Origin of the sequence: Profundibacter sp. (genome assembly GCF_965277155.1) — a bacterium.
Classification (GTDB): domain Bacteria; phylum Pseudomonadota; class Alphaproteobacteria; order Rhodobacterales; family Rhodobacteraceae; genus Profundibacter.
The window spans coordinates 1-44725 of record NZ_CBDIBV010000012.1; the positions used below are offsets into that span (position 1 = coordinate 1).

Genomic DNA, 44725 nt, shown 5'->3' on the forward strand with positions numbered 1-44725 from the left:
CGAGACAACGAGCGGCGTTATGGATCGCCTTGAGAGAGACCTGAAGCGATTGTCTGGTGCATCCCAAACTGGGGATCTCGACATTCCAAACGGCAAGAAAATCAGCGTTATGTTGCTAGGGCGATACCACAGGGACAAACCAGCAAGCTTTGACGCGTGGAAACGCGCATTCGGCGATCAACTCAACCTCAACTTCTCGACAGCACACGCATCAAAAGGCTTGGAGGCTGATTATGTGATGCTGCTCAATGTGACCGAAGGTCTGATGGGGTTCCCCAGCCAAATTGTGGATGATCCGGTGTTGCAGTTGGCTATGCCTGAACCCGATGAATTTCCTTTTGCTGAGGAACGTCGCCTTTTTTATGTTGCTCTTACGCGCGCTCGCCGCCAAGTGCGTATCTATACTTTGCAAGACAAGCCTTCGCGCTTTGTCGTCGAGCTTGCAAATGACGGCCACACAGAGATCAAGACTAACAAAGCAACATTGAAGGTTTGCCCGAAATGTGGGTCAGGTACATTGAGTCAAAAAACAGGGAAGTATGGCCCATTTGAAGCTTGCAGCGCACACCCTGAATGTGACTACACCAAAAAACTTTTGTCTTTTAGTTCTGCCAAAGCCGCGTTGGATCAACCCGTTCGACTAAAATCGCCTATGCCCGAAGGCGCAACCTGCCCAACCTGCAATCAAGGGACGATGGTTGTACGAAACGGAAAGAATAACAAACCATTTCTTGGTTGCTCATCGTTTCCCAGATGCCGCACAATCGCGCAGATTGCCGACCCACGAGCTTCCAAACCAAAACATGGCGATAGCAACCGATAGGACTTCCACCCATTTCAGCACTTGTTCTTTCAACTTTTACCCCCATTCACCTTCTTCGCAATCGTAGCCAACGCGGCGACCCAACGCCGCCAGGCGGTCTGGCGGACGCAGCCGGCCTGGATGCAAACATAGCGCCAGCGGTGGCCCTCGGCGCGCAGCCAGATGATTTTGGCGTCTTCGGGCGACACCAGCCGCAGCCAGTCGAGGCATTGTTCCATACGGGCGATGTCGGCGGCCGAGGGGATGACCCGCATTCGGACCTCGTTATAGCCGTAGGCGTGGCGGGCGTCCTGCACGTAGTCGGGCCAGGCGGAGCCATAGCCCTTCGGCCCTGACCCCTGCGGGTTGGGCAGGCGGCGCAGGGTGCGGGCTGCGTCCTCGAACATATCCTCCAGATCGCTGGGCGTGAGTTTGCGTTTCACCTGCATGCCGATTTCCTTTCCATCTCCGCCAGCCATTTTTCCACCGAGGCGCGCCGGTACAGCACCCTGCGCCCGATCCGGATGCGGGGCGGGCCGATGCCCTGCGTCGCCCAGCGCGCCAGCGTGTCGGTGGTGACCGAGAGTTGCCCCGCCAATTCTTTCCGATTGATCCAGTCGTTCAAAACGCCGTGTTTGGGGTCATGCGCCAATGGTCCGGTTTTCCTATTCCAAGCAATTCAAAGTTATCCACAGGTGCCGCGCCGGTTTTGGTAGAACAGAGTTTCTTTTCTATTCTTATCTTATCTTGTCTTATCTACGCAGAACTGTTCCGTTTTTGATAAATGACAGTGGGGAACTGTTCCGTTACTGTTCCGGACTGGTAGTGTCGCGAGTTTGGTGGAAATTCGAGGACGGCGTAATCTCCGGGTGCATCGAAGCCACCCAACCGGCGGCTGGAACCGCCAAGGAGATCACGCCATGACAAAGAATACAGCAACATCGACATCCGCGCTACTGGCCAATGAAGCAGGCTATGACCCGATTGAAGACCGGCTGCGCCAGAACATCCGCGCGACGATCGAGGCGGTTTTCGAAGAGGAGCTGGAGCAGTTTCTGGGCCGTTGCCGGTATGGCCGCAGCGGCGGGGCAAAGGCCGGATACCGCCACGGGCATCGCGAGCGGCAACTGGTCGGAACATTTGGAACCGAAACGGTGCGCGTGCCGCGTGCGCGGATCACAGGCGAGGCCGGCAAGGCCAGAGAATGGCGCTCGAAGGCATTGCCCCGCTACCAGCGGCTGACGAAGAAGGCCGAGGCGCTGATCGCTGCTGTCTACCTTTCGGGCACCAACACACGGCGGGTAAAACGCGCCCTGTTCGGCCTGTTTCAGGGGGCGGTCAGCAAGGATGTGGTGAGCCGCGCCTGGCGCAAGGTGAAGGTGGACTGGCAGGCGTGGTGCGCCCGCAGCCTTGCGGATGAAGACATCGTGCGGCTGATCCTGGACGGCACCGTGATCAAAACGCGGATTGACAGGAAGGCCACCAATATCTCGGTTCTGGCCGCGATTGGCGTGCGCCGGGATGGGCAGAAGGTCTTGTTATCACTGATGAACATGGGCGGCGAAAGCACCTCCGCCTGGCGTCAGTTCATCAACGATCTGGATGCGCGCGGGTTGAAACGGCCCGAATTTGTCATCGTGGACGGGGCACCGGGACTTGAGGTCGCTCTCATTGCCCTCTGGGGTGAAGATCTGCCGATCCAGAGGTGCACGGTGCACAAGCACCGCAACCTTCTGGCCAAGGCACCCAAGCGTATGCATGATGAGTTGACAGAAGATTACCGCGACATGATCTACGCCAAAACACCCGAGGAAATCGCCACCCGCCGCAAGGCATTTCTGCGAAAATGGCGGCTGAAATGCAAGGCCGTCGCTGACAGCTTGGAAGAAGCAGGAGATAAGCTTTTCACCTTCACGCGTCTGCCACAAGGCCAGTGGAAATCGGCCAGAACGACAAATGCGATCGAACGCCTGAACGAGGAATTCCGCCGCCGCATCAAGACCCAGACCGTGCTGCCATGCGCCGAGACCGTGCCGATGCTGCTTTGGGCTCTGATGGCCTCGGGGCAGATCGTCATGCGAAAGGTCGATGGCTGGGAAACGCTCGCTCAGCCCGTCGCCGACGCAACCCTTGACCAAGCCGCCTGACCGGCGCATAACTCAACCCGCTCGGAGGTGCCTGCTCGATTAGCAGATTGTTCGCCAGAACCTCCTTGCTGCACCCCAAACCGCCCAGCGCTTCGCGCAACCGGCGCAGGCGTTGGTAAACGGCTTTCTGGGAATTGGAGGTCTCGCGGGCCTCGCGCCTGGCAATGGCGTCCAGCACAACTTCTGTGACCACGGGGTGGTTCAGGCGGATTTCATCACCGCACCGGCAGGAGGACCAGCCATGCAAGGGATTGATCCGGCGGGTGCGCAGGTCACGCCACAGGGCCAGATCGATCCGCAGCAGTTTTGCCAGTATGGCATCGTCATCCGGCAGGGTGCCCACCGGCGTCTGTTTCTGGGACAGGAAAAACAGGTTCAGGGCACAGGCCTGCACCTCGAGCGTTGCCGTCAGGTGCAACTGGCTGTTCAGCCAGCGGTCATGCCAGAACTTGGTGAAATAATGCCCCTCGAGCCGTTCCTCCCGATCGACCGGATAGACCGGCAAATCGTCCGCCTCGATCAGTCGCGGGGCGCTGGGCGGGATGTGTTCAGGCCGGTCGAGGGGGGTATTGTTCATCACGCCGCGTCCTCGACGGGTGGGGCGTGCAGTTCGGCAATCCGGTCCGCGGTTACGGAAAATCCGCGCAACCGCGCTGCCATCAGCACCGGAAAATGATATTTCGCCGGAATGGACCCGTTGGCCGCCCATTTGTGGACCTGCGGGGTTGTGACCTTCAGGCCGGGGCTGGTTTTGCCCAGATCATCGACAAGGCTGGAGCGGGTGGGCCATAGGTTGACGAGATCGCGAATACTAGAAATAGCTTCCATAATTGTTTGATACTGGAAAAATTTTCGATGTGTCAATGGCCGAATAAAGAATCTCTGGAAATTATTTCTATTTCACGCCAACTAGTAGGTATGAAAAAGAAAGATAACATGCCCCGGATCGACATGCTCGGCGTTGGACGCAGGCTCGAGGCTTTGCGCCATGCGCTGGATCTTAGCCGCAAGGACTTTGCCAACAGTTTCGGCCTTGATCCCAGCAGCTATACAAAAACCGTCGACGGCGAGAAACAGTTAAGATCCGAAGCAGCCTACGCTATAGCAGAGCGTTGGGGCGTGACGATGGACTATCTTTTTCGCGGACGGTTGGCGGAGCTGCCGGAGCACTTGCGCGAAAGCATCCTTAAAAACCTGAATACGGCCGACTGATAGGCCCTGTCCAGGGACGTGTTCGTGGCATTACACCAGCCGAACAGCAAGCGTTCGTGCGCGAATTCGATAAACTTTCCAAGAATCATCTGCATTATGTTCACAATATGTTCTCGCAAATGGCGAGCATCAACACAAAACACAACTCGAAAATAATTCCAGAAATGATTTGACACTGGAAAATACTTCCAGTTATGCATGGTGCCCATGGAGGCACCGATGCAGAAAGAAAATTCCAGTTCGAAAATCAGCCCGACACGTTCGGCAATCACAGCGCAGGTGCTGCAAAATGCGCGGGAAATCGTCACCGCGACTAATGCGGGGCACTCGCCAAGCCTGCGACGCTGGGCCTGGGCGGCCCTGAAATCCTCGCGAGGGCAAAGTATTAGCCAAACGGGCCTGAACCGCCTGTGTGGCCGCCACACGCCCACACGGGGGAAGGTGGCATGAACCGGCAGCGCGAGGCGGAAACCACCGACCAATTCCCTGCGACCCATCTGGAGGCGCTGGAGGATGCGCGGCTGTCGATCAATCACGGTGGCCTTAGCGAGTTTTGCGGGCTTTGGGTTGGCGAGCATTCAGATTGCAAGCGGGAACACCGGAGTAACGTGATCGACCAACTCTGCGCCGACGGGCTGCTTGACCGGATCGGGCGCGCACCGGAGCGATCCGCCGCGATTACAGAAACCGGCCTGATGACCCTCGATATTCTGGGGGGCGGGCAATGACCGAATACGGAATTGATACCGGCCGGATTGCGGAGATTCTGGCCGAACTGGAAGTCAGCGCCCAGCGCCACCGGCTCGAGATTTTGAAACGCGCGGTGGTTGCCCATGGTGGCCGCTGGGACCTGCCTTCCGACGTTTCCGGCATCTACGAGCCTGCGCTGCTCTCGCTGCAGGTGTTCGGGGTGCATGCGATGGCCGAGACGCTCGACGAGCTACCGCACAACTGGATGCAGGCGGCTGCCAATATTCTGGAAGGCGGGCCATGCCGCTGGTCGGAGGCGATATAATGGCGGAACTTGCGAAAGCCCACCGCGCGCCGACCCAGTCGGAAATCGCCCGTGTTTTGAATGCCGCGCAGAAAGCCGGCCTCGAGGTCTTTGGCTATGTTGTCAACGGCCCAGAAATACGCGTTATCACCAAGGACAAGGAACCAGCCGATGACGGGTTTGACATGGTGGATTTTGCGAGTTGAAAAGGATTGACCTTCCATATTTGCGCACGAAAAAAGGCCGATCGAGCACTTACTGGTACTTCGAGCGCAACGGGGAGCGGGTCAAACTGCCATCGCCGGACTCGCCGGATTTTCTGGCCCGCTACCACGAGGCTAAAAAGGGCCGCGCGGCACCTGTTGCAAAGCAGAGCTTCAAGGCCCTGATTGCCAGTTACAAGCGCAGCCACCGGTTTTCCAAGCTCGCCTCGCGCACCCGTCAGGATTACGACAAATGCCTGATCTATTTTGACGACAAGATCGGCAAGCTGGATCCGGCGAAAATGCAGCGCCGCCACATTATCCAGATGCAGATGGACAATGCCGACAAGGTTCGCTGGGCGAATTATCTGGTGCAGGTGATACGGGTGCTGTTCGAACACGCGATTGACCTTGGCTGGATCGAGCGCAATCCGGCGAAGGGCGTTTCCATGCTGAAGAGCAAAGCACCACCGCGTCGGCCGTGGCCTGAGGATTTGATCGAGGCCTACCGCGAAAAGGCGGAAGGCCGCGCATTGCTGATATTCGAGCTGTGCCTCGGCACGGGGCAGAGAATCGGCGATGTGCGCAAAATGCGCTGGTCGGATATCGAGGGCGAGGGAATCAATGTCCGGCAGGCCAAAACCGGCGCGGACCTTTGGCTTCCGTTCACCCCGCGGCTTGCGGAAGTTCTGGATCGCACCCCGCGCACAGGCCTGTTTATCCTTTCCCAGCCCGACAGCCAGCCCGTCAGCTACCGCGCCGCCGCTTTTGCAGTAATGAAGGTGCGCAAGGAAATCGGGGCCGAGGACTATGACATCCACGCCCTGCGCCACACCACCGCATCGGAACTGGCGGCTTTGGGCCTCTCGGACGAATTAATCTTGGCCGTGACCGGCCACACGAGTCGCGCGTCAGTCGTCAGATATGCCGGTGCGGCGCGCCAAAAAGCCCGTGCGCAGGCAGCGGGGGACGCGCGGAACAGAACAAAAACAAAACGGGAAATGTGAAACCGGATGTGAAACCGCTCGGGCGGTTTTTGCAAAGCATCGGCTAACCCTTTGAAAACATTGGAGGCGAGTACCGGAATCGAACCGGTGTACACGGATTTGCAATCCGCTGCGTCACCACTCCGCCAACTCGCCTTTGTGGTGTGAAAACGGGGCTTTAACCCGGTTTTGACGTAGATCAGTGCGGGGATGTCAGCTTGGTGATTCAGCCCCTTTGCCGATCCGTTGGCTTTATTGCCGTTTCCTGTGGCCTTGTCCAGCCGGTTGTGTCTCGAAAGTGGTGGAAATTGATTTCAGGCACCTCCGAGCGGGTTGAGTTATGCGCCGGTCAGGCGGCTTGGTCAAGGGTTGCGTCGGCGACGGGCTGAGCGAGCGTTTCCCAGCCATCGACCTTTCGCATGACGATCTGCCCCGAGGCCATCAGAGCCCAAAGCAGCATCGGCACGGTCTCGGCGCATGGCAGCACGGTCTGGGTCTTGATGCGGCGGCGGAATTCCTCGTTCAGGCGTTCGATCGCATTTGTCGTTCTGGCCGATTTCCACTGGCCTTGTGGCAGACGCGTGAAGGTGAAAAGCTTATCTCCTGCTTCTTCCAAGCTGTCAGCGACGGCCTTGCATTTCAGCCGCCATTTTCGCAGGAATGCCTTGCGGCGGGTGGCGATTTCCTCGGGTGTTTTGGCGTAGATCATGTCGCGGTAATCTTCTGTCAACTCATCATGCATACGCTTGGGTGCCTTGGCCAGAAGGTTGCGGTGCTTGTGCACCGTGCACCTCTGGATCGGCAGATCTTCACCCCAGAGGGCAATGAGAGCGACCTCAAGTCCCGGTGCCCCGTCCACGATGACAAATTCGGGCCGTTTCAACCCGCGCGCATCCAGATCGTTGATGAACTGACGCCAGGCGGAGGTGCTTTCGCCGCCCATGTTCATCAGTGATAACAAGACCTTCTGCCCATCCCGGCGCACGCCAATCGCGGCCAGAACCGAGATATTGGTGGCCTTCCTGTCAATCCGCGTTTTGATCACGGTGCCGTCCAGGATCAGCCGCACGATGTCTTCATCCGCAAGGCTGCGGGCGCACCACGCCTGCCAGTCCACCTTCACCTTGCGCCAGGCGCGGCTCACCACATCCTTGCTGACCGCCCCCTGAAACAGGCCGAACAGGGCGCGTTTTACCCGCCGTGTGTTGGTGCCCGAAAGGTAGACAGCAGCGATCAGCGCCTCGGCCTTCTTCGTCAGCCGCTGGTAGCGGGGCAATGCCTTCGAGCGCCATTCTCTGGCCTTGCCGGCCTCGCCTGTGATCCGCGCACGCGGCACGCGCACCGTTTCGGTTCCAAATGTTCCGACCAGTTGCCGCTCGCGATGCCCGTGGCGGTATCCGGCCTTTGCCCCGCCGCTGCGGCCATACCGGCAACGGCCCAGAAACTGCTCCAGCTCCTCTTCGAAAACCGCCTCGATCGTCGCGCGGATGTTCTGGCGCAGCCGGTCTTCAATCGGGTCATAGCCTGCTTCATTGGCCAGTAGCGCGGATGTCGATGTTGCTGTATTCTTTGTCATGGCGTGATCTCCTTGGCGGTTCCAGCCGCCGGTTGGGTGGCTTCGATGCACCCGGAGATTACGCCGTCCTCGAATTTCCACCAAACTCGCGACACTACCGTCCAGCCCTGATCCGTGGTCAAATGAAACGGGGACATAATCGCGATCTACAAGGCGGTTCCCATCCACATATCCGGCAGCCATGTGGCGATTTGCGGGAAGATGAACAGCAGGATGATCGCCAGAACCATACACAGCATATAGGGCAGGGCGCCCTTCAGAACCGTTGGTAATGGCACATCGGGCACGATTCCGTTGATCACATACAGGTTCAGGCCGACCGGCGGTGTGATCAGGCCGATTTCCATGTTGATGGTGAACACCACGGCAAACCAGTAGGGATCAAACCCCGCCTGCGTGACGATCGGCAGCAGGATTGGCGCGGTCATCAGGATCACCGCCACCGGCGGCAAGAAAAAACCGGCGACCAGAAGGAACAGGTTGATGGTCAGCATCAGTGTCCAGGGGCTCAGGTCGGCGGCGGCGATGGATTGGGCCACCGTCTGGGTGATGTAGAACTGCGACAGCATTTGCGAGAACACGGCCGAGCAAGCGATGATCATCAGGATCATCACGCTTTCTTTCATCGAGGTGGACAGGATTTTCCACAGGTGGCGTGGCTGCCAGAGGCGATAGATCACCACGGCCAGCACCACGCAAAAGGCAGCGCCAACGCCTGCGGCCTCGGACGGGGTGGCGACGCCGCCGTAAAGCACCCATAGAACGCCAACGATAATGGCCATAAACGGCAAAACACGCGGCAGGATGACAAAGCGGTCACGCCAACTGACGGTGCGCCCTTTGGCAAAGTTGTAACCGGCCTTGTGCGCGGCGAAAAGCGACCAGCCCATGAACAGGAGGGTCAGCATCAGACCCGGTAACAGTCCGGCCAGAAACAGCCGTCCGATAGAGGTCTGGGTGGCGATGCCATAGACGATCATGGTGATGGAGGGCGGGATCAGGATGCCCAGCGTGCCCCCCGCCGCAATCGCACCTGTGGCCACCCCGTCGGGATAGCCGCGTTCACGCATTTCGGGGATACCCATTTTACCGATGGCGGCACATGTGGCAGGAGAAGACCCAGACAGGGCGGCAAAGATTGAACAGGCCCCGATATTGGAAATGATCAACCCGCCGGGCACACGGTTCAGCCAGCGGTCAAGGGCTTCGTACAGGTCTTTGCCCGCAGGCGATGCGGCAACGGCGGCACCCATGACGATAAACATCGGGATCGACAGCAGGGTGAATTCGGCCAAGTTGGCAAAGAAGGTTTCGCCAAGCGACGAAATCGACAGCGTCCCCTTGAACATGACCGGAAACATGATGCCGGTGAAGGCCAGTGCAAAGGCAACAGGCACGCGCAGCGCCAGCAAGACGAAAAGGGCAAGGCCGATCAGCAGGCCGATTGTTCCGGGTTCCATGGCTTAGACCCCTCCGGTCAGGACGGTATCTTCGTCGCGCCAGACCTTGACCATGCAGGCAACGGATTGCAGCGCCAACAGGCCAAACCCGATGGGCATCGAGGCATAAGGAATCCACATCGGGAATTCGTAAATCGAGTCACTTGTCCAGTCGCCGTGCCAGGCCTCGAGCGTCACTTCCAGCCCTTTCCAGAACAGGATTGCCGCCACAATCAGCACCACCCCGTCGGCCAGCGCCAGCATAATGCGGCGCGCCAGCGGCGGGGCGTATTCGGTGACCAGTCCAACCGCCACATGGCCGCGTTCCTTTAACACCCAGGAACTGCCCAGCAGGGTTGCCGCCACCAGTGAAAAGGTGACAACCTCGGTTTGCCACGCGGTCGAGCCAACCAGAACGTAGCGGATAAAAACCATCTGGCAGACGATAACAATCGCCACACCGATCAGCAGCGCGGCAATGACGCCGGCAACGACGGACATGCGTTCAATCCAGGAAATCATGGGGATACTTTCACCTGTCGGGCTTTGGTTGCCCTGTGTTGATTATTGTGTAAACCGCACCGCCCCTGTCGCGGGTTCGCTTGACAGGGGCGGTGGCTGTGTTTGTTGATCACTCGACCGCAAGTGCCTTGGCGATCAGTTCCTTGCCGCCATCCACCTTTTCGGCAAAGGCCGCATAAGAGGTTTCGTTGGCAATTGCCTTCCATGCCGCCGCTTGCTCGGCGCTCATGGTCACCACCTCGACACCCGCTTTGCTAAAGGTATCGACCATGGTTTGGTCCAGATCGGCGGCTTTGCCCGCAAACCAGTCTTCGGCGGCTTGACCGGCGGCCATCACTGCGGCTTTTTGTTCGTCATTCAAACGGTCAAACGATGCCTTGGACATCAGGATCGGTTCATACATGAACCACAACGCATGATCGCCCGGTGCGGTCAGGCATTTCACTTGCTCGTAAATCCGGTAAGACACAAACGAGCCGGAAGACGTATTCGCCCCGTCCAGAACACCCTGTTGCAGGGCCGTATAGTTTTCCGATGACGGCATTGACTGGATCGAGGCACCCGCCCCTTGTAGCATCCGGTTGAACGCTTTGCCGGCCGCGCGGAAAACCTGCCCCTTCACATCTTCGGGGTTCAGAACGCAGTTATTGCGCGAGGCAAAGCCGCCAGCCAGCCAGGCGTCGGAGATGACAATTACGCCTGAATCCTCGATGATCGCCTTGATGTCGTCCATGAATTCGGAATCATTCAGGCGGGCTGCGTGTTCGTGGTTTTTGACAAGCCCCGGCATCAGGGTTGCGTCGAATTCGGGGTGGCGTTTGGCGGCATAGGCCAGCGGAAAGGCCGATATGTCCAATTCACCTGTGGTCAGCGGTCCCCATTGTTCCTTGGGTTTATACAGAGATTTGGACGGAAAGATCGTCAGGTGGACGCCGACATCCGCCTTGGCCAGTTCATCGGCAATGATTTGCACCATTTCGTGGCGCACGTCCTTTGTGTTCCATTGATGCGATGCGCGCAGTTCGATTTCCTGGGCACTGACAGACCCAATGCTGGCGGCGATTGAAAAAGCGGCAAAAGCGGCTTTGAAAACATGTGTATGTTTCACGGTTATCTCCCTTTGGTATTAGCGGTTTTGTTTATTTTTTTTGTATTTTTGTGCCGGTATAGTTGGGCAAGAGCAATTTTGAGTCAACAATTGTTGGTCATCTAACGAAATTGCTGGGTAATTCGACGGTAAATCCCGTCGGAATATCTGTTTATGCTGGATATTTTTGTCGCGCTCGACGGTTTCCGGCGTTGCAGTGTGTTGCCGCTGGCGATGTTCTGTGGCAGAACGGAATTCAGTCAAACTAAACGAATGGGTTTACGTGATGAGCGATTATTCCACACGCCGTACAATGATGGTTGATACACAGGTCCGTCCTTCGGATGTGACGAAATTCCCGATAATCGAGGCAATGCTGGACGTGCCGCGCGAGGCCTATGTCCCCGACAATAAACGCGAAGAGGCCTATGTCAGCGAGAATGTCGCGCTTGGATCTACCCGCGTAATGCTTGAGCCGCGCACATTTGCCAAGCTGCTGGACGGGCTGGATATCAGCCCCGACGAGACGGTTCTGGATATTGGCTGCGGTTTAGGCTATTCTACTGCTATTATTGCGCGGTTGGCCGAAGCTGTGGTGGCAGTGGAAGATGACGCCGAGATGGCGGCCGAAGCGCAGCAGACGTTGTCCTCGAATGATGTAGACAATGCTGCGGTTATTGAAAACAAGTTGTCAGAAGGGGCTGCCAAGCACGGCCCTTACGATGTGATTATGATCGAAGGCGGGGTTGAAGTGGTCCCTGCCGAAATTCTGGCACAGCTAAAAGACGGTGGCCGTATCGGTTGCATATTTATGGAAGATGCGCTGGGTGTTGCGCGGATCGGTTACAAGATCGACGGTGATGTCACCTGGCGTTTCGCATTTAACGCAAGTGCTCCGGTATTGCCGGGGTTTGAAGCCCCCAAGGGGTTTGTTTTGTAGGAAACAGATCTGATTGTAAGGGCAGTAGGAAAAACAAAAACAGTATGAGGTGCAATGTGGGCTACAGAGTAAAACCGATCCTGGCGGCTGCTTTCGCCGCAATCACCCTTGCAACTGCGCCGGCGGCCAAGGCCGAGGGGCTGAATGATGCGCTGATCTCGGCTTACAAGAATTCAGGGTTGCTGGAACAAAACCGCGCCCTGTTGCGGGCGGCGGATGAAGATGTGGCACAGGCTGTTTCCGCCCTGCGCCCGGTTCTGAGTTACTATGCAAATGCGACCTATGCCGATCCGGTTTTCCCGGGCAAGGATTATCTTTCGGGGAATCTGGGCCTGCAGGCTTCGTTGCTGTTGTATGATGGCGGCGGATCGCAATTTGCCATCGAAGGCAAGAAAGAGTCGGTGTTGACCGCCCGTGAAGGGTTGGTGAATGTCGAACAATCTGTTCTGCTGCGCGCAGTAACCGCCTATATGAACGTACGCCGCGATACCGAGTTTGTTTCCCTGCGCCAAAACAACGTGCGTGTGATCCGCGAGCAGTTGCGTGCTGCAAAGGACCGGTTCGAAGTTGGCGAAGTGACCCGCACCGATGTTTCGCTGGCCGAATCCCGTTTGGCACTGGCCCGCGCCAATCTGGCGGCAGCGCAAGGCGGGTTGGCCCGTTCGCGCGAGGAATACCGTGCTGCAGTTGGTCATTACCCCAAAGGTTTGCGGCCAGCGCCAAAAGCACCGGCAACGGCGAAATCAATTGATGCAGCACGATCGGTTGCTTATGTGACCCATCCCTTGATGCGTAAGATCCAACACGAAGTTGCCGCCGCCGAACTCGGTGTCGAGCAGGCAAACGCATTGATGAAACCCCGGGTCAGCCTGACCGGGCGGGTGAACCATGACAGTTACGGTCTGGACTCATCCTCGATCGGCATTGAATTGGGCGGGCCGATCTATCAGGGCGGCAAGCTTAGCTCGGTTTTTCGCAAGGCGGTGGCTGGTCGCGACCAGGTTCGTGCCGGTTTGCATTTGACACGCCTGGATGTCGCGCAAGGGGTCGGGAATGCCTGGGCCTCGCTTCAGGTTGCCCGCGCCACTCTGGCGGCGACAGTGCGTCAGATCAAAGCAGCCCGTGTTGCCTTTAAAGGGGTGAAAGAAGAAGCAACCCTTGGCGCACGCACCACGCTTGACGTTCTGGATGCAGAACAGGAATTGCTGGATGCCGAAGCCAACCGTATTTCGGCCCTGACCGATCAATATATCGCCACCTATTCGCTGTTGTCCGCAATGGGTCTGCTGACGGTCGATCACCTGAAACTGGGCATTCGCACTTATGATCCATCAGCCTATTACAACGCTGTTGCCAATGCACCGGCTGACAGTTCGCGTGGCAAACGTCTGGATCGTGTGTTGCGGGCATTGGGAAAAGAATAGAATTGCGCCTTTCTGTTGTCTGGTGTTAAGCATGGCGTTATTAGTTCCAGTGACGCGAAATCGGGAAGTACCATGTCTGAATCAGTATCAAATGCAGAAATCGAAGATGTCCTGACATCTATCCGCCGGCTTGTGTCAGGCGAAGAGGACAAATCGGCTGCAAAAGCAGACGCAGTGGCCAAGAAACCTTCGGCGGCTGCCAAGCTTATTCTGACAGCGGATTTCCGTGTTTCCGACGCGCCCAAAGGGGCTGCCAACGCCGAGGAAGAACCGGCAGAGCCCGCAACTTTTCGGCATGCAGCCGAGCCGGAGCAGAGCGAGAGCAAAGCTGCCGACAGCACGGAAAAACAGACATCACTGGAAAGCACCATTGCCGAACTGGAAGCCGCAATTGGCGAGCAGGATGAAGACTGGGAACCGGACGGAAGCGAATTCGAGGAAGACGCCGAAGCCGAGGCGGTAATGACTGCGCCCATAAAGGATATGATGGGCACCAAACTACCAATCGACGAAATTGAAGATGCCGAAATCATCGAGGATGATCTGGCCGCTGGCCTGTTTGCTGGCGATGATCCCGATTTTGACGAAGAAGCCCTGCGCGAAATGGTAAGCGAGATCGTGCGTCAGGAACTGCAAGGCGCCTTGGGCGAACGGATCACCCGCAATGTGCGCAAGCTGGTACGCCGTGAAATCAACCGCGTTTTGGCCGCGCAGGATTTCGACTAGGACCTGTCGCTACTCGGCCAGATTTAACAAAGCATCCAGATCCAGATTCCGTTCCAGATGGTCGGCCAAAGCATCCAGTGTCTGTTCCACCGTATCGTCATATCCGGCATTGCCGGCGGTTCCGCCCAACCCGGCCAGATAGGCCGCCCGAAACCTGTCAGCGGTGAACAGCCCGTGCATATAGCTGCCCATCACCCGCCTGTCCTTTGACGCTGCACCATCCATCCGCCCGTCAATATCCAGCCATGCCCGCGCGCAATCCGGTCCCGTTGTGGCCCCGATATGGATTTCATATCCCCGCACCATATCGCCGGTTGGCAGATAGATGGCCGTTGCCTGTTCCAGCCGTTTTTGTGGTGACATTTGTGTCACCACATCCAGCAGGCCCAACCCGTCGTATTCGCCTGCGTGACCCTCGATCCCGTCCGCATCGATTATCTTGCGCCCCAGCATCTGATACCCGCCGCACAGGCCCAGCACATGCCCGCCGCGCCGCAGATGGGCGGCAAGGTCGATATCCCAGCCCTGCGCGCGGAAATAGGCCAGATCGGCAATGGTGGATTTGGTGCCGGGGATCAGCACCAGATCGGCGTCGCCGGGCAGGGGGCGACCGGCGTCAATGATTTCGATCGTTACATCCGGTTCTGCGGCCAGCGGATCCAGATCATCGAAATTGGCAATCCGTGACAGGCGCGGCACGGCGATCTTGAACGCCCCGCCTTTGCTTGATGCAATATCCATCACGTCCTCGGCGGGCAGACGCCACGCGTCGGGAAACCACGGCAGGGTGCCGATATCGGTCCAGTCGGTGCGCTGGGCAATCTCGCGTGCGCCTTCGGAAAACAGGCTGACATCGCCACGAAACTTGTTGACGATAAACCCTTTGATCCGGTTACGGTCGGCATCAGGCAGCACCGCATGGGTGCCCACCAGTTGCGCAATCACCCCGCCGCGATCAATGTCGCCGACCAGAACCACCGGCACATGTGCCGCCTCGGCAAATCCCATGTTGGCAATATCGCCGTGCCGCAGGTTTGTTTCCGCCGGACTGCCCGCGCCTTCGATCAAAACCAGATCAACACCGTCTGCAAGCCGCCGGAAACTCTCCAGCACCTCGGGCATCAGGGTGGCTTTCATCGCGGAATAATCGCGGGCCTTCAGGGTGGCAATCCGCTGCCCCTGAACCACCACTTGCGCGCCGACATCGCTTTCGGGTTTCAGCAGCACAGGGTTCATATCCGTCACCGGCTCCACCCCTGCCGCCCGCGCCTGCAAAGCCTGCGCGCGGCCGATTTCGCCGCCATCCACCGTCACGGCGGCGTTGTTCGACATGTTTTGCGGTTTGAACGGGCGCACCGACAGACCGCGCCGCACATAGGCCCGTGCCAGACCGGCGACCAGCATCGACTTGCCTACATTCGAGCCTGCGCCCTGTATCATAAGTGATTTTGCCATTGCGCCCTTTATCCCTATGCTGGAGGCGGGAAACAAGCAGGAAACGCCAGATGAACACACCTTCGCACATGTTATTGGGGGCCGCTGTTTTCGGGCGGGCAAATCAGGCCAAGGTCACCGCCGCCGCCCTGTTGGGCGGGCTGGCACCGGATATATCGCTGTATGTGATGGCCGGTTGGGCGCTGTTTGTGCAGAATACCCCCGCTGGCGTGGTGTTCGGACAGTACTACTTTTCCCGAGAATGGATGCAGGTCTTTGCCTATGACAACAGTTTCATCCTGTGGGGGGCATTGCTGGGGTTTGGCCTGTGGCGCAAGAAACCGTGGGTGATTGCCTTTGCCGGCGCGGCGATCCTGCACCTGATCACGGATTTTCTGCTGCACCACGATGACGCCCGCCCGCAGTTCTGGCCCCTGACCGACTGGATATTCCGCAGCCCTGTCAGTTATTGGGACAGCCGGTATTACGGCAATATCGTCGGGCCGCTGGAACTGATGATGGATTTCTTTCTGTGCTTTATCCTGTGGCGGCGGTATCGCGGGCGCTGGGCAAGGTTTGCGGTTGGTGGCACAACTGCGGTTCTATTTGTGCCCTTTATAATATGGGGCATGGCAATGGCCGGTGGCAACGGGCATTGGCATTAGGTCTACGCCCTAGGCGGGCCGCTGCATGGTGAACTGGGTGACGGCGGTTGATCCGTATTCATGCCCCGCCGCACTGACCGCCAGATACCAGCCCCACATCCGCTTGAACCTTTCGTCAAACCCCAGCGCCTTGATTTCATCCCAGCGGGTATTGAAGGCATGGCCCCATTCCCGCAGGGTTCTGGAATAGCTGTCGGTCAGATCGAATTCCCCGACCAATTCCATTCCGGCATTGCGAATGTTGTGCTTGATAGCCTGCGGGCAGGGCAGCATCCCGCCGGGAAAGATGTGTTTGCGGACAAAATCGATATTGCGCCGGTATATCGGGAACAGTGCATCATCAATGGTGATCGCCTGCACCATGGCCTTGCCCCCCGGTTTCAGGCAGCGGTGGATCATGCTGAAATAGGCGGGCCAGAATTTTTCGCCCACATGCTCGATCATTTCGATCGAACCGATGGCATCATAGGTGCCGGCTTCATCGCGATAGTCCCGCATCACGATATCCACCCTGTCCGAAACCCCTTCGCGTTTCATCAATGCAGTGCAGTAATCATAGTGATCCTTGCTGATCGTCAGTCCTGTCACCCGCGCCCCGCGACGAGCGGCAAACAGGGCAAATCCGCCCCAGCCGCAGCCAATATCCAGCAGATGGTCGCCCTCTTGCAAATCCAGCGAGTCACACATCAGCGCCAGTTTCTGCAATTGCGCGGTTTTCAGGTCTTCCTTGCCGGTGATGTATCGGGCCGAGGAATAGGACATGGTTTCATCCAGCCATTTGCCAAAGAAAGCCTCGCCCAGATCGTAATGCTGGTGGATATTTTTGACGGCTTGGCGTCTGGTGTTGCTGCGTAACCGATGGCGCAATTGTTCGACCACGCGCACAATCGATGATCCGGGGGCGTTTTGCGCCACCACGTCCTGATTGGCGGCCAGAACATCCAGCAGGGATTGCAGATCGGGGGCGCTCCACCAGCCATCCAGATAGGCCTCGGCAAAGCCAAGATTGCCTTCGCGCAACAGGCGGGCAAACACATCCCTGTTGTGAATCTCCATTTGACCCGATGGGCCGGCATGTTGCCCTTCGGCCTGAAATAGCCGCCCGTCCGGCAGGGTGACCGACAACCGGCCGGTATGGATTTGCGAAAGTTTGCGGTAAACCGGCGCGAAATAACGCGGCAGGTCGTGCTGGCCTTTAATTGTCGTCAGGACATTCACGTTGTGCCCCCTTGCAAAATCTTTTCAATAAAAACGCAAGGAGTATGCCAAGAGTTGACTAAAAAGGCAAACTTGCCGGATGGCAAACTATGGACATAAAAAAACGCACCCCGAAATCGAGATGCGTTTGTTCGTTTGTTATCCGGTCAGGATCAGGCGGCTTCAGCCTGCTGGCGACGCTCGGATTCTTCGCGCGACAGCGCAACCGAGGTGCGCACACCCTTGCCGACAAATTCCATCAGACCGCTGACAACCCGCTCGTTGGGGTCGATACCAGCGCAGGACAGAACCTCGCGGCCATCGCGGGACCGGGCCCAACGGGCAATCTGCTCGGGGCCATTGCCGTATTTTTTGTCATCTGCAATAGCATCATCCAGCGCAGCCAAAACGACTGCGGCAAACAGTTTCCGCGAGCGGTTGCCCTGCTCGTGGTTAAATGCTGTACCATCTACGAAATCTCGCATTACCGATCCTTTTTGCTCTTGCTCTTTGCGGCGTGACGCTCCTTATGACCGATCTTGACTGATTCGGCTACCGAGATAATGCATGACAGCCATGCGTTCGACGCATGGCTGGCGGTGGCATTTTCCGATATATAGGCGTCTTGCCCCTGTGGGATCACCAATATATAGGTGCTGACAAATTCCCTTCAACCTTTTGCTAAGGTTTTATCAATGCCTAAAATCAACGGAAACGAAATTCGCCCCGGCAACGTGCTGGAACATAATGACCAACTGTGGGTGGCTGTCAAAGTCGGCCATGTGAAACCCGGCAAGGGTGGCGCATTCGCACAGGTGGAAATGAAAAACCTGCGCAACGGTTCCAAACTGAACGAACGGTTCCGCGCAGCCGACAAGGTGGAACGCGTGCGGCTGGAACAAAAAGACCAGCAATTTCTGTATGAAACCAATGGCATGCTGGTGTTCATGGACATGGACACCTACGAGCAGATCGAACTGCCCGCCGACATTCTGGGCGACCGCCGCCCGTTCCTGCAGGACGGCATGATGGCGGTGATCGAGTATCACGAGGAAGAAGCCCTAAGCGCCACCCTGCCGCAAAAGGTAACCTGCAAGGTGGTCGAGACCGAACCGGTGGTGAAAGGCCAGACCGCCGCCAAATCGTTTAAGCCCGCGCTGCTGGACAACGGCGTGCGCGTGATGGTGCCGCCATTCATCGGACCGGACGAGGATATCATCGTCGATACCGTGTCGATGGAATACTCGGAACGCGCCTAGGACATATTCGCACAGGAGGCGGAGTTGATTAAATTACGCCCCATGCTGCCACAGGAATACGTCGGATATCTGGCGTATTTCCTGCCCGACTATGCCCTTGAAATATCAGCAAATTACGACCTGTCGCCAGCCGATGCGCTGGCGCGGGCCAAAGGTGAAATTGCCGCGGATTTGCCCGATGGGGTGGAAACAAAGGGGCAGGTTTTGCTGTCCATTGTGGACCCTGACGAAGGGCTTGTCGGCTATCTGTGGTACAAGCCGGATTTGCCGGCGCAATCGGCGTTTATCTATGATTTCCACATCCTGCCGCCGTTTCAGGGCAAGGGGCTGGGCAAGGCCGCGTTAAAGGCGCTGGAGGAACTGTTGCTGGAACAGGGGATCACACAGATCGGCCTTAGGGTGGCGGCGGATAATGCGCGGGCGCAGGGGCTGTATCGGGCGGCGGGGTTTCGCGCGACAGGGGTGAATATGATCCGGCGGATTGGGTCGCGGTGATGGCGGCGGGGTGAACCCCGCCCTACGGATGAATTGCCGCAGCTTTGGCCAAAATAAAAAATGCAACATTCCGGCGCCGTTTTTGAACGGTGCTGTAACGGTTTGTTTTTCGCACAGTCGGTACATTTCCCCCGATGAAATGTACGATTCCGTTTGGCGGATCGTCACGGGGTGAAAAGGGGGTGCGACGATGGAATTTGTCACGAATACGGAATTGCGCAAGACGCTGGGGCAACACCTGTCACAGGTCAGGTTCGCCGGCAAACGGTTTCTGATCTACCGCCACGGACGCGAATTCGCGGCGCTGGTGTCGGTCCGCGATCTGGACCGTCTGGAAGAGTTCGACCGCAAATCGGTGCGCCAGAAGGAACTGGAATATCAGATAAGGGCGGATGCCTGGGAAAGGGCCAAGAAGGGGGAGCCGGGGATGGTGATTAGGTAGAGGGGATTGGATGATGGCTATGAGCCCTAAGCGGATTAGCGGTATCAGCGACTTCTCAACACTTTCAGACCATTGACTTCACAAACTGGGCTTCCGCCAATATGAGGAGCGGTAGTATCCGATATTTTCCCCAATGAAACTCCATGTTCCGTACTCCCAGATGCCACGACTGCCATTCAGTCTAGCCTTTACGCTGTCGTTCATATTGTTGAAAACGCTTGAAGATACGAATGTTGTGTAATCAGCGGATCGAATATCGCTGAATTTTGCCGCCAAATTAGGTGCTCGGCCAATGGAGATAAGGTCATTGCTTCCTCTAGCTCCGCCACGAACAATAAACGTGGTTCCTGTATCGATTCCAGTAGCGTGGGCTATCGAGAAATTTGCATCTTTGACTGTCGCGTATTTGGATTCAAACCTTGGTTGAATAAGTTGCGTTACCGCATAGGAAATTGCAAACGCACATTTGACCGCATTTGTATTCTTAGAGGAGCCGACAAAGGCACCCATTACACGGTCGGTAGTGTCGCGAGTTTGGTGGAAATTCGAGGACGGCGTAATCTCCGGGTGCATCGAAGCCACCCAACCGGCGGCTGGAACCGCCAAGGAGATCACGCCATGACAAAGAATACAGCAACATCGACATCCGCGCTACTGGCCAATGAAGCAGGCTATGACCCGATTGAAGACCGGCTGCGCCAGAACATCCGCGCGACGATCGAGGCGGTTTTCGAAGAGGAGCTGGAGCAGTTTCTGGGCCGTTGCCGGTATGGCCGCAGCGGCGGGGCAAAGGCCGGATACCGCCACGGGCATCGCGAGCGGCAACTGGTCGGAACATTTGGAACCGAAACGGTGCGCGTGCCGCGTGCGCGGATCACAGGCGAGGCCGGCAAGGCCAGAGAATGGCGCTCGAAGGCATTGCCCCGCTACCAGCGGCTGACGAAGAAGGCCGAGGCGCTGATCGCTGCTGTCTACCTTTCGGGCACCAACACACGGCGGGTAAAACGCGCCCTGTTCGGCCTGTTTCAGGGGGCGGTCAGCAAGGATGTGGTGAGCCGCGCCTGGCGCAAGGTGAAGGTGGACTGGCAGGCGTGGTGCGCCCGCAGCCTTGCGGATGAAGACATCGTGCGGCTGATCCTGGACGGCACCGTGATCAAAACGCGGATTGACAGGAAGGCCACCAATATCTCGGTTCTGGCCGCGATTGGCGTGCGCCGGGATGGGCAGAAGGTCTTGTTATCACTGATGAACATGGGCGGCGAAAGCACCTCCGCCTGGCGTCAGTTCATCAACGATCTGGATGCGCGCGGGTTGAAACGGCCCGAATTTGTCATCGTGGACGGGGCACCGGGACTTGAGGTCGCTCTCATTGCCCTCTGGGGTGAAGATCTGCCGATCCAGAGGTGCACGGTGCACAAGCACCGCAACCTTCTGGCCAAGGCACCCAAGCGTATGCATGATGAGTTGACAGAAGATTACCGCGACATGATCTACGCCAAAACACCCGAGGAAATCGCCACCCGCCGCAAGGCATTTCTGCGAAAATGGCGGCTGAAATGCAAGGCCGTCGCTGACAGCTTGGAAGAAGCAGGAGATAAGCTTTTCACCTTCACGCGTCTGCCACAAGGCCAGTGGAAATCGGCCAGAACGACAAATGCGATCGAACGCCTGAACGAAGAATTCCGCCGCCGCATCAAGACCCAGACCGTGCTGCCATGCGCCGAGACCGTGCCGATGCTGCTTTGGGCTCTGATGGCCTCGGGGCAGATCGTCATGCGAAAGGTCGATGGCTGGGAAACGCTCGCTCAGCCCGTCGCCGACGCAACCCTTGACCAAGCCGCCTGACCGGCGCATAACTCAACCCGCTCGGAGGTGCCTGAAATCAATTTCCACCACTTTCGAGACACAACCACGTTTATAACTTGTTTAATTGTGATAGTTTGATCTAGCGAGCAATGACCGGTGGTGGCGCTGTATTTCCACCGCCACTTGCGATCACCGCCGCCATAAGCACGATCAGCAGGATCGGAACAAGCATCGCGCCTCCGGAACTGCCGGTGGCCGCTTCGACGACTTCTGGCTCCATCATCGGTTCGACAAGGTTGCCAGCAAAAGACTGAGACGATGCAACGATTGCCGTTGCTGTTAAAAGAAGTTTTTTCATGATACCCTCAAGCTATAAATTAGATTCTTTTTATTATATGGCCAACACTCTGTCCAACTGGTGAGAGGTGGTCCCACTTTTTTGACCAGTCAGCAGCCAGTTTAAGATGGATCAGGGTTTCATTTAGGCTGCCAAACTCATTGGTTTTGTTTTTCTGTCATAGGCTTCATCCGGGGTCAATATTCCGTGGGTGGAATGCGGGCGCTCGGTGTTGTAGTAAGCCAACCATTTCCCGATCCCGGCGCGGGTCTGCGAACCCGTTTCAAATGCGTTGAGGTAAATGCATTCGTATTTCAAGGATCGCCAAAGCCGCTCGATCATCCGGTTATCGACCCAGCGACCTTTGCCATCCATCGAGATTTTCACGTCGGCTTCTTTCAGCGCCTGCGTCCATTCAAACCCGGTGAACTGGCTGCCCTGGTCGCTGTTCATGATATCGGGCTTGCCGTATTTGGCCATAGCCTCTTTCAGGGCTTCAACGCAAAAATCTGCCTCCATGCTGTTTGACAATCTCCAGCTCAAAACCTTGCGGCTGTGCCAGTCCATGATCGCGACCAAATAGAGGAACCCGCGCTGCATCGGAATGTAGGTGATATCTACGCACCACACATGGTTTGGACGATCAATCGTCAGGTCTCGCAGCAGATACGGGTAGATCTTATGCTGCGGATGTTTCTTGCTCGTGTTGGGCGTCTGGTAGATCGGAACCAACCGCATCAGCCGCATCAAACGGCGGACCCTGTGGCGACCACACTTGTAACCTTGGCGCTGCATGTGCCGGGCCATTTGCCGTGATCCATACCACGGCGTCTGCAAGAATTGCTTGTCGATTATTGTCATGAACCGCAAATTTTCAGCACTTTCGCCTTTTGGCTGGTAATACAGGTTCGAGCGCGCCAGAGAAAGTAGCCCGCATTGTCGTCGCACACTCAGATCATGCTCACGGCTCACCATTTTTTGCCTCGCTTCCCGAGCAACTGTTGCGAGGCGTTGGCTAAAAAATCCCGTTCCACGACCAGCTGACCAATCTTGGAGTGCAGCTTCTCAATCTGGGCTTCATCAACCCGATCAGGATCACGGCCCCGTCTGGAAAATGCCGTGGCCATGTTTTCAATCGCTGCTCGTTTCCATGTGCCAATCTGGGTTGGATGCACACCATACTTCTTCGACAGCTCCGCCATCGTCATTTCCTCGCGGATTGCTTCAAGCGCAACGCGGGCTTTGAATTCGGGAGAATGGTTCTTTCGTTTCGTCATTTTGAATCGTCTTTCTCATAAGTCGATCCACCTTAACAACTGGTCCGAATTTCCGCGACCACCTCTGTGCATACACATTGGTTTACACGCTCAGTAAAGATATATTGTCAGCACTGGTAGGCTATTGCCATGGTTGTGTCTCGAAAGTGGTGGAAATTGATTTCAGGCACCTCCGAGCGGGTTGAGTTATGCGCCGGTCAGGCGGCTTGGTCAAGGGTTGCGTCGGCGACGGGCTGAGCGAGCGTTTCCCAGCCATCGACCTTTCGCATGACGATCTGCCCCGAGGCCATCAGAGCCCAAAGCAGCATCGGCACGGTCTCGGCGCATGGCAGCACGGTCTGGGTCTTGATGCGGCGGCGGAATTCCTCGTTCAGGCGTTCGATCGCATTTGTCGTTCTGGCCGATTTCCACTGGCCTTGTGGCAGACGCGTGAAGGTGAAAAGCTTATCTCCTGCTTCTTCCAAGCTGTCAGCGACGGCCTTGCATTTCAGCCGCCATTTTCGCAGAAATGCCTTGCGGCGGGTGGCGATTTCCTCGGGTGTTTTGGCGTAGATCATGTCGCGGTAATCTTCTGTCAACTCATCATGCATACGCTTGGGTGCCTTGGCCAGAAGGTTGCGGTGCTTGTGCACCGTGCACCTCTGGATCGGCAGATCTTCACCCCAGAGGGCAATGAGAGCGACCTCAAGTCCCGGTGCCCCGTCCACGATGACAAATTCGGGCCGTTTCAACCCGCGCGCATCCAGATCGTTGATGAACTGACGCCAGGCGGAGGTGCTTTCGCCGCCCATGTTCATCAGTGATAACAAGACCTTCTGCCCATCCCGGCGCACGCCAATCGCGGCCAGAACCGAGATATTGGTGGCCTTCCTGTCAATCCGCGTTTTGATCACGGTGCCGTCCAGGATCAGCCGCACGATGTCTTCATCCGCAAGGCTGCGGGCGCACCACGCCTGCCAGTCCACCTTCACCTTGCGCCAGGCGCGGCTCACCACATCCTTGCTGACCGCCCCCTGAAACAGGCCGAACAGGGCGCGTTTTACCCGCCGTGTGTTGGTGCCCGAAAGGTAGACAGCAGCGATCAGCGCCTCGGCCTTCTTCGTCAGCCGCTGGTAGCGGGGCAATGCCTTCGAGCGCCATTCTCTGGCCTTGCCGGCCTCGCCTGTGATCCGCGCACGCGGCACGCGCACCGTTTCGGTTCCAAATGTTCCGGCCAGTTGCCGCTCGCGATGCCCGTGGCGGTATCCGGCCTTTGCCCCGCCGCTGCGGCCATACCGGCAACGGCCCAGAAACTGCTCCAGCTCCTCTTCGAAAACCGCCTCGATCGTCGCGCGGATGTTCTGGCGCAGCCGGTCTTCAATCGGGTCATAGCCTGCTTCATTGGCCAGTAGCGCGGATGTCGATGTTGCTGTATTCTTTGTCATGGCGTGATCTCCTTGGCGGTTCCAGCCGCTGGTTGGGTGGCTTCGATGCACCCGGAGATTACGCCGTCCTCGAATTTCCACCAAACTCGCGACACTACCTCCGCTCCACCTGCCTGGTTCAATATGCCAGCAATCGCTACAGCGTGCCCTCCCGCTTTGGCGGGCATCATGTGTCGCTACGCGCCTATGCCGGCCGGATCGTGGTGGTCTCCGGTCAGGATGTGATTGCCGAGCACAGGCGTCATTTTACCCGCAATATCAGCTATTTCGAGCCCTGGCATTACGTTCCCCTGCTGGACCGCAAGCCTGGTGCCCTGCGCAATGGCGCCCCCTTTGTGGGCTGGGAACTGCCCGAGGCCATGCATCGGATCAGGGAACATTACATGGCTGGTAAAGGCGGGGATCGGGAGTTCGTCGACCTGCTCCTGCTGGCACAGGATCACGGGATCGAGGTGGTCGAGACGGCCTGCAATCTGGCGGTGGCACAAAACACCCTGCGGCTGCCCGCCATCATCAATCTGATCAACCAGTTGGTGGAACCGGTCATCACACCGCTCAGCGATGCCTGCGCTTATCCGCAGCTGACCTTGCGGCCCGAAGCCGATTGCAAACGCTATGAGACCCTGTGCTCGGCTGAGGAGGTTGCCGTATGAATGCCTTGATCGACCAACTGACAGCCCTCAGGTTGCATGGAATGGCAGCTTGCGCCCATGATCTGCTGTCCGCGCGCAAGCCGCCAAGTCTGACCACAGCGATAAGGCAACTGATCGACGCCGAGACTGTAGAGCGCCGGGTGCGCTCCATCCAGTATCAAATGAGGGTTGCGAAGTTCCCCCATCACAAGGACTTCGCCACCTTCGATTACAGCGCCGCCGCCCTCACCCAGGCCCAGATCGAACCATTCTGCACCGGCCAGTTCACAGAGGAGGCCCATAACCTCATCCTGGTGGGCGGAACCGGCACGGGCAAAACCCACATCGCCATCGCGCTGGGAACGACGCTGATCAACAACGGCAAGAAGGCGCGCTTCTTCAACGCCGTCGATCTGATCAACGCCCTGATCAAGGAACAGGCCGACGGCAATGCAGGGAAGATCATCCGGCAGCTCTCGGCTTTGGACTGCGTCATCATCGACGAGCTGGGCTACATCCCGTTTCCCAAATCCGGTGGCGCGTTGCTCTTCCATCTGATCAGCAAGCTCTACGAGAAGACCAGCATCATCATCACAACCAACCTTGAGTTCGGTGAATGGGTCTCGGTCTTCGGGGATGCCAAGATGACAACCGCCCTTCTGGATCGCGTCACTCATCACTGCAACATCATCGAAACCGGCAATACCTAGAGGTGGTCCCACTTTTTTGACCAGTCAGCAGCCAGTTTAAGATGGATCAGGGTTTCATTTAGGCTGCCAAACTCATTGGTTTTGTTTTTCTGTCATAGGCTTCATCCGGGGTCAATATTCCGTGGGTGGAATGCGGGCGCTCGGTGTTGTAGTAAGCCAACCATTTCCCGATCCCGGCGCGGGTCTGCGAACCCGTTTCAAATGCGTTGAGGTAAATGCATTCGTATTTCAAGGATCGCCAAAGCCGCTCGATCATCCGGTTATCGACCCAGCGACCTTTGCCATCCATCGAGATTTTCACGTCGGCTTCTTTCAGCGCCTGCGTCCATTCAAACCCGGTGAACTGGCTGCCCTGGTCGCTGTTCATGATATCGGGCTTGCCGTATTTGGCCATAGCCTCTTTCAGGGCTTCAAAAGACCTCTGCATGAGGCCATGGCTTTCGGTTGAAGCAAGATTTCGGCCGCCCACCTTGCGCCCCTGCGGGTCCGGCGGACAGACGGGTGGCGGGGTTTGGGGCTATGCGATTGCGGGGGTTTGCGGGTTGAGGGTGATCCTGTTTGCGGCCTTGAGCAGGTTTTGCGCGATGGCGGCCATGACCATCTGGGCATGCACCCTGGCGCGCCCGAAATATCTCGCCCGCTGCAGGCCGAAGAGGCGTTTCATCGTGCCGAAAGTCTGCTCGATGCGGAAGCGGCGTTTCGAAATCAGCCGGTTGAAGCGTTTCTCCGATTGCCGCAGGGGGCGGCCGCGCGCTGCCTTGCGCAGGATGCCGTCGCGGTATTTGCCGCGCAGCATCTGGCGGTTGGCCTTGCTCGCATAGGCCTTGTCGGCCAGCACCCGCTGCGCCTTTGCGCCCGCGATCATGGTGGCGAATTCGGGGCTTTCGGCGGCATTGGCGGGCGTGGTGTGCACCTTGTCGATAAAGCCCTCTTCGTCGCAGCGGGCAAAGCCCTTGTAGCCGAGCGTGCTCTTGCGGCCCTTCTTGACCCAGCGGGCATCAGGGTCGGCGCTGAAATGCAGCTGTGCCCCGTCGGGTGAGACCTCGGGCGGATCATCCGGCGTCCCTTCCCTTGCCCCGTCCTCTGCCCGGTCCTGCGGGGCGTCGATATGGGTGCGCGGGCGCGCCGCCGCCGCGATCAGGGTCGCATCAATGATCGCCGCCTCAGCCTCTTTCAGCTTCAGCCCATGCGCCTCGATCTGGCGGCAGACCTCGGCCAGCAGCTCATCGTAAACGCCACCCCGGACCAGCGCATTGCGGAACCGGCAGTGGGTCGTCTCATCCGGCACCGACGCGTGCAGATCGAGCCCGCAGAACAGCATGAAATCCAGCCGCACCTTCAAGGCCCGCTCCAGCTTCGGGTCGCTCAGCCCGTGCCACTGGCCAACCAGAAGACACTTGAACAGAACCAGCGGATCATAGCCCTGAGGCCCGATCCCCGAGCGCCCCAGACCGCGCCGCAGGATCGGCAAAAACGAGTTCCAATCCATCAGCGCGTCGATCTTCGACAGAACGTCATCCGCGCCGATCCGTGCCGCCGCTTCGTGCAGGAAAAGGTCCATCTATTCACCCCAGAGATTTCCCGGCTAGCTTACCAAAACGGCCAACCCGGGGGAATCCCGATGTTATGCAGAGGTCTTTTCAACGCAAAAATCTGCCTCCATGCTGTTTGACAATCTCCAGCTCAAAACCTTGCGGCTGTGCCAGTCCATGATCGCGACCAAATAGAGGAACCCGCGCTGCATCGGAATGTAGGTGATATCTACGCACCACACATGGTTTGGACGATCAATCGTCAGGTCTCGCAGCAGATACGGGTAGATCTTATGCTGCGGATGTTTCTTGCTCGTGTTGGGCGTCTGGTAGATCGGAACCAACCGCATCAGCCGCATCAAACGGCGGACCCTGTGGCGACCACACTTGTAACCTTGGCGCTGCATGTGCCGGGCCATTTGCCGTGATCCATACCACGGCGTCTGCAAGAATTGCTTGTCGATTATTGTCATGAACCGCAAATTTTCAGCACTTTCGCCTTTTGGCTGGTAATACAGGTTCGAGCGCGCCAGAGAAAGTAGCCCGCATTGTCGTCGCACACTCAGATCATGCTCACGGCTCACCATTTTTTGCCTCGCTTCCCGAGCAACTGTTGCGAGGCGTTGGCTAAAAAATCCCGTTCCACGACCAGCTGACCAATCTTGGAGTGCAGCTTCTCAATCTGGGCTTCATCAACCCGATCAGGATCACGGCCCCGTCTGGAAAATGCCGTGGCCATGTTTTCAATCGCTGCTCGTTTCCATGTGCCAATCTGGGTTGGATGCACACCATACTTCTTCGACAGCTCCGCCATCGTCATTTCCTCGCGGATTGCTTCAAGCGCAACGCGGGCTTTGAATTCGGGAGAATGGTTCTTTCGTTTCGTCATTTTGAATCGTCTTTCTCATAAGTCGATCCACCTTAACAACTGGTCCGAATTTCCGCGACCACCTCTCCTCATACCGGTTCGCCCAGAGTAAACGCCGTAGAAAAAACTAGCCGTTCCGCAAGCAAAGCCCCCAGACGGACTCGCTACATGAAGGCGGCCCGACTGGGGGCTTTGCGCCACAAAGGGGGGGGCAAATTTAAATGCCGAAACCGGGTCAGTTTTAAATGCTCATTGACATCGGGCCTTGTGACGCTAGTACTTGGTCCATGAAAGGGAGACAAATATGCAATCAAAATCAATACAACTCGGCATAGGCAAGATAAATTATTATGAAAGTGCGGGCACAGGTCCGGCGATCCTGCTCATCCACGGAAATTCCGCATCGGGAAAATGCTTTCAAAATCAGATCGAAGGATCGCTTGGCGAAAATTTTCGTGTGGTGGCCATTGACCTTCCTGGCCATGGTGGCAGCGATCCCTTTGAAAATATGGAAGACTACAATTTTCCCGCCTATGCCCGTGTCATCGTTGATGTGGCCAGTGCGTTAAACATGGATGAGGCTGTCTTTGCCGGTTGGAGCCTTGGAGGTCATGCCGTGCTCGAAGCAAGCAGCCAGCTTGTCAATGCCGCCGGTTTTGTTATCTTTGGCACGCCACCGCTTGCCTTCCCTCCTGCCATGGAGGAGGCTTTTCTGCCCAATCCGGCCATGGCTGCGGCCTTCAATCCGACATTGTCGCCGGAAGAAGCCAAAGGGTTTGCCGATGCGTTTTTCGCCGAAGGGACAAATGCGCCTGAATTGTTTATTGACGACATACAGGCAACCGATGGCAATGCCCGCGCCGGAATGGCCGCCAGCATCGCACCGGACGGTTATGCCGATGAGGTCGAGATTGTCGCCAACCTTTCAAAGCCGCTGGCGATCATGCATGGTAGTGATGAAATGCTGGTCAACGGGGATTATTTTTCAACATTAAACATGCCCACGCTTTGGCGTCAAAAAGTCCAGATAATCAAAGGAGCAGGCCACATACCCCAATGGGAACAGGCCGATACCTTTAACAGGCTTTTGGCTGGGTTTGTAAAAGATGTCAGCCGGTCTTAACACATCTGGTTGTGTAAAACTCCACACCTGATCTGACAAATGGGTTTATCTGAGAGCTTCGCTGTGGCTTTCTTGGCTGTCAGATAGGTCGGGCGCTGGAATATTCTTTGGGACTGACCCAGATAACTACTTCAAGTGACGTTTAACCCATTGTTTTAGCTGCAATAACTGAGCTGAAGGGTCACTGTTGTTGAAACGCCACTCGCATTCCTTCAAATATAGCCCAAATTGGGCCTTGGGGACACCGTTAAATCGGCGCATGAGGCGCTTGGCCTAGCTCCAGAAATTCTCGATGCCATTGATGTGGTTGTGACGGTCTGCAAAGAGCCTAGGGTTAAAACCCAATCAACCTGTTGATTTTGCGATATGTGTCTGATTCACTGCGGGAAAACGAGCCGGAGGTGGATGATGACGGAAGGGTTTTGGCTCTCGGATCAAGCGTGGGCGGCGATCAAACCGCTGTTGCCGCACAATCAACCGGGCGCGCGCAGGAAAGATGACCGACGGGTGATCAGCGGGATCATCCATGTTCTGAAGTCGGGCTGTCGCTGGAAGGACTGCCCGCGCGAATACGGCCCGCCGACGACCATCTACAACCGGTTCAACCGCTGGAGCCGGCGTGGACTGTGGCAGAAGATTTTCGCGGAGTTGGTCGGACAGGCGGAAATCCCACACGAACTGAGTATCGATTCCACTGCCGTTCGGGCGCATCGCTCGGCGCATGGCGGAAAAGGGGGGCGAAGATTCACTGCATCGGGCGCTCGCGTGGCGGGCCCACGACGAAAATACACGCGTTGACAGATGGTTACGGGCGCATTGCCGCGTTCAGTCTGACCCCCGGAAACATTGCCGACATCTCGGCTGCCCCTGCTCTGCTGGCAACCATGCCCGCACCACGCCGCCTGCTCGGCGACCGGGGCTATGATGCAAACAGCCTGCGCGCAACTCTTGCGCGGGCCGGAACAGAGGCCGTCATCCCCTCCACCCGATCCCGAAAACGCCCCATCCCCCATGATGTGCAGGCTTATCGCGCTCGCAACCTGATCGAACGCGCCTTCTGCCGCCTCAAGGATTTCCGCCGCATTGCCACCCGCTATGACAAACTGGCTCAAAACTTCCTGTCAGCCGTCGCTATCGCTGCCTTTATCCTGTGGTGGACTTGATTGAGTCTCGACCCTAGGGTCAGGACCTATTTTCCATCTATTGGAGATAAACCACCGGCTTGCATCCGGTCCGCTTCAGCGAATCTGTTGCTGATCTCCCCTCCTGAAATCTGAAACCCGCTGAGGCAGTATGGTTTCAGATTTCAGGAGGGGAGATCATGCGCTATTCATCATCCGCGCACACGCGATTTTACCACAGGTTTCACGTCGTGTGGGTAACAAAATACCGTTACAAGGTTCTGCAGGGGCCAATGCGCGAGCGGGTTCGTGAAATCATCCGCCAGGCCTGCGCTGAAATGGGCGTACATATCGTTAAAGGCGTTCTGGCGCGTGACCACGTGCATATGTTCCTGTCGGTCCCGCCGCATCTGGCGATCTCGACGGTGATGCAACGGATCAAGGGGCGGTCGTCACGCCGCATCCAGATGGAGTTCCCCGAGCTGCGCAAGCGCTACTGGGGCAGGCGGTTCTGGGCGCGAGGGTACTTCTCGACCACGTCCGGAAATGTCACCGACGATATCATACTTCAGTATCTGGAATTACATTCCAAACGCGATGCTACCGACTGGCAGAGGCCGGGATCGACCCTTCCGTCGGCAGCGTTGGCGATTCATATGACAACGCGTTGGCCGAAAGCACAATCGGCCTGTTTAAAACCGAAATCATCAACTTTATGGGGCCATGGAAAACCGTGGGACAGGTTGAATGGGAAACCCTGAAATGGGTCAACTGGTACAACTCCGAACGCCTGCACAGCGCCATCGGATATGTCACGCCGCAAGAAGCAGAGGAGGCGTTCTATACAAACATGAACAACCTTGATAAAGTAGCTTAAGGGAACCTCTGTAAATTCCCGTTTTCGCCTTCTTCGCGGCGGGGTGGACGGTTTTTCGCCTGTCCCGCCTGATTGCTTCGGATCATAAACCCATTTTCACCGGTTTCAAGCCGGTTTTGGGTATTTCAGGCACACCTCACCCCATGAACCCTTATCCCGGCGCCGCCAGGCCGCATTCGAACTGGACGAAGCGCTTCATGTTGTAGACCAGGTTCATCATCCCGATGCGAAATCGCGCCCGCTTCAGGCCGATGGAGCGGATCAGCTTGCCGCCCATGGAGCGCTCCTGAAAAGCGAATACATGCTCGACCCGGACCCGCACTTTCGAGCGCCTCCGGTTGGCCTTTTGCTGGCGCTCGCCAAGCGGCTTGCCGCGCCTGCCCTTGTGATGGATATGGCTGTGAAGCCCCCGCTCTTCCAGCTCGCTTTCGATCTTTTGCGAGCGATAGGCGCTGTCGGCCCACAGGTCCGATGAGGTGTTGCTCGCATCAATCAGACCGGCAAGCGCCTGGCTGTCATGCACGGCGGCATCGGTGACATCATAAGCGCGGATGAATTTGTGCCGCCGGTCGACATTGATGTGGTTCTTGTAGCCGTAATAGCTCTTGCCGTGCTTCTTCGTCCAGCGCGCATCCACGTCCTTCTGGCGCTTCTTGTGGGGTTTTTCCTCCCACTCTTCAGGCGTTTCGCCCGCCTTGATTTTCTCGTTCTCGTCCCTTTTGTTGTGCTGGCGCGGCGCCGGAACGATGCTCGCATCAACAATCTGCCCGCCCATCGCCAGATAGCCCTTTTCGCGCAGAAAGGCATCGAACTTGTCAAACAGCTCCTTCATCTTCCCGGCCCCGGCCAGCCTTTCACGGTAGGCCCAGATGGTCTTGGCGTCAGGTACGCTGTCTTCAATGCCAAGGCCGAGAAACCGCATGAACGACAGGCGGTCGCGGATCTGATACTCGATCTGATCGTCAGAGAGGTTGTAGAGCTGCTGCAAAACCATCGTCTTGAATATCAGCACCTCATCCCAAGGCGGGCGGCCAGCGTTGGATTTGCGCTGTTCGGGCGGCGTGCGCCATATGGCCTTCAGCTCGTCCCGGTAATCCTCGAACGGCACCATGTCGTTGAGCAACACCAGCGGATCACCAGATTTGTCCAGTCCCGCGTATCGGCTGGAAAGATCAAAAAATCCCATCTGACCCATGACAAAACCCCGTCGGTCGAATCATTTTCATCCTGATGACGATTCTACCCCGTCAGGCCGGATTTTGGGGGATTTTTAGAGGTTCCCTTCGGTATTTTGCCGCTGATCTGACGGCCACCCAGGCTACCCAGCTCTCGGGTCTCAACCGCAATACCGTCAATCGGTTTTACCGCGCTTTGCGCGAGCGTATCCTTTTGGCCTGCGAGGCACAGCGTCCGATGTTCGGCATCATAGAAGTGGACGAAAGCTTCTTTGGCGCGCGACGTGTGAAAGGCAAGCGCGGACGCGGGGCTTATGGGAAGACGACCGTGTTTGGCGTCTTCGAGCGTGACGGAAAGGTCTACACCGAGATCGTACCGGACTGCTCAAAGCCAACCCTGCAAGGGATTATCCGCGGTCGGGTTGATCCGGCATCCGTGATCAACACAGACGGCTGGCGCGGCTATAACGGTTTGGTGGATTTGGGATACGGGCACTTCCGTGTCGACCATTCCAAGGATGAATTCGCGCGTGGCCGCGTGCACATCAACGGCATCGAAGGCTTCTGGGGATTGGCCAAACTACGCCTTGCCAAGTTCAAGGGCCTTCCCAAACACACCTTCCATTTGCATCTCAAGGAAACAGAATGGCGCTATAATCATCGCAACTTGAACAAGTACAAGATACTGCTAAGCTACCTCAGAGAAAACCCGCTCAGCTAGGCATGACCCTTCATATAATTTCTTCTGGATGGGACGGCCGATCATCCAGTATCCGCAGGACATCATGGCGATGCAGGAACTGATCTGGTCGGTCAAACCCGATCTAATCATCGAAACAGGTATTGCACATGGCGGTTCGCTGATCTTCAGTGCCTCGATGCTGGCCATGCTGGACATGACCGACGCGATCGAAGCGGGCACAACAATCGACCCCGCCAAATCGCGTCGCAAGGTGCTGGGCATCGATATTGATATCCGCGCCCACAACCGCACCGCAATCGAGGCGCATCCGATGTATTCGCGCATCGACATGATTGAAGGCTCCAGTATTGAGGACGGGGTGATTGAACAGGTGCACAAAGTGGCAGCGGGCTTTGATCGTGTGCTGGTCTGTCTGGACAGCAACCACACCCACGACCATGTTCTGGCCGAGCTGAAGGCCTATGCGCCACTGACTTCTGTTGGCAGCTATTGCGTGGTGTTCGACACATTGATCGAGGACATGCCCGCCGATGCCTACCCGCACCGGACATGGGGACCGGGGGACAACCCCAAAACCGCAGTGCATGAATATCTGAAAACCCACCCTGAATTCGAGATTGACAAGGCCATCGACAACAAGCTTCTGATCTCGGTTGCACCGAACGGGTATCTTAAGCGGATTGCCTGATGACGGACAAGGTGAAGATTTCCATCGTCATTCCCACCCGTTCGCGGGCGGCCTATCTGAAGGGGTGCCTGCAAAGCGTGCTGATCGCTGCTGAGGGGGCCGAATGTCCGGTGGAAATCATCATTGCGGACAATGCCAGCAGTGACGAAACCCAGTCTGTGATCGCAGGGTTCAACAGCCCGATAATCACCAATTTTCGCCAAACCGAACGGGTGTCGATGCGGCAGAATTTCGAGGACGGGCTGACACATAGCACGGGTAGTCATGTGATGTTCATCGGTGATGATGACGGTATCCTGCCCAACGGTTTGCGCCTGTTGCATGCCCTGATTGCGGCCCATGATCCGGATGTTGTCAAATGGCGCAAGCTGAACTTCAAATGGCCTAATGATATTGAACAGATCCCAGGCCATCTGGTGATCCGTTATATGAAACTGTCGGGCATGGTTTCGCAAATCAATCACAAGGCCCTGCTGGAAAAGTTTTTTCAGGGCACGCATCGCGACTATTCCGACGGGGCGGGCATATACCACGGCTGCATTTCCCGACGGCTGATCGACAAGGTGAAAACGGCCAGTCAGGGCACCTATTTCTGGTGCTCGATGCCCGATGTCTATACCTCGGTTGCCAATCTGTTGGCTTCTGACCGTGATATCCTGAAAATCGATAGACCAATATCGCTTCCCGGTGCTTCACCACGCTCGACCGGCGACAGTGCGGTCCGGATGGCGACAAAAGGGGATTCGGGCAAAGACAGCGACATGAAAAAATACATCCGCGAGGCAAAAAACGACCCATACCGAAGCCATGTGCCCGATGAATGTATGAGCATCCAGCTGCACCTGCTGGCCGCGCTGGAACTGGCCTGCAAAATGCAGGGTGTGCCCTTTGCGATCAATCATAAACGTTGGGAAAAGGTCGTTACCAGCGAGTTGTCCGGTTTCGCACCGGAAATGGTAACACCCTGTATGGAAGGTGCCAAAAGGCTACTGGGTGATCTGGAATTGGCCACGGCTGCGCCTGAACGCCAGAAAAGTGCCCCTAACAGCCTGGCACCACAGGCACAGTCGGATATGGCCAAAGCAGGGCAGGCATTAACTCATCGTATTTCCAAAACCACCATTTCGGGCGGCGACCATATGGCCGACATTGTCAAAGCCGCGCAGTTTGTAGACGATCTGGTCGGGAACGATGATCTGCAAAAAGCCTTGCATCCCCCGGGGGCAATTCGGGGAATATTACGCATCCGCAAAAAGCTTCGGCAGCTTGGGCCATAGACAGGCGAGGAGGTGTGGATGGATTCTTTCAGCCTTGAAAATAGCTACAGCACAGGTCCCATTGTCGCGACGACATTATGCCAGATCCGCTGTTGAACCGACCACCCTTCGACATCTGCAAGCGTGACGCTGTCCGAACAGGAAATATAGTCGTTCTGGCGGTCGCAGACCGCTTGTGTGATCTTGCGGTCCTGAACCAGAATGTCGTTTTCGTAATTCAAATCAAAACTGCGAATGTCCATGTTGGATGACCCCATGAAAACGACTTGTCCGTCAATGGTCAGGGTTTTGGCGTGCAGCAGCCCGTCGCGGTATTCATAGATGCAGGCGCCCGCCTCGAGCAGTTTGCGATAGAAACTGCGGCTGGCAGCGGCCACGATCCACGAGTCGTTATTCTTGGGCACAATCAATGTGACTTTGACTTCGCGATAGGCCGCGGCGCACAGGGCTTCGATCACGGTCGGGTCGGGGACAAAATAGGGGGTGGTGATTACCAGTTCCGACCGCGCCGTTTCGATCAAGGTGACAAACAACTGCGGCGAGGCCCGCAGGCGTTCTGTTGGTCCATCCCCCAATGCCTGTGCAACAAAGCCGTTTTGGACAGGCTGGGTTTCAATCTGGAATGCCTCGATCGGGGTATCGTTTTCCTTTAACCAGTCGCTGGCAAACAGCATCTGGTTCTGGGCAACGATCGGCCCTTCCATCCGTAAAACAATATCGACCCAGGGCGCGTATTTCGGCTTGACCCTGAATTCCGGATCGGCGCAATTCTGGCTGCCGCAATAGGTGATTTTGCCGTCAATCACGGTGATTTTGCGGTGATTGCGAAGGTCCAGACGGCTGGTCAGGATGGTGCGGATCGGGCGGTCAATTGGCAGGGTAATGGCCAGTTGCACGCCGGCCTCGGCCATCTCTTTCCACGTTGGGGATTTGACAAAGGCACGCGATCCAAGCCCGTCCACCATCGCACGGCAGGTCACTCCGCGTTTGGCCGCACGGATCAGCGCCTTGGCTGTGTTTGTCCCTGTGGTGTCATCCAGCCAGATATAATAGAGGATATGCACCGTATCGGTGGCGGCATCTATGTCCTCGATCAGCCGTGTTCGGGCCGTTTGGGCATCGGCCATCAATTCGGCCCTGTTGCCATCGCGCGGGGCAAAACCATTGATCGAGCGGGTATATTTGAACGCGGGCTGGAACCGTGGTTTGATCAGCGTTTCCATGTTGCCGGCCGGGGCAATCACCTTGTGTGCATAATTGTGGATGATGGCAAAGATGCGCCGTTGTTGCTGGTTTGCCTTATGGCCCAGATCAACCTCGCCAAACAGGAAATAAAGCGCCGAGCCGACAAAGGGCAGGGTCAGGATGACCATAAACCATGCCATGCGGGTCGAAGGAAGCAGCCCGTCACGCGCCAGAAGCCGAAAGGTAAACGCCGTTACCACAAGGGAGTGAAGGAAAAGTGTGTACATGCGGCCCCGATGCGAAGGATTGCTGTTTTAGGGCCAGCCTAACCTGTAAAGCGCGCAAAGGGGATAGAAATTGTCAGTCCTTTTCCGGTCTCTTGTCGTTGCACTTCGGTTCCATGCAGCGCAGCCACTTTGGCCACCAGACTAAGCCCCAGCCCGGCCCCCGGACTGCCGCGTTCACGTTCAAGCCGCCCCATGCGTTGCAGGGCTTTGGGCCAGTCCTCGGCGCTTATACCCGGGCCTGTGTCGGCGATGGTTAGGACGATTGTGTCTTCATGTTCGGTCAGGGACACGTTAATTTCTCCGCCGGTCGGGGTGAATTTGACGGCATTGTCCAACAGGTTGGATATGGCACGGGCAAGGAACTGTTTATGCCCCTCGATCATCACATTATCGGTGATCCGCGCGTTCAGGCTCTGGTCTTTTTCCTCGGCCAGCGGTGTATAAAGCTCAACCGTATCCCTGATGATTTTTGACAGGTCCAGCGGCTCGATCTGGGACTGGGCCAGATTGGCATCGATGCGGGCAATGTCCAGCAGGTCGGTGAAAACCTGATGGACATAATCGGCCTCGGACAGGGCTTCGGCAATCATGTCGGAATTGTCGGCATCCGGATTTGCCAGCGCGGTTTCCAGCGTGTTGCGCAAGCGGGCCAGCGGCGTGCGCAGGTCGTGTGACAGGCTGTCGGTGACCATTTGTAATTCGGTCACCAGCGTTTCGTTTTTGGACAGCATGTCGTTCAGGGCTTCGGCCAGCCGGTCGAATTCATCGCCTGTACCCCGCAACGGCACACGGCGGGACAGATCCCCGCGGGCGGTTTCGGTGGCGGCCTGCTGGATTTCGCCAACCCGTTTCAGGATCGAGCGTGACACGAACAGACCGCCCAGTGATCCAAACACCAGAAACGAGCCCAGCAAGGCCCATGAGGCATACTTCAGAATATCGCGAAATTCCCGCTGGCTGCGCAAATCCCGCCCGACCATCAGACGCGCGCCGCCGGGCAGGGCGATGGCCCGCAGGCCGACCAGAACGTTCTTATCAATATCGGTGCGCATCAGGCGGATGGTTTGCCATGTGCCATCCATCGGCACATCGGGCCAGCTGGACAGGTTGCCTGCAATCGGGTGACCATCGGCAGTGGCATACAAATATAGTGAATCCGCGCTTGAACGAGAGGTCGAGCGATCGGCGATGGCCGAGCGCAGCGCAAATTGTCCGCCTTCGATATAATCCCGCACCAGCCCGTTCAATTCTGCATCCACCGCCTGTGCGGTCTGGTTTTCCAGCAGGCGCATCGTGCCGATATAAACGGCCCCCAACACCACAGCAGACGCCAGCAGCGAGGCAAAGATATGCAGGGCAAACAGGCGCCGGATGGCGCTTTTGCCACTGTGGGGCAGGGTGGTCATTTTACCATCCGGTAACCGGCGCCGCGCACCGTTTGGATCAGGGGTGTTTCGCCAGGGGCGTCGATTTTCTTGCGCAAACGGCTGATATGAACGTCAATCACGTTGGTTTGCGGATCGAAATGGTAATCCCAGACGTTTTCCAGCAGCATCGTGCGGGTAACGATCCGCCCGGCGGTGCGCATCAGATATTCCAGTATCTGGAATTCGCGCGGCTGTAGTTCGATCTGGCGGGTGCCACGGGTGGCGGTGCGTGTCATCAGATCCAGCGTCAGATCCTGCACCTTCAGGGTGGTTTCATCCTGCGTTGCCGGATTGCTGCGGCGTAAGATGGCCTCGAGACGGGCCAGAAGTTCGGAAAACACGAACGGTTTGGTCAAATAGTCATCCGCACCCGCGCGCAGGCCTTCGACGCGGTGGTCGGTTTGGCCAAGGGCGGACAGCAACAGCACCGGCGTTTGCACGTTGTTTGACCGCATGGTTTTCAGAATGGAAATACCGTCCAGTTCAGGCAACATCCGGTCCAGTATAATAACGTCATAGGGGCCTTCCAAAGCATGGGACAGGCCCTCGACACCGGTTTTTACCCAAGTGGTTGAATGACCTGCCTCGCCCAGCCCTTTTTCCAGATAGCGGGCTGTGCTGGTGTCATCTTCGATGATTAAAATACGCATGTTTGGTATATAGGGGAATTCGGGGCCGGAAACCATATCCGGCCCCGAATTATGTTACCCTTTTTCCGAGAAGGGAATGGCAACAAAGCGGCGGTTCCCATCACGTTCGATTTGCGCCAGAACCGAGGGGCGCCCGGCTTCTTTGGCCTGCTCCACAGCGCTGTCAATATCTGGCAGGCTGCTGATCAGTTTCTGGTTTACCGAAACCACGATATCGCCTTCCCGCAATCCGGCCTCGGCCGCACCACTATCAGGGTCAACCGAGGTAATCACCACGCTGTCCCCCTCGGATTGCAATGCCAGACCAAGGGCGCCAAAATTCATTTCCTGCGTCTGTGCTTGTGGAATATTTGCCACCACATCGGTTTTTAGTTTGGCAATTTTGGGTTCCAGAACAACGGTTTTGCCGCCACGATATACCTTCATTTCGGTATTCTTGCCGATTTCAGCATCAGCAACGGCCAGCGTCAGATCGCCAACATCACCGATTTCTGTATCGCCAAAACCGATGATCACATCACCGCTTTTCACACCGGCCTCTTTGGCGGGGCTGTTGTCCTGTACGCTATCGACGATCACGCCTTTGGTTTTGTCCAGACCCAGGCTTTGGGCAATATCATTGGTGACATTTTGAATGCTGACACCCAGCCAGCCCCGTTCCACCTGACCGTTCGCCACAATATCCGAAACGATGGATTTTGCCAGTTCGGCAGGGATTGAAAAGCCGATGCCGACACTGCCGCCTGTAGGGGAATAGATGGCGGTGTTCACACCAACGACATTCCCTTGGGCATCAAACAGCGGACCACCAGAGTTGCCTTTGTTGATCGGGGCGTCAACCTGAATGAAATCGTCATAGGGACCAGCGCCGATATCACGGCCACGCGCCGAAACGATACCCGAGGTTACACTGCCGGTCAGGCCAAACGGGGCACCAACGGCAAAGACCGGATCACCAACACGCAGTTTGTCTGAATTGCCCCAACCAACGGTCGGAAGTTTGCCGTCCGCGTCGATTTTCAGAACGGCCAAATCTGTTTTCGGATCGGTTCCCAGCAGGGTGGCCTCGAATTCACGGCCATCTTTCAGGGTCACGCTCAGTTTATCCGCACCTTCGACAACGTGGTTGTTGGTGACGATGATACCGTCTTCATCAACCACAAAGCCGGACCCCAGCGCCTGCATAGGCTGCGTGTTGCGGAATTGTTTGGGGCCGCCCTGTTGCTCGTCAAAGAACCGTTTGAACAGTTCACCCATCTGACCTTCGGGCAAATTGTCGGGCAGCATGTTTTGCGGGATGTTTTCGGCCGATTTACCACTGTGTGTGGCTGTGATCTTGACCACAGCGGGGCTGACAACTTCGATCAGATCAGCCAGATTGGCCGGTTGCGTCCAGGCAACCGGTGCTACAGTTGCGGTCTGTGCCGTGCCTTGCATCGGCATCATCAGACCGACAGCACCAATCGCGGCGGCGGTGGTGCCAAGCAAAATGCGGCGCATGCTGTTACGTTTGCGTGACTCTCTCATTGTTCGTTCCTTCCATGAATGCTTCTTGCTCATGGATATGATCGCGCAGGATGGAGAGCGTATGACGCTAACATTACAAAAGCTTCATTTTGCCAAAGAAATAGGACAGGTTGATCAGAATCTGGCCGAAATCACGATCTTTCCTCATGTATTTTGAGCTTAAGAGCGAAAATTTCATCGTTTCGATCGGCAGGATCTGCCTTATTTTTGCCACACAACCTCAAGTTTGTATCGCGGTGGCGCTCAATGATTGTGAAACAACGTGAATGTTGCCCAATTCGGTGCGGCGTTTCACGAATGCAGTAAAAGAGTAAAACGATGAATCACACTTATTTTTCTGGCCTAGGCGGTTGTGTCTCGAAAGTGGTGGAAATTGATTTCAGGCACCTCCGAGCGGGTTGAGTTATGCGCCGGTCAGGCGGCTTGGTCAAGGGTTGCGTCGGCGACGGGCTGAGCGAGCGTTTCCCAGCCATCGACCTTTCGCATGACGATCTGCCCCGAGGCCATCAGAGCCCAAAGCAGCATCGGCACGGTCTCGGCGCATGGCAGCACGGTCTGGGTCTTGATGCGGCGGCGGAATTCCTCGTTCAGGCGTTCGATCGCATTTGTCGTTCTGGCCGATTTCCACTGGCCTTGTGGCAGACGCGTGAAGGTGAAAAGCTTATCTCCTGCTTCTTCCAAGCTGTCAGCGACGGCCTTGCATTTCAGCCGCCATTTTCGCAGAAATGCCTTGCGGCGGGTGGCGATTTCCTCGGGTGTTTTGGCGTAGATCATGTCGCGGTAATCTTCTGTCAACTCATCATGCATACGCTTGGGTGCCTTGGCCAGAAGGTTGCGGTGCTTGTGCACCGTGCACGCGGCACGCGCACCGTTTCGGTTCCAAATGTTCCGACCAGTTGCCGCTCGCGATGCCCGTGGCGGTATCCGGCCTTTGCCCCGCCGCTGCGGCCATACCGGCAACGGCCCAGAAACTGCTCCAGCTCCTCTTCGAAAACCGCCTCGATCGTCGCGCGGATGTTCTGGCGCAGCCGGTCTTCAATCGGGTCATAGCCTGCTTCATTGGCCAGTAGCGCGGATGTCGATGTTGCTGTATTCTTTGTCATGGCGTGATCTCCTTGGCGGTTCCAGCCGCCGGTTGGGTGGCTTCGATGCACCCGGAGATTACGCCGTCCTCGAATTTCCACCAAACTCGCGACACTACCTCTGGCTGAACACTTGGGAAAACCACGAACTGGAAGCACAGGCTGCACGCGATTTGATTGCGAATGGTGCAGATGTGTTGATGCAAAATACCAATACAATCGAACCGATGGTGGTTGCGCAGGAACTGGGGCGTTTTCGTTCGGGCAGGATTCCGATATGAAAGCCTATGGTCCCGATGCCAGCCTGACATCCTCGATCGACCATTGGGCGCCTTATTATATCGAACGGATTCAGGCCCTGCTGGATGGTAAATGGGAAAGCCATGACACCTGGGGTGGCCTTGCCTCGGGCATGTTGGAAATCGGGCCGTATTCCGACCTGATACCTTTGCGCGTGCAGGCCCAAGCCAACGACGCAATCGCCAAGATCAAAGAAGGGCGCTTGCATCCCTTCACCGGACCGATCCGCAAACAGGACGGAAGTGGTTGGCTGGCTGCTGGTGAAACAGCAAGCGACAGTGAACTTCTGACAATGTTCTTTTTTGTTGAGGGGATTACCGGGATTATCCCGCAATAGCTTGATGGCAATGGGGAATCTCGATGAAAAAACGTGAGAGTATGATGAAAAAGTATAGCAAATTAATAGCAATGACCTTTGGGGCAACTTTGGCTTTGCTGGCGCCTGCCGCGACGGCCCAAGACAATATGGTTACACTGCAATCGCCGGACAAGAATATATCTGTCAAAGGTGAATTGCTTAGCGCTGATGACTCGTTCTACGTCATCAAAACCGTTGTTGGTGAAATGAAAGTTAACCGCGATCTGGTCAGTTGCGAGGGGGCTGCCTGTCCGGGCGCGGAACCCGCGGTTGCGGCGGATGACGGGACAGTCGTTCTGAAATCGGGCGATGGCACCACGTTTAGCGGTGAGTTGCTGGATTTCGACGGCACAAACTATACGGGAACCTCTAAAAATCCCCCAAAATCCGGCCTGACGGGGTAGAATCGTCATCAGGATGAAAATGATTCGACCGACGGGGTTTTGTCATGGGTCAGATGGGATTTTTTGATCTTTCCAGCCGATACGCGGGACTGGACAAATCTGGTGATCCGCTGGTGTTGCTCAACGACATGGTGCCGTTCGAGGATTACCGGGACGAGCTGAAGGCCATATGGCGCACGCCGCCCGAACAGCGCAAATCCAACGCTGGCCGCCCGCCTTGGGATGAGGTGCTGATATTCAAGACGATGGTTTTGCAGCAGCTCTACAACCTCTCTGACGATCAGATCGAGTATCAGATCCGCGACCGCCTGTCGTTCATGCGGTTTCTCGGCCTTGGCATTGAAGACAGCGTACCTGACGCCAAGACCATCTGGGCCTACCGTGAAAGGCTGGCCGGGGCCGGGAAGATGAAGGAGCTGTTTGACAAGTTCGATGCCTTTCTGCGCGAAAAGGGCTATCTGGCGATGGGCGGGCAGATTGTTGATGCGAGCATCGTTCCGGCGCCGCGCCAGCACAACAAAAGGGACGAGAACGAGAAAATCAAGGCGGGCGAAACGCCTGAAGAGTGGGAGGAAAAACCCCACAAGAAGCGCCAGAAGGACGTGGATGCGCGCTGGACGAAGAAGCACGGCAAGAGCTATTACGGCTACAAGAACCACATCAATGTCGACCGGCGGCACAAATTCATCCGCGCTTATGATGTCACCGATGCCGCCGTGCATGACAGCCAGGCGCTTGCCGGTCTGATTGATGCGAGCAACACCTCATCGGACCTGTGGGCCGACAGCGCCTATCGCTCGCAAAAGATCGAAAGCGAGCTGGAAGAGCGGGGGCTTCACAGCCATATCCATCACAAGGGCAGGCGCGGCAAGCCGCTTGGCGAGCGCCAGCAAAAGGCCAACCGGAGGCGCTCGAAAGTGCGGGTCCGGGTCGAGCATGTATTCGCTTTTCAGGAGCGCTCCATGGGCGGCAAGCTGATCCGCTCCATCGGCCTGAAGCGGGCGCGATTTCGCATCGGGATGATGAACCTGGTCTACAACATGAAGCGCTTCGTCCAGTTCGAATGCGGCCTGGCGGCGCCGGGATAAGGGTTCATGGGGTGAGGTGTGCCTGAAATACCCAAAACCGGCTTGAAACCGGTGAAAATGGGTTTATGATCCGAAGCAATCAGGCGGGACAGGCGAAAAACCGTCCACCCCGCCGCGAAGAAGGCGAAAACGGGAATTTACAGAGGTTCCCTTAAGGTATTAAATTTAGGGTTATGCCTAGCTGAGTGACAATAAATTGTCATAAGGCTATGAAAAGGCATGAAGAATAGATACGCACACGGTTCCCGCGTTTCAGAGAAGAAAATCCGCGAGATTGTTCGGTATTTTGCCGCTGATCTGACGGCCACCCAGGCTACCCAGCTCTCGGGTCTCAACCGCAATACCGTCAATCGGTTTTACCGCGCTTTGCGCGAGCGTATCCTTTTGGCCTGCGAGGCACAGCGTCCGATGTTCGGCATCATAGAAGTGGACGAAAGCTTCTTTGGCGCGCGACGTGTGAAAGGCAAGCGCGGACGCGGGGCTTATGGGAAGACGACCGTGTTTGGCGTCTTCGAGCGTGACGGAAAGGTCTACACCGAGATCGTACCGGACTGCTCAAAGCCAACCCTGCAAGGGATTATCCGCGGTCGGGTTGATCCGGCATCCGTGATCAACACAGACGGCTGGCGCGGCTATAACGGTTTGGTGGATTTGGGATACGGGCACTTCCGTGTCGACCATTCCAAGGATGAATTCGCGCGTGGCCGCTTGCACATCAACGGCATCGAAGGCTTCTGGGGATTGGCCAAACTACGCCTTGCCAAGTTCAAGGGCCTTCCCAAACACACCTTCCATTTGCATCTCAAGGAAACAGAATGGCGCTATAATCATCGCAACTTGAACAAGTACAAGATACTGCTAAGCTACCTCAGAGAAAACCCGCTCAGCTAGGCATGACCCTAAATTTAATTGCGGCTATCTTCATATTCCTATGCATGATTTCCGGCGGGGCATCAGCGCAAGATGACGCGGAAATTGCCGATTTCAACAAGGCCGAACAGATCATTGCAGAAGTGCTGGAAGCCGGGGGAACCGAATTAGACCTTAGCCATCTGAAAAACCTACGCACCTTGCCCCGTGAAATCGAGAAGCTGACTTTGCTGCAGGATTTGAATCTGGGTTACACAGGAATCAATGATATCTCATCGTTATCTGGTCTGAGAAAGTTGCGGAACTTATCCCTTAGCGCCAACGAGGTTCAAAACCTTTCAGCGTTGTCCAATCTTAGCAATTTGAAACAGTTAAGCCTCGGGGCTGGGCAGTACGATGACCTTTCACCGCTATCCGGCCTTGGTAATCTGGAGAGTCTAACCCTCG

General features: G+C 56.7%; 45 protein-coding genes, 1 tRNA gene and 9 pseudogenes. 29 read left to right on the top strand and 26 right to left on the bottom strand.

Going from position 1 to position 44725, the window contains the following annotated elements; translation table 11 throughout:
- Positions 1-823: topoisomerase DNA-binding C4 zinc finger domain-containing protein (locus ACQY4M_RS14850; RefSeq protein WP_428545666.1), on the top strand; the 823-nt coding region annotated here is incomplete at its 5' end.
- Between the two features lie 29 nt (positions 824-852).
- Here ACQY4M_RS14850 and ACQY4M_RS14855 read toward each other — a convergent pair.
- Together ACQY4M_RS14855 and ACQY4M_RS14860 are read right to left on the bottom strand one after the other, a co-directional pair.
- Positions 853-1251 carry a DUF6362 family protein gene (locus ACQY4M_RS14855; RefSeq protein WP_428545669.1) on the bottom strand — a complete coding sequence of 133 codons (399 nt, stop codon included), beginning with the start codon at positions 1249-1251 and terminating at the stop codon, positions 853-855.
- On the bottom strand, positions 1242-1427 hold the full coding sequence (locus tag ACQY4M_RS14860; RefSeq protein WP_428545672.1) for a helix-turn-helix transcriptional regulator: 186 nt from the start codon (positions 1425-1427) through the stop codon (positions 1242-1244). Before ACQY4M_RS14860 ends, ACQY4M_RS14855 begins: the two co-directional genes overlap by 10 nt.
- A gap of 295 nt (positions 1428-1722) precedes the next feature.
- Here ACQY4M_RS14860 and ACQY4M_RS14865 point away from each other — a divergent pair, with 295 nt between their 5' ends.
- The gene (locus tag ACQY4M_RS14865) at positions 1723-2949 is read left to right on the top strand and encodes an IS256 family transposase (RefSeq protein ID WP_428539582.1); all 1227 of its coding nucleotides are present in this window, start codon (positions 1723-1725) and stop codon (positions 2947-2949) included.
- On the opposite strand, the gene ACQY4M_RS14870 is transcribed toward ACQY4M_RS14865, so the two are convergent.
- Together ACQY4M_RS14870 and ACQY4M_RS14875 are read right to left on the bottom strand one after the other, a co-directional pair.
- Positions 2876-3526: a hypothetical protein gene (locus ACQY4M_RS14870; RefSeq protein ID WP_428545675.1), complete on the bottom strand. Its 651-nt coding sequence runs from the start codon at positions 3524-3526 to the stop codon at positions 2876-2878. The two genes, ACQY4M_RS14865 and ACQY4M_RS14870, sit on opposite strands and share 74 nt — an antisense overlap.
- On the bottom strand, positions 3526-3777 hold the full coding sequence (locus ACQY4M_RS14875) for a hypothetical protein (RefSeq protein WP_428545678.1): 252 nt from the start codon (positions 3775-3777) through the stop codon (positions 3526-3528). The genes ACQY4M_RS14870 and ACQY4M_RS14875 overlap by 1 nt, the downstream gene beginning before the upstream one ends.
- Before the next feature lie 108 nt (positions 3778-3885).
- Between ACQY4M_RS14875 and ACQY4M_RS14880 the strand changes: the two genes are divergently transcribed.
- The 5 genes from ACQY4M_RS14880 to ACQY4M_RS14900 all read left to right on the top strand — a co-directional run bounded on the left by ACQY4M_RS14880 (position 3886) and on the right by ACQY4M_RS14900 (position 6365).
- Entirely contained in the window at positions 3886-4161 is a 276-nt protein-coding gene (locus ACQY4M_RS14880) for a helix-turn-helix domain-containing protein (RefSeq protein WP_428545681.1), read from the top strand.
- 446 nt (positions 4162-4607) lie between these two features.
- Positions 4608-4889, top strand: coding sequence for a hypothetical protein (locus ACQY4M_RS14885; RefSeq protein ID WP_428545684.1), 282 nt, complete (start codon positions 4608-4610; stop codon positions 4887-4889).
- Entirely contained in the window at positions 4886-5176 is a 291-nt protein-coding gene (locus ACQY4M_RS14890) for a hypothetical protein (RefSeq protein ID WP_428545687.1), read from the top strand. Before ACQY4M_RS14885 ends, ACQY4M_RS14890 begins: the two co-directional genes overlap by 4 nt.
- Complete coding sequence (locus ACQY4M_RS14895; protein WP_428545690.1) at positions 5176-5361, top strand: hypothetical protein; 186 nt, start codon at positions 5176-5178, stop codon at positions 5359-5361. The genes ACQY4M_RS14890 and ACQY4M_RS14895 overlap by 1 nt, the downstream gene beginning before the upstream one ends.
- A 20-nt stretch (positions 5362-5381) precedes the next feature.
- Positions 5382-6365: a tyrosine-type recombinase/integrase gene (locus ACQY4M_RS14900; protein WP_428545693.1), complete on the top strand. Its 984-nt coding sequence runs from the start codon at positions 5382-5384 to the stop codon at positions 6363-6365.
- 61 nt (positions 6366-6426) lie between these two features.
- On the opposite strand, the gene ACQY4M_RS14905 is transcribed toward ACQY4M_RS14900, so the two are convergent.
- From ACQY4M_RS14905 to dctP, 5 genes are all read right to left on the bottom strand, one after another.
- A tRNA-Cys gene (locus ACQY4M_RS14905) sits at positions 6427-6500 on the bottom strand.
- Positions 6501-6693: 193 nt separating this feature from the next.
- Positions 6694-7920, bottom strand: a complete 1227-nt coding sequence (locus ACQY4M_RS14910) for an IS256 family transposase (protein WP_428539582.1) — start codon at positions 7918-7920, stop codon at positions 6694-6696.
- Between the two features lie 146 nt (positions 7921-8066).
- On the bottom strand, positions 8067-9380 hold the full coding sequence (locus tag ACQY4M_RS14915; RefSeq protein WP_428545695.1) for a TRAP transporter large permease: 1314 nt from the start codon (positions 9378-9380) through the stop codon (positions 8067-8069).
- Between the two features lie 3 nt (positions 9381-9383).
- On the bottom strand, positions 9384-9860 hold the full coding sequence (locus tag ACQY4M_RS14920; protein ID WP_428545698.1) for a TRAP transporter small permease: 477 nt from the start codon (positions 9858-9860) through the stop codon (positions 9384-9386).
- A 130-nt stretch (positions 9861-9990) separates the two neighbouring features.
- Positions 9991-10989: a TRAP transporter substrate-binding protein DctP gene (gene dctP / locus ACQY4M_RS14925; RefSeq protein ID WP_428545701.1), complete on the bottom strand. Its 999-nt coding sequence runs from the start codon at positions 10987-10989 to the stop codon at positions 9991-9993.
- Between the two features lie 265 nt (positions 10990-11254).
- On the opposite strand from dctP, the gene ACQY4M_RS14930 reads away from it, so the two are divergent.
- The 3 genes from ACQY4M_RS14930 to ACQY4M_RS14940 all read left to right on the top strand — a co-directional run bounded on the left by ACQY4M_RS14930 (position 11255) and on the right by ACQY4M_RS14940 (position 14058).
- Complete coding sequence (locus ACQY4M_RS14930; protein WP_428545704.1) at positions 11255-11908, top strand: protein-L-isoaspartate O-methyltransferase family protein; 654 nt, start codon at positions 11255-11257, stop codon at positions 11906-11908.
- A 56-nt stretch (positions 11909-11964) separates the two neighbouring features.
- On the top strand, positions 11965-13332 hold the full coding sequence (locus tag ACQY4M_RS14935) for a TolC family outer membrane protein (protein WP_428545707.1): 1368 nt from the start codon (positions 11965-11967) through the stop codon (positions 13330-13332).
- A 72-nt stretch (positions 13333-13404) separates the two neighbouring features.
- The gene (locus ACQY4M_RS14940) at positions 13405-14058 is read left to right on the top strand and encodes a hypothetical protein (protein WP_428545710.1); all 654 of its coding nucleotides are present in this window, start codon (positions 13405-13407) and stop codon (positions 14056-14058) included.
- A gap of 9 nt (positions 14059-14067) precedes the next feature.
- On the opposite strand, the gene ACQY4M_RS14945 is transcribed toward ACQY4M_RS14940, so the two are convergent.
- Positions 14068-15513: a cobyric acid synthase gene (locus ACQY4M_RS14945; RefSeq protein WP_428545713.1), complete on the bottom strand. Its 1446-nt coding sequence runs from the start codon at positions 15511-15513 to the stop codon at positions 14068-14070.
- Positions 15514-15563: 50 nt separating this feature from the next.
- Here ACQY4M_RS14945 and ACQY4M_RS14950 point away from each other — a divergent pair, with 50 nt between their 5' ends.
- Positions 15564-16157, top strand: coding sequence for a cobalamin biosynthesis protein CobQ (locus tag ACQY4M_RS14950; RefSeq protein WP_428545716.1), 594 nt, complete (start codon positions 15564-15566; stop codon positions 16155-16157).
- Positions 16158-16166: 9 nt separating this feature from the next.
- Here ACQY4M_RS14950 and ACQY4M_RS14955 read toward each other — a convergent pair whose 3' ends face one another.
- A complete protein-coding gene (locus ACQY4M_RS14955) occupies positions 16167-17375 on the bottom strand; it encodes a class I SAM-dependent methyltransferase (RefSeq protein ID WP_428545719.1) in 1209 nt (402 codons plus the stop codon).
- Between the two features lie 152 nt (positions 17376-17527).
- Positions 17528-17839, bottom strand: coding sequence for a DUF6280 family protein (locus ACQY4M_RS14960; protein ID WP_118943558.1), 312 nt, complete (start codon positions 17837-17839; stop codon positions 17528-17530).
- A 210-nt stretch (positions 17840-18049) separates the two neighbouring features.
- Between ACQY4M_RS14960 and efp the strand changes: the two genes are divergently transcribed.
- From efp to ACQY4M_RS14975, 3 genes are all read left to right on the top strand, one after another.
- A complete protein-coding gene (efp, locus tag ACQY4M_RS14965; RefSeq protein ID WP_428545722.1) occupies positions 18050-18613 on the top strand; it encodes an elongation factor P in 564 nt (187 codons plus the stop codon).
- Positions 18614-18637: 24 nt separating this feature from the next.
- Positions 18638-19108, top strand: a complete 471-nt coding sequence (locus ACQY4M_RS14970) for a GNAT family N-acetyltransferase (protein ID WP_428545725.1) — start codon at positions 18638-18640, stop codon at positions 19106-19108.
- Positions 19109-19298: 190 nt separating this feature from the next.
- The gene (locus ACQY4M_RS14975) at positions 19299-19550 is read left to right on the top strand and encodes a type II toxin-antitoxin system prevent-host-death family antitoxin (protein WP_428545728.1); all 252 of its coding nucleotides are present in this window, start codon (positions 19299-19301) and stop codon (positions 19548-19550) included.
- Positions 19551-19628: 78 nt separating this feature from the next.
- Here the strand turns inward: ACQY4M_RS14975 and ACQY4M_RS14980 are convergent, their stop codons facing one another.
- Positions 19629-20060, bottom strand: coding sequence for a hypothetical protein (locus tag ACQY4M_RS14980; RefSeq protein ID WP_428545731.1), 432 nt, complete (start codon positions 20058-20060; stop codon positions 19629-19631).
- A 108-nt stretch (positions 20061-20168) separates the two neighbouring features.
- Between ACQY4M_RS14980 and ACQY4M_RS14985 the strand changes: the two genes are divergently transcribed.
- On the top strand, positions 20169-21395 hold the full coding sequence (locus ACQY4M_RS14985; RefSeq protein ID WP_428539582.1) for an IS256 family transposase: 1227 nt from the start codon (positions 20169-20171) through the stop codon (positions 21393-21395).
- Between the two features lie 100 nt (positions 21396-21495).
- Here the strand turns inward: ACQY4M_RS14985 and ACQY4M_RS14990 are convergent, their stop codons facing one another.
- The 3 genes from ACQY4M_RS14990 to ACQY4M_RS15000 all read right to left on the bottom strand — a co-directional run bounded on the left by ACQY4M_RS14990 (position 21496) and on the right by ACQY4M_RS15000 (position 24394).
- A complete protein-coding gene (locus ACQY4M_RS14990; RefSeq protein WP_428545734.1) occupies positions 21496-21714 on the bottom strand; it encodes a hypothetical protein in 219 nt (72 codons plus the stop codon).
- A gap of 123 nt (positions 21715-21837) precedes the next feature.
- A protein-coding gene (locus tag ACQY4M_RS14995) for an IS3 family transposase (protein ID WP_428539245.1) occupies positions 21838-22970 on the bottom strand; the annotation gives its coding sequence in 2 pieces (ribosomal slippage) (positions 21838-22718 and positions 22718-22970; 1134 coding nt in all).
- Between the two features lie 197 nt (positions 22971-23167).
- Positions 23168-24394 (bottom strand): IS256 family transposase, encoded by a 1227-nt coding sequence (locus ACQY4M_RS15000; protein ID WP_428545769.1) that lies wholly within the window; start codon positions 24392-24394, stop codon positions 23168-23170.
- Between ACQY4M_RS15000 and ACQY4M_RS15005 the strand changes: the two genes are divergently transcribed.
- Both ACQY4M_RS15005 and istB read left to right on the top strand, forming a co-directional pair.
- On the top strand, positions 24373-25047 hold the full coding sequence (locus tag ACQY4M_RS15005) for a Mu transposase domain-containing protein (protein ID WP_428545737.1): 675 nt from the start codon (positions 24373-24375) through the stop codon (positions 25045-25047). The two genes, ACQY4M_RS15000 and ACQY4M_RS15005, sit on opposite strands and share 22 nt — an antisense overlap.
- Entirely contained in the window at positions 25044-25736 is a 693-nt protein-coding gene (gene istB, locus ACQY4M_RS15010; RefSeq protein WP_428545740.1) for an IS21-like element helper ATPase IstB, read from the top strand. The genes ACQY4M_RS15005 and istB overlap by 4 nt, the downstream gene beginning before the upstream one ends.
- 58 nt (positions 25737-25794) lie before the next feature.
- On the opposite strand, the pseudogene ACQY4M_RS15015 reads toward istB, so the two are convergent.
- The 3 genes and pseudogenes from ACQY4M_RS15015 to ACQY4M_RS15025 form a co-directional block, all read right to left on the bottom strand.
- Positions 25795-26148, bottom strand: a pseudogene (locus ACQY4M_RS15015) (transposase); the annotation flags it as partial.
- Positions 26149-26253: 105 nt separating this feature from the next.
- Positions 26254-27297: an IS5 family transposase gene (locus tag ACQY4M_RS15020; RefSeq protein WP_428539221.1), complete on the bottom strand. Its 1044-nt coding sequence runs from the start codon at positions 27295-27297 to the stop codon at positions 26254-26256.
- A gap of 78 nt (positions 27298-27375) precedes the next feature.
- Positions 27376-28157: pseudogene (locus ACQY4M_RS15025) on the bottom strand (IS3 family transposase); the annotation flags it as partial.
- A 283-nt stretch (positions 28158-28440) separates the two neighbouring features.
- Here ACQY4M_RS15025 and ACQY4M_RS15030 point away from each other — a divergent pair.
- Positions 28441-29259 carry an alpha/beta fold hydrolase gene (locus ACQY4M_RS15030; RefSeq protein ID WP_428545743.1) on the top strand — a complete coding sequence of 273 codons (819 nt, stop codon included), beginning with the start codon at positions 28441-28443 and terminating at the stop codon, positions 29257-29259.
- Positions 29260-29385: 126 nt separating this feature from the next.
- Here ACQY4M_RS15030 and ACQY4M_RS15035 read toward each other — a convergent pair.
- Positions 29386-29583 (bottom strand): annotated as a pseudogene (locus ACQY4M_RS15035) (IS1595 family transposase); the annotation flags it as partial.
- Between the two features lie 84 nt (positions 29584-29667).
- Between ACQY4M_RS15035 and ACQY4M_RS15040 the strand changes: the two are divergent.
- From ACQY4M_RS15040 to ACQY4M_RS15050, 3 pseudogenes are all read left to right on the top strand, one after another.
- Positions 29668-30422 (top strand): annotated as a pseudogene (locus ACQY4M_RS15040) (IS5 family transposase).
- Between the two features lie 158 nt (positions 30423-30580).
- Positions 30581-30979: pseudogene (gene tnpA, locus ACQY4M_RS15045) on the top strand (IS200/IS605 family transposase); the annotation flags it as partial.
- 5 nt (positions 30980-30984) lie between these two features.
- Positions 30985-31257: pseudogene (locus ACQY4M_RS15050) on the top strand (integrase core domain-containing protein); the annotation flags it as partial.
- Between the two features lie 151 nt (positions 31258-31408).
- On the opposite strand, the gene ACQY4M_RS15055 reads toward ACQY4M_RS15050, so the two are convergent.
- Complete coding sequence (locus tag ACQY4M_RS15055) at positions 31409-32452, bottom strand: IS5 family transposase (protein WP_428539227.1); 1044 nt, start codon at positions 32450-32452, stop codon at positions 31409-31411.
- A gap of 35 nt (positions 32453-32487) precedes the next feature.
- Between ACQY4M_RS15055 and ACQY4M_RS15060 the strand changes: the two genes are divergently transcribed.
- The 3 genes and pseudogenes from ACQY4M_RS15060 to ACQY4M_RS15070 all read left to right on the top strand — a co-directional run bounded on the left by ACQY4M_RS15060 (position 32488) and on the right by ACQY4M_RS15070 (position 35100).
- Entirely contained in the window at positions 32488-33153 is a 666-nt protein-coding gene (locus ACQY4M_RS15060) for an IS1595 family transposase (protein ID WP_428545746.1), read from the top strand.
- A gap of 22 nt (positions 33154-33175) precedes the next feature.
- Positions 33176-33823 (top strand): annotated as a pseudogene (locus tag ACQY4M_RS15065) (cephalosporin hydroxylase family protein); the annotation flags it as partial.
- Entirely contained in the window at positions 33823-35100 is a 1278-nt protein-coding gene (locus ACQY4M_RS15070; protein ID WP_428545749.1) for a glycosyltransferase family 2 protein, read from the top strand. The pseudogene ACQY4M_RS15065 and the gene ACQY4M_RS15070, both read left to right, overlap by 1 nt.
- Before the next feature lie 44 nt (positions 35101-35144).
- Here ACQY4M_RS15070 and cls read toward each other — a convergent pair whose 3' ends face one another.
- The 5 genes and pseudogenes from cls to ACQY4M_RS15095 form a co-directional block, all read right to left on the bottom strand.
- Positions 35145-36572 carry a cardiolipin synthase gene (gene cls / locus ACQY4M_RS15075; protein ID WP_428545752.1) on the bottom strand — a complete coding sequence of 476 codons (1428 nt, stop codon included), beginning with the start codon at positions 36570-36572 and terminating at the stop codon, positions 35145-35147.
- Between the two features lie 38 nt (positions 36573-36610).
- Positions 36611-37978, bottom strand: a complete 1368-nt coding sequence (locus ACQY4M_RS15080; RefSeq protein WP_428545755.1) for a sensor histidine kinase — start codon at positions 37976-37978, stop codon at positions 36611-36613.
- Positions 37975-38649 (bottom strand): response regulator transcription factor, encoded by a 675-nt coding sequence (locus ACQY4M_RS15085; protein WP_428545758.1) that lies wholly within the window; start codon positions 38647-38649, stop codon positions 37975-37977. Before ACQY4M_RS15085 ends, ACQY4M_RS15080 begins: the two co-directional genes overlap by 4 nt.
- A gap of 54 nt (positions 38650-38703) precedes the next feature.
- The gene (locus ACQY4M_RS15090) at positions 38704-40176 is read right to left on the bottom strand and encodes a Do family serine endopeptidase (RefSeq protein WP_428545761.1); all 1473 of its coding nucleotides are present in this window, start codon (positions 40174-40176) and stop codon (positions 38704-38706) included.
- A 414-nt stretch (positions 40177-40590) separates the two neighbouring features.
- A pseudogene (locus tag ACQY4M_RS15095) lies at positions 40591-41279 on the bottom strand (transposase).
- Between the two features lie 256 nt (positions 41280-41535).
- Here ACQY4M_RS15095 and ACQY4M_RS15100 point away from each other — a divergent pair.
- The 5 genes and pseudogenes from ACQY4M_RS15100 to ACQY4M_RS15120 form a co-directional block, all read left to right on the top strand.
- Positions 41536-41895, top strand: a complete 360-nt coding sequence (locus ACQY4M_RS15100; protein WP_428545764.1) for a hypothetical protein — start codon at positions 41536-41538, stop codon at positions 41893-41895.
- 23 nt (positions 41896-41918) lie between these two features.
- Positions 41919-42320 carry a hypothetical protein gene (locus ACQY4M_RS15105; RefSeq protein WP_428545767.1) on the top strand — a complete coding sequence of 134 codons (402 nt, stop codon included), beginning with the start codon at positions 41919-41921 and terminating at the stop codon, positions 42318-42320.
- A gap of 44 nt (positions 42321-42364) precedes the next feature.
- The gene (locus ACQY4M_RS15110; RefSeq protein WP_428539227.1) at positions 42365-43408 is read left to right on the top strand and encodes an IS5 family transposase; all 1044 of its coding nucleotides are present in this window, start codon (positions 42365-42367) and stop codon (positions 43406-43408) included.
- 219 nt (positions 43409-43627) lie between these two features.
- Entirely contained in the window at positions 43628-44299 is a 672-nt protein-coding gene (locus ACQY4M_RS15115; protein WP_428544854.1) for an IS1595 family transposase, read from the top strand.
- 2 nt (positions 44300-44301) lie between these two features.
- Positions 44302-44725, top strand: a pseudogene (locus ACQY4M_RS15120) (hypothetical protein); the annotation flags it as partial.

Bases quoted from the DNA above. Each gene is read 5' to 3' on its own strand.
- efp (WP_428545722.1), top strand. From the start codon at position 18,050: ATGCCTAAAATCAACGGAAACGAAATTCGCCCCGGCAACGTGCTGGAA.
- istB (WP_428545740.1), top strand. From the start codon at position 25,044: ATGAATGCCTTGATCGACCAACTGACAGCCCTCAGGTTGCATGGAATG.
- ACQY4M_RS15055 (WP_428539227.1), bottom strand. From the start codon at position 32,452: ATGGGTCAGATGGGATTTTTTGATCTTTCCAGCCGATACGCGGGACTG.
- ACQY4M_RS15020 (WP_428539221.1), bottom strand. From the start codon at position 27,297: ATGGACCTTTTCCTGCACGAAGCGGCGGCACGGATCGGCGCGGATGAC.
- ACQY4M_RS14910 (WP_428539582.1), bottom strand. From the start codon at position 7,920: ATGACAAAGAATACAGCAACATCGACATCCGCGCTACTGGCCAATGAA.
- cls (WP_428545752.1), bottom strand. From the start codon at position 36,572: ATGTACACACTTTTCCTTCACTCCCTTGTGGTAACGGCGTTTACCTTT.
- ACQY4M_RS14985 (WP_428539582.1), top strand. From the start codon at position 20,169: ATGACAAAGAATACAGCAACATCGACATCCGCGCTACTGGCCAATGAA.
- ACQY4M_RS14945 (WP_428545713.1), bottom strand. From the start codon at position 15,513: ATGGCAAAATCACTTATGATACAGGGCGCAGGCTCGAATGTAGGCAAG.
- ACQY4M_RS14915 (WP_428545695.1), bottom strand. From the start codon at position 9,380: ATGGAACCCGGAACAATCGGCCTGCTGATCGGCCTTGCCCTTTTCGTC.
- ACQY4M_RS14895 (WP_428545690.1), top strand. From the start codon at position 5,176: ATGGCGGAACTTGCGAAAGCCCACCGCGCGCCGACCCAGTCGGAAATC.
- ACQY4M_RS14890 (WP_428545687.1), top strand. From the start codon at position 4,886: ATGACCGAATACGGAATTGATACCGGCCGGATTGCGGAGATTCTGGCC.
- ACQY4M_RS15070 (WP_428545749.1), top strand. From the start codon at position 33,823: ATGACGGACAAGGTGAAGATTTCCATCGTCATTCCCACCCGTTCGCGG.
- ACQY4M_RS14855 (WP_428545669.1), bottom strand. From the start codon at position 1,251: ATGCAGGTGAAACGCAAACTCACGCCCAGCGATCTGGAGGATATGTTC.
- ACQY4M_RS14975 (WP_428545728.1), top strand. From the start codon at position 19,299: ATGGAATTTGTCACGAATACGGAATTGCGCAAGACGCTGGGGCAACAC.
- ACQY4M_RS15105 (WP_428545767.1), top strand. From the start codon at position 41,919: ATGAAAAAACGTGAGAGTATGATGAAAAAGTATAGCAAATTAATAGCA.
- ACQY4M_RS15110 (WP_428539227.1), top strand. From the start codon at position 42,365: ATGGGTCAGATGGGATTTTTTGATCTTTCCAGCCGATACGCGGGACTG.
- ACQY4M_RS14960 (WP_118943558.1), bottom strand. From the start codon at position 17,839: ATGCGAGATTTCGTAGATGGTACAGCATTTAACCACGAGCAGGGCAAC.
- ACQY4M_RS15115 (WP_428544854.1), top strand. From the start codon at position 43,628: ATGAAGAATAGATACGCACACGGTTCCCGCGTTTCAGAGAAGAAAATC.
- ACQY4M_RS15090 (WP_428545761.1), bottom strand. From the start codon at position 40,176: ATGAGAGAGTCACGCAAACGTAACAGCATGCGCCGCATTTTGCTTGGC.
- ACQY4M_RS14950 (WP_428545716.1), top strand. From the start codon at position 15,564: ATGAACACACCTTCGCACATGTTATTGGGGGCCGCTGTTTTCGGGCGG.
- ACQY4M_RS14880 (WP_428545681.1), top strand. From the start codon at position 3,886: ATGCCCCGGATCGACATGCTCGGCGTTGGACGCAGGCTCGAGGCTTTG.
- ACQY4M_RS15080 (WP_428545755.1), bottom strand. From the start codon at position 37,978: ATGACCACCCTGCCCCACAGTGGCAAAAGCGCCATCCGGCGCCTGTTT.
- ACQY4M_RS14885 (WP_428545684.1), top strand. From the start codon at position 4,608: ATGAACCGGCAGCGCGAGGCGGAAACCACCGACCAATTCCCTGCGACC.
- ACQY4M_RS14940 (WP_428545710.1), top strand. From the start codon at position 13,405: ATGTCTGAATCAGTATCAAATGCAGAAATCGAAGATGTCCTGACATCT.
- ACQY4M_RS15085 (WP_428545758.1), bottom strand. From the start codon at position 38,649: ATGCGTATTTTAATCATCGAAGATGACACCAGCACAGCCCGCTATCTG.
- ACQY4M_RS15005 (WP_428545737.1), top strand. From the start codon at position 24,373: ATGTTGCTGTATTCTTTGTCATGGCGTGATCTCCTTGGCGGTTCCAGC.
- ACQY4M_RS15030 (WP_428545743.1), top strand. From the start codon at position 28,441: ATGCAATCAAAATCAATACAACTCGGCATAGGCAAGATAAATTATTAT.
- ACQY4M_RS15100 (WP_428545764.1), top strand. From the start codon at position 41,536: ATGAAAGCCTATGGTCCCGATGCCAGCCTGACATCCTCGATCGACCAT.
- ACQY4M_RS14920 (WP_428545698.1), bottom strand. From the start codon at position 9,860: ATGTCCGTCGTTGCCGGCGTCATTGCCGCGCTGCTGATCGGTGTGGCG.
- ACQY4M_RS15060 (WP_428545746.1), top strand. From the start codon at position 32,488: ATGACGATTCTACCCCGTCAGGCCGGATTTTGGGGGATTTTTAGAGGT.
- ACQY4M_RS14930 (WP_428545704.1), top strand. From the start codon at position 11,255: ATGAGCGATTATTCCACACGCCGTACAATGATGGTTGATACACAGGTC.
- ACQY4M_RS14865 (WP_428539582.1), top strand. From the start codon at position 1,723: ATGACAAAGAATACAGCAACATCGACATCCGCGCTACTGGCCAATGAA.
- ACQY4M_RS14980 (WP_428545731.1), bottom strand. From the start codon at position 20,060: ATGGGTGCCTTTGTCGGCTCCTCTAAGAATACAAATGCGGTCAAATGT.
- ACQY4M_RS14870 (WP_428545675.1), bottom strand. From the start codon at position 3,526: ATGAACAATACCCCCCTCGACCGGCCTGAACACATCCCGCCCAGCGCC.
- ACQY4M_RS14875 (WP_428545678.1), bottom strand. From the start codon at position 3,777: ATGGAAGCTATTTCTAGTATTCGCGATCTCGTCAACCTATGGCCCACC.
- ACQY4M_RS15000 (WP_428545769.1), bottom strand. From the start codon at position 24,394: ATGACAAAGAATACAGCAACATCGACATCCGCGCTACTGGCCAATGAA.
- ACQY4M_RS14990 (WP_428545734.1), bottom strand. From the start codon at position 21,714: ATGAAAAAACTTCTTTTAACAGCAACGGCAATCGTTGCATCGTCTCAG.